General features: G+C 44.0%; 74 protein-coding genes, 1 rRNA gene and 2 other annotated features (1 of these 77 running past the window's edge). Of the genes, 3 read left to right on the top strand and 72 right to left on the bottom strand.

Features of this window, described 5'->3' with window-relative positions; genetic code table 11:
* From IEW05_RS24705 to IEW05_RS24715, 3 genes are all read right to left on the bottom strand, one after another.
* A 16S ribosomal RNA gene (locus IEW05_RS24705) occupies positions 1-242 on the bottom strand; the annotation flags it as partial.
* 316 nt (positions 243-558) lie between these two features.
* Positions 559-789, bottom strand: a complete 231-nt coding sequence (locus IEW05_RS24710) for a hypothetical protein (protein WP_188542541.1) — start codon at positions 787-789, stop codon at positions 559-561.
* Positions 790-986: 197 nt separating this feature from the next.
* Entirely contained in the window at positions 987-1604 is a 618-nt protein-coding gene (locus IEW05_RS24715; protein WP_188542542.1) for a stage II sporulation protein M, read from the bottom strand.
* 126 nt (positions 1605-1730) lie between these two features.
* Here IEW05_RS24715 and pdaB point away from each other — a divergent pair, with 126 nt between their 5' ends.
* A complete protein-coding gene (pdaB, locus tag IEW05_RS24720; RefSeq protein WP_188542543.1) occupies positions 1731-2540 on the top strand; it encodes a polysaccharide deacetylase family sporulation protein PdaB in 810 nt (269 codons plus the stop codon).
* A gap of 133 nt (positions 2541-2673) precedes the next feature.
* Here the strand turns inward: pdaB and IEW05_RS24725 are convergent, their stop codons facing one another.
* Positions 2674-3261 carry a KinB-signaling pathway activation protein gene (locus tag IEW05_RS24725; RefSeq protein WP_188542544.1) on the bottom strand — a complete coding sequence of 196 codons (588 nt, stop codon included), beginning with the start codon at positions 3259-3261 and terminating at the stop codon, positions 2674-2676.
* Positions 3262-3382: 121 nt separating this feature from the next.
* Here IEW05_RS24725 and gerD point away from each other — a divergent pair, with 121 nt between their 5' ends.
* Positions 3383-4135, top strand: coding sequence for a spore germination lipoprotein GerD (gerD, locus tag IEW05_RS24730; RefSeq protein WP_188542545.1), 753 nt, complete (start codon positions 3383-3385; stop codon positions 4133-4135).
* 43 nt (positions 4136-4178) lie between these two features.
* On the opposite strand, the gene salA is transcribed toward gerD, so the two are convergent.
* The 65 genes from salA to IEW05_RS25060 all read right to left on the bottom strand — a co-directional run bounded on the left by salA (position 4179) and on the right by IEW05_RS25060 (position 54447).
* Positions 4179-5291, bottom strand: a complete 1113-nt coding sequence (salA, locus tag IEW05_RS24735) for an iron-sulfur carrier protein/transcriptional regulator SalA (RefSeq protein ID WP_188542546.1) — start codon at positions 5289-5291, stop codon at positions 4179-4181.
* A gap of 58 nt (positions 5292-5349) precedes the next feature.
* Positions 5350-6120 carry an N-acetylmuramoyl-L-alanine amidase CwlD gene (gene cwlD / locus IEW05_RS24740; RefSeq protein WP_188542547.1) on the bottom strand — a complete coding sequence of 257 codons (771 nt, stop codon included), beginning with the start codon at positions 6118-6120 and terminating at the stop codon, positions 5350-5352.
* A gap of 75 nt (positions 6121-6195) precedes the next feature.
* The gene (gene sat / locus IEW05_RS24745; RefSeq protein ID WP_188542548.1) at positions 6196-7365 is read right to left on the bottom strand and encodes a sulfate adenylyltransferase; all 1170 of its coding nucleotides are present in this window, start codon (positions 7363-7365) and stop codon (positions 6196-6198) included.
* A 35-nt stretch (positions 7366-7400) separates the two neighbouring features.
* Positions 7401-8093, bottom strand: coding sequence for a phosphoadenylyl-sulfate reductase (locus tag IEW05_RS24750; RefSeq protein ID WP_188542549.1), 693 nt, complete (start codon positions 8091-8093; stop codon positions 7401-7403).
* A 339-nt stretch (positions 8094-8432) separates the two neighbouring features.
* Positions 8433-8825, bottom strand: a complete 393-nt coding sequence (rpsI, locus tag IEW05_RS24755) for a 30S ribosomal protein S9 (RefSeq protein ID WP_188542550.1) — start codon at positions 8823-8825, stop codon at positions 8433-8435.
* A 19-nt stretch (positions 8826-8844) separates the two neighbouring features.
* Entirely contained in the window at positions 8845-9282 is a 438-nt protein-coding gene (rplM, locus tag IEW05_RS24760) for a 50S ribosomal protein L13 (protein WP_188542551.1), read from the bottom strand.
* 258 nt (positions 9283-9540) lie between these two features.
* Entirely contained in the window at positions 9541-9903 is a 363-nt protein-coding gene (locus tag IEW05_RS24765) for a TFIIB-type zinc ribbon-containing protein (RefSeq protein WP_188542552.1), read from the bottom strand.
* Positions 9904-10011: 108 nt separating this feature from the next.
* Positions 10012-10788, bottom strand: a complete 777-nt coding sequence (gene truA, locus IEW05_RS24770) for a tRNA pseudouridine(38-40) synthase TruA (protein ID WP_188542553.1) — start codon at positions 10786-10788, stop codon at positions 10012-10014.
* A gap of 153 nt (positions 10789-10941) precedes the next feature.
* Positions 10942-11307: a 50S ribosomal protein L17 gene (rplQ, locus tag IEW05_RS24775; RefSeq protein ID WP_188542554.1), complete on the bottom strand. Its 366-nt coding sequence runs from the start codon at positions 11305-11307 to the stop codon at positions 10942-10944.
* A 36-nt stretch (positions 11308-11343) separates the two neighbouring features.
* Positions 11344-12288, bottom strand: a complete 945-nt coding sequence (locus IEW05_RS24780) for a DNA-directed RNA polymerase subunit alpha (protein WP_127194430.1) — start codon at positions 12286-12288, stop codon at positions 11344-11346.
* 129 nt (positions 12289-12417) lie between these two features.
* Entirely contained in the window at positions 12418-12813 is a 396-nt protein-coding gene (rpsK, locus tag IEW05_RS24785) for a 30S ribosomal protein S11 (protein WP_188542555.1), read from the bottom strand.
* Between the two features lie 19 nt (positions 12814-12832).
* Positions 12833-13201, bottom strand: a complete 369-nt coding sequence (gene rpsM / locus IEW05_RS24790; protein ID WP_127194428.1) for a 30S ribosomal protein S13 — start codon at positions 13199-13201, stop codon at positions 12833-12835.
* A 20-nt stretch (positions 13202-13221) separates the two neighbouring features.
* The gene (gene rpmJ, locus IEW05_RS24795) at positions 13222-13335 is read right to left on the bottom strand and encodes a 50S ribosomal protein L36 (RefSeq protein WP_037291536.1); all 114 of its coding nucleotides are present in this window, start codon (positions 13333-13335) and stop codon (positions 13222-13224) included.
* Positions 13336-13529: 194 nt separating this feature from the next.
* On the bottom strand, positions 13530-13745 hold the full coding sequence (infA, locus tag IEW05_RS24800; protein ID WP_028559500.1) for a translation initiation factor IF-1: 216 nt from the start codon (positions 13743-13745) through the stop codon (positions 13530-13532).
* Positions 13746-13747: 2 nt separating this feature from the next.
* Positions 13748-14056, bottom strand: a complete 309-nt coding sequence (locus IEW05_RS24805; RefSeq protein ID WP_373285863.1) for a hypothetical protein — start codon at positions 14054-14056, stop codon at positions 13748-13750.
* Positions 14057-14065: 9 nt separating this feature from the next.
* Positions 14066-14818, bottom strand: a complete 753-nt coding sequence (gene map, locus IEW05_RS24810; protein ID WP_188542557.1) for a type I methionyl aminopeptidase — start codon at positions 14816-14818, stop codon at positions 14066-14068.
* 5 nt (positions 14819-14823) lie between these two features.
* Positions 14824-15468 (bottom strand): adenylate kinase, encoded by a 645-nt coding sequence (locus tag IEW05_RS24815; protein ID WP_188542558.1) that lies wholly within the window; start codon positions 15466-15468, stop codon positions 14824-14826.
* Between the two features lie 84 nt (positions 15469-15552).
* Positions 15553-16851 carry a preprotein translocase subunit SecY gene (secY, locus tag IEW05_RS24820; RefSeq protein ID WP_188542559.1) on the bottom strand — a complete coding sequence of 433 codons (1299 nt, stop codon included), beginning with the start codon at positions 16849-16851 and terminating at the stop codon, positions 15553-15555.
* On the bottom strand, positions 16851-17291 hold the full coding sequence (rplO, locus tag IEW05_RS24825) for a 50S ribosomal protein L15 (protein ID WP_188542560.1): 441 nt from the start codon (positions 17289-17291) through the stop codon (positions 16851-16853). The genes secY and rplO overlap by 1 nt, the downstream gene beginning before the upstream one ends.
* Positions 17292-17335: 44 nt before the next feature.
* Positions 17336-17521: a 50S ribosomal protein L30 gene (rpmD, locus tag IEW05_RS24830; protein ID WP_188542561.1), complete on the bottom strand. Its 186-nt coding sequence runs from the start codon at positions 17519-17521 to the stop codon at positions 17336-17338.
* A gap of 12 nt (positions 17522-17533) precedes the next feature.
* A complete protein-coding gene (gene rpsE, locus IEW05_RS24835) occupies positions 17534-18031 on the bottom strand; it encodes a 30S ribosomal protein S5 (RefSeq protein WP_188542562.1) in 498 nt (165 codons plus the stop codon).
* A gap of 27 nt (positions 18032-18058) precedes the next feature.
* Positions 18059-18427 (bottom strand): 50S ribosomal protein L18, encoded by a 369-nt coding sequence (gene rplR / locus IEW05_RS24840; protein ID WP_127194421.1) that lies wholly within the window; start codon positions 18425-18427, stop codon positions 18059-18061.
* Positions 18428-18510: 83 nt separating this feature from the next.
* A complete protein-coding gene (gene rplF / locus IEW05_RS24845; protein ID WP_188542563.1) occupies positions 18511-19053 on the bottom strand; it encodes a 50S ribosomal protein L6 in 543 nt (180 codons plus the stop codon).
* A 29-nt stretch (positions 19054-19082) separates the two neighbouring features.
* Positions 19083-19481, bottom strand: coding sequence for a 30S ribosomal protein S8 (gene rpsH, locus IEW05_RS24850; protein WP_188542564.1), 399 nt, complete (start codon positions 19479-19481; stop codon positions 19083-19085).
* A gap of 31 nt (positions 19482-19512) precedes the next feature.
* Entirely contained in the window at positions 19513-19698 is a 186-nt protein-coding gene (locus IEW05_RS24855) for a type Z 30S ribosomal protein S14 (protein WP_013312154.1), read from the bottom strand.
* Positions 19699-19746: 48 nt separating this feature from the next.
* A complete protein-coding gene (gene rplE, locus IEW05_RS24860) occupies positions 19747-20289 on the bottom strand; it encodes a 50S ribosomal protein L5 (protein ID WP_188542565.1) in 543 nt (180 codons plus the stop codon).
* Between the two features lie 33 nt (positions 20290-20322).
* Positions 20323-20676, bottom strand: coding sequence for a 50S ribosomal protein L24 (gene rplX, locus IEW05_RS24865; RefSeq protein WP_229753754.1), 354 nt, complete (start codon positions 20674-20676; stop codon positions 20323-20325).
* Positions 20677-20764: 88 nt separating this feature from the next.
* Positions 20765-21133, bottom strand: coding sequence for a 50S ribosomal protein L14 (rplN, locus tag IEW05_RS24870; protein ID WP_091234520.1), 369 nt, complete (start codon positions 21131-21133; stop codon positions 20765-20767).
* 34 nt (positions 21134-21167) lie between these two features.
* The gene (gene rpsQ / locus IEW05_RS24875; RefSeq protein ID WP_188542566.1) at positions 21168-21431 is read right to left on the bottom strand and encodes a 30S ribosomal protein S17; all 264 of its coding nucleotides are present in this window, start codon (positions 21429-21431) and stop codon (positions 21168-21170) included.
* A 55-nt stretch (positions 21432-21486) separates the two neighbouring features.
* Positions 21487-21687 carry a 50S ribosomal protein L29 gene (gene rpmC / locus IEW05_RS24880; protein WP_188542567.1) on the bottom strand — a complete coding sequence of 67 codons (201 nt, stop codon included), beginning with the start codon at positions 21685-21687 and terminating at the stop codon, positions 21487-21489.
* Positions 21677-22111 carry a 50S ribosomal protein L16 gene (gene rplP / locus IEW05_RS24885; protein WP_188542568.1) on the bottom strand — a complete coding sequence of 145 codons (435 nt, stop codon included), beginning with the start codon at positions 22109-22111 and terminating at the stop codon, positions 21677-21679. Before rplP ends, rpmC begins: the two co-directional genes overlap by 11 nt.
* A gap of 2 nt (positions 22112-22113) precedes the next feature.
* Entirely contained in the window at positions 22114-22782 is a 669-nt protein-coding gene (gene rpsC, locus IEW05_RS24890; RefSeq protein ID WP_188542569.1) for a 30S ribosomal protein S3, read from the bottom strand.
* Positions 22783-22795: 13 nt separating this feature from the next.
* Positions 22796-23128, bottom strand: a complete 333-nt coding sequence (rplV, locus tag IEW05_RS24895; protein WP_188542570.1) for a 50S ribosomal protein L22 — start codon at positions 23126-23128, stop codon at positions 22796-22798.
* Between the two features lie 35 nt (positions 23129-23163).
* Positions 23164-23442: a 30S ribosomal protein S19 gene (gene rpsS / locus IEW05_RS24900; RefSeq protein ID WP_188542571.1), complete on the bottom strand. Its 279-nt coding sequence runs from the start codon at positions 23440-23442 to the stop codon at positions 23164-23166.
* Positions 23443-23515: 73 nt separating this feature from the next.
* Complete coding sequence (gene rplB, locus IEW05_RS24905; protein ID WP_188542572.1) at positions 23516-24346, bottom strand: 50S ribosomal protein L2; 831 nt, start codon at positions 24344-24346, stop codon at positions 23516-23518.
* A 27-nt stretch (positions 24347-24373) separates the two neighbouring features.
* The gene (gene rplW / locus IEW05_RS24910; RefSeq protein ID WP_188542573.1) at positions 24374-24664 is read right to left on the bottom strand and encodes a 50S ribosomal protein L23; all 291 of its coding nucleotides are present in this window, start codon (positions 24662-24664) and stop codon (positions 24374-24376) included.
* Positions 24664-25287, bottom strand: a complete 624-nt coding sequence (gene rplD / locus IEW05_RS24915) for a 50S ribosomal protein L4 (RefSeq protein ID WP_188542574.1) — start codon at positions 25285-25287, stop codon at positions 24664-24666. Before rplD ends, rplW begins: the two co-directional genes overlap by 1 nt.
* A gap of 26 nt (positions 25288-25313) precedes the next feature.
* A complete protein-coding gene (gene rplC / locus IEW05_RS24920) occupies positions 25314-25937 on the bottom strand; it encodes a 50S ribosomal protein L3 (protein ID WP_188542575.1) in 624 nt (207 codons plus the stop codon).
* 42 nt (positions 25938-25979) lie between these two features.
* On the bottom strand, positions 25980-26288 hold the full coding sequence (gene rpsJ, locus IEW05_RS24925; protein ID WP_028609655.1) for a 30S ribosomal protein S10: 309 nt from the start codon (positions 26286-26288) through the stop codon (positions 25980-25982).
* A gap of 364 nt (positions 26289-26652) precedes the next feature.
* A complete protein-coding gene (locus tag IEW05_RS24930) occupies positions 26653-27996 on the bottom strand; it encodes a globin-coupled sensor protein (protein WP_188542576.1) in 1344 nt (447 codons plus the stop codon).
* A gap of 237 nt (positions 27997-28233) precedes the next feature.
* Positions 28234-29424 carry an elongation factor Tu gene (gene tuf, locus IEW05_RS24935; RefSeq protein WP_188542577.1) on the bottom strand — a complete coding sequence of 397 codons (1191 nt, stop codon included), beginning with the start codon at positions 29422-29424 and terminating at the stop codon, positions 28234-28236.
* 92 nt (positions 29425-29516) lie between these two features.
* A complete protein-coding gene (gene fusA / locus IEW05_RS24940) occupies positions 29517-31595 on the bottom strand; it encodes an elongation factor G (RefSeq protein ID WP_188542578.1) in 2079 nt (692 codons plus the stop codon).
* Positions 31596-31643: 48 nt separating this feature from the next.
* Positions 31644-32114, bottom strand: coding sequence for a 30S ribosomal protein S7 (rpsG, locus tag IEW05_RS24945; RefSeq protein ID WP_018753997.1), 471 nt, complete (start codon positions 32112-32114; stop codon positions 31644-31646).
* Positions 32115-32165: 51 nt separating this feature from the next.
* Positions 32166-32585 carry a 30S ribosomal protein S12 gene (gene rpsL / locus IEW05_RS24950; protein ID WP_188542579.1) on the bottom strand — a complete coding sequence of 140 codons (420 nt, stop codon included), beginning with the start codon at positions 32583-32585 and terminating at the stop codon, positions 32166-32168.
* A gap of 142 nt (positions 32586-32727) precedes the next feature.
* Positions 32728-32979 carry a ribosomal L7Ae/L30e/S12e/Gadd45 family protein gene (locus tag IEW05_RS24955; RefSeq protein ID WP_188542580.1) on the bottom strand — a complete coding sequence of 84 codons (252 nt, stop codon included), beginning with the start codon at positions 32977-32979 and terminating at the stop codon, positions 32728-32730.
* Between the two features lie 185 nt (positions 32980-33164).
* Complete coding sequence (gene rpoC / locus IEW05_RS24960; protein WP_188542581.1) at positions 33165-36776, bottom strand: DNA-directed RNA polymerase subunit beta'; 3612 nt, start codon at positions 36774-36776, stop codon at positions 33165-33167.
* 195 nt (positions 36777-36971) lie between these two features.
* Positions 36972-40517, bottom strand: a complete 3546-nt coding sequence (gene rpoB, locus IEW05_RS24965) for a DNA-directed RNA polymerase subunit beta (protein WP_188542582.1) — start codon at positions 40515-40517, stop codon at positions 36972-36974.
* A gap of 389 nt (positions 40518-40906) precedes the next feature.
* Positions 40907-41509 (bottom strand): class I SAM-dependent methyltransferase, encoded by a 603-nt coding sequence (locus tag IEW05_RS24970; RefSeq protein WP_188542583.1) that lies wholly within the window; start codon positions 41507-41509, stop codon positions 40907-40909.
* Positions 41510-41623: 114 nt separating this feature from the next.
* Positions 41624-41986: a 50S ribosomal protein L7/L12 gene (gene rplL, locus IEW05_RS24975; RefSeq protein WP_188542584.1), complete on the bottom strand. Its 363-nt coding sequence runs from the start codon at positions 41984-41986 to the stop codon at positions 41624-41626.
* A gap of 65 nt (positions 41987-42051) precedes the next feature.
* Positions 42052-42561 carry a 50S ribosomal protein L10 gene (gene rplJ, locus IEW05_RS24980; RefSeq protein WP_188542585.1) on the bottom strand — a complete coding sequence of 170 codons (510 nt, stop codon included), beginning with the start codon at positions 42559-42561 and terminating at the stop codon, positions 42052-42054.
* A 32-nt stretch (positions 42562-42593) separates the two neighbouring features.
* Positions 42594-42747 (bottom strand) — a sequence feature (ribosomal protein L10 leader region).
* Positions 42748-42829: 82 nt separating this feature from the next.
* Positions 42830-43522: a 50S ribosomal protein L1 gene (gene rplA, locus IEW05_RS24985; RefSeq protein ID WP_188542586.1), complete on the bottom strand. Its 693-nt coding sequence runs from the start codon at positions 43520-43522 to the stop codon at positions 42830-42832.
* Between the two features lie 75 nt (positions 43523-43597).
* Complete coding sequence (gene rplK, locus IEW05_RS24990) at positions 43598-44023, bottom strand: 50S ribosomal protein L11 (RefSeq protein ID WP_188542587.1); 426 nt, start codon at positions 44021-44023, stop codon at positions 43598-43600.
* 70 nt (positions 44024-44093) lie between these two features.
* Positions 44094-44627: a transcription termination/antitermination protein NusG gene (gene nusG, locus IEW05_RS24995; protein ID WP_188542588.1), complete on the bottom strand. Its 534-nt coding sequence runs from the start codon at positions 44625-44627 to the stop codon at positions 44094-44096.
* 23 nt (positions 44628-44650) lie between these two features.
* Entirely contained in the window at positions 44651-44842 is a 192-nt protein-coding gene (secE, locus tag IEW05_RS25000) for a preprotein translocase subunit SecE (RefSeq protein WP_127194392.1), read from the bottom strand.
* 21 nt (positions 44843-44863) lie between these two features.
* Positions 44864-45013, bottom strand: a complete 150-nt coding sequence (rpmG, locus tag IEW05_RS25005) for a 50S ribosomal protein L33 (protein ID WP_071784256.1) — start codon at positions 45011-45013, stop codon at positions 44864-44866.
* A 300-nt stretch (positions 45014-45313) separates the two neighbouring features.
* Complete coding sequence (gene sigH, locus IEW05_RS25010; protein WP_188542589.1) at positions 45314-45964, bottom strand: RNA polymerase sporulation sigma factor SigH; 651 nt, start codon at positions 45962-45964, stop codon at positions 45314-45316.
* A gap of 158 nt (positions 45965-46122) precedes the next feature.
* Positions 46123-46644, bottom strand: coding sequence for an NYN domain-containing protein (locus IEW05_RS25015; protein WP_229753757.1), 522 nt, complete (start codon positions 46642-46644; stop codon positions 46123-46125).
* Between the two features lie 5 nt (positions 46645-46649).
* Complete coding sequence (rlmB, locus tag IEW05_RS25020; RefSeq protein ID WP_188542590.1) at positions 46650-47405, bottom strand: 23S rRNA (guanosine(2251)-2'-O)-methyltransferase RlmB; 756 nt, start codon at positions 47403-47405, stop codon at positions 46650-46652.
* Positions 47406-47507: 102 nt separating this feature from the next.
* Entirely contained in the window at positions 47508-47957 is a 450-nt protein-coding gene (locus IEW05_RS25025; RefSeq protein WP_188542591.1) for a Mini-ribonuclease 3, read from the bottom strand.
* Positions 47954-49357, bottom strand: coding sequence for a cysteine--tRNA ligase (cysS, locus tag IEW05_RS25030; RefSeq protein ID WP_188542592.1), 1404 nt, complete (start codon positions 49355-49357; stop codon positions 47954-47956). The genes IEW05_RS25025 and cysS overlap by 4 nt, the downstream gene beginning before the upstream one ends.
* Positions 49358-49395: 38 nt before the next feature.
* Entirely contained in the window at positions 49396-50055 is a 660-nt protein-coding gene (gene cysE / locus IEW05_RS25035; protein WP_188542593.1) for a serine O-acetyltransferase, read from the bottom strand.
* A gap of 89 nt (positions 50056-50144) precedes the next feature.
* Positions 50145-50428, bottom strand: a binding site (T-box leader).
* A gap of 77 nt (positions 50429-50505) precedes the next feature.
* A complete protein-coding gene (gltX, locus tag IEW05_RS25045; protein ID WP_188542595.1) occupies positions 50506-51972 on the bottom strand; it encodes a glutamate--tRNA ligase in 1467 nt (488 codons plus the stop codon).
* 96 nt (positions 51973-52068) lie between these two features.
* Positions 52069-52557, bottom strand: coding sequence for a 2-C-methyl-D-erythritol 2,4-cyclodiphosphate synthase (gene ispF, locus IEW05_RS25050; protein WP_188542596.1), 489 nt, complete (start codon positions 52555-52557; stop codon positions 52069-52071).
* Positions 52554-53261: a 2-C-methyl-D-erythritol 4-phosphate cytidylyltransferase gene (gene ispD / locus IEW05_RS25055; protein ID WP_188542614.1), complete on the bottom strand. Its 708-nt coding sequence runs from the start codon at positions 53259-53261 to the stop codon at positions 52554-52556. Before ispD ends, ispF begins: the two co-directional genes overlap by 4 nt.
* 97 nt (positions 53262-53358) lie before the next feature.
* Positions 53359-54447 carry a PIN/TRAM domain-containing protein gene (locus IEW05_RS25060; protein ID WP_188542597.1) on the bottom strand — a complete coding sequence of 363 codons (1089 nt, stop codon included), beginning with the start codon at positions 54445-54447 and terminating at the stop codon, positions 53359-53361.
* A 225-nt stretch (positions 54448-54672) separates the two neighbouring features.
* On the opposite strand from IEW05_RS25060, the gene IEW05_RS25065 reads away from it, so the two are divergent.
* Positions 54673-55068, top strand: coding sequence for a nucleoside triphosphate pyrophosphohydrolase family protein (locus tag IEW05_RS25065; RefSeq protein WP_188542598.1), 396 nt, complete (start codon positions 54673-54675; stop codon positions 55066-55068).
* Positions 55069-55099: 31 nt separating this feature from the next.
* Here the strand turns inward: IEW05_RS25065 and IEW05_RS25985 are convergent, their stop codons facing one another.
* From IEW05_RS25985 to disA, 3 genes are all read right to left on the bottom strand, one after another.
* Positions 55100-55222 (bottom strand): hypothetical protein, encoded by a 123-nt coding sequence (locus IEW05_RS25985; RefSeq protein ID WP_268238770.1) that lies wholly within the window; start codon positions 55220-55222, stop codon positions 55100-55102.
* Between the two features lie 291 nt (positions 55223-55513).
* Positions 55514-56242: a CDP-diacylglycerol--serine O-phosphatidyltransferase gene (gene pssA, locus IEW05_RS25070; protein ID WP_188542599.1), complete on the bottom strand. Its 729-nt coding sequence runs from the start codon at positions 56240-56242 to the stop codon at positions 55514-55516.
* Between the two features lie 94 nt (positions 56243-56336).
* Positions 56337-56498, bottom strand: the final stretch of a protein-coding gene (gene disA, locus IEW05_RS25075) for a DNA integrity scanning diadenylate cyclase DisA (RefSeq protein WP_188542600.1). The gene runs 915 nt beyond the window's last position; 162 of the gene's 1077 nt are visible here — the last part of the coding sequence; the start codon falls outside the window, past its right edge — the gene reads right to left on this strand; its stop codon occupies positions 56337-56339.

The following is a 56498-nucleotide window of genomic DNA, read 5'->3' on the forward strand; positions in this document are numbered from 1 at the left end:
CCCATCCGTAAGTGGTAGATTGCTCCACCTTTCATTATTCCACCATGCGGTGAAATAAATTATCCGGTATTAGCTACCGTTTCCGGTAGTTATCCCAGTCTTACGGGCAGGTTGCCTACGTGTTACTCACCCGTCCGCCGCTAAGTATCAGAGGTGCAAGCACCTCATCAACTCCGCTCGACTTGCATGTATTAGGCACGCCGCCAGCGTTCGTCCTGAGCCAGGATCAAACTCTCCATAAAAGAAAAGATGATTGTGCTCATTTTGAAACTGACGAGAATATTAATTCTCTTTTTTTTGAATTTCACTTGCGTGAATTTCACTCACTCGTTGTTCAGTTTTCAAAGATCAACTTCGTTTTTTCGTCTTCGCTGTTTTTCAGCGGCGACTTTTATAATCTACCACATTCACCCGGTTTAAGTCAACAAGTTTTTTTCGTTTTTTTTCAGCCGTTAAACCGACAACCACGATTCAACAAGTTTTTCTTTTTTAGGGGCGAGATATAATTTATCATATCCCCCGCCCCATAGTCAACCCTAAATTGAAATTTATTTTTCTTTATTGTTTTGCTTGAGGAAACCAGCCTCTACGAACATATTTAGATAGCTCTTTAGCAGGAGCAAAACGTGCGTACATACGAAACACCGTTTTGTATCTTTTTGAAATAGCCTGACGGATTTCTTGGTCCAAACGATGATCACTCATATCCAAGAGCATTTCATCTAATTCTTTTCGGAGGACATAATCTAGCTCCTTACATTCTTTCTCATTGAACAACATTCCCAACATTGTGTCACATCTCCTTAATCGTTCAGGTTTCGAATTTTGAAGGTATTGGGTTTGTCCTATGATGTTCTATTGGACCCACGTTCACAATTCTTTTGTTAAATAAAATTAACCTTGTCCCCTGCTGAATAAACTCGGCTATAAGAACCGTTTTAATGGTATTCACATTTTTTTGGAAAATTATGATCAATTCTGATATTTTATAAGCTAACTAAATATAGTGTAAGTGTACTCTCAATAATTGCAGCGATCAGCAATGATATAGTAATCCATATCGATGCCCTTACAATTGTTTTAAGAAAAGCACCCCAGTTTACTGTCCGCTCCGATAAATCCCTAGCGCCCCACTCACCCAGACCTTTCATCACCAAGTATCCAAATTGTAATCCAAATGCGGCTGCGATTAAAATCGCTGGAATTTCAATAATGCCATGCGGTAATAAGCCTTTAACAATCAGATCAAACAAATTCTCCCCTTGCGTAGCCGCTGCACTTAACAAATAACCAATGACCATCCCGTTCATGATCAAGAAGAAGATAGGTAATAAGCCAAATAAAGCACCAGCAAAAATAATTACGATACTCTTCACCGCATTATTTAGAAAAATAAACACAAAGAAATTCCATTCCGGATGAGCAGACTGTGATAACTCCTGGCTATATTCACGCAAACTTTCCAATTGAGGAGCAATCAACGTTGTAATAAAATCTGCATTTACTGTTCCGATGACCATCCCCGCCACGAATAGAACCAACGATAACAGCATCATCTTCTTATATTTCAATATATCCTCTACAAATCGACGCCATGAAAGCATAAAGTAAAACCTCCCTGTTGTATTTGTTGTAATTCATGAGACAAAACGGTAATAAAAGTTACTGGTACGAGCATACATTGTAAAAGTGGACAAATTCATTCTGATGACGAGAGGGGCTTAAAGCTCATGAACAACTTCTTCTATGTCCTGAACGGGAAGAAAATCAAAAGGTTTTTCTTTGTTTTTACTGCGGCCCTGTTTGCAGTAGGTATTATCTATGTAGAGAAGGGTCACGTCACCGTGTTCTCCGAAGAAAGCAGTCCTTCCGCCGTTTACAGCGTATCAACGGACAAGAAAGTGATCGCCCTGACTTTCGATATAAGTTGGGGAGATAAACGTACGGAGCCAATCCTAAAGATACTCAAGGATAAAAACGTACAGAAAGCAACCTTCTTCCTCTCTTCTCCTTGGAGCAAAACTCATCCGGAAATTGTAAAAGCGATACAACAGCAAGGATACGAAATCGGAAGCCATGGACATAAGCACGTCAATTACAGTGGGCTTAGTGAAGAAGAAATTTCCCGCCAGATCAACTCTGCACATTCTATATTAACCGATTTAACTGGAAAAGAGCCAAAACTCCTCCGTCTCCCTAATGGAGATTTTGACAAGCGAGTACTAAAAATTGCCCAGAACAAAGGATATACAGTCATTCAATGGGATACTGACTCACAGGATTGGATGAATAAAGGTGTGCAGACTATCGTAGATCGTGTAGTGAATAAAGCCCACCCTGGTGATATCGTATTGCTCCATGCCAGTGACTCTGTCAAACAAACTCATGAAGCACTACCGATCATTATCGACGAGCTCCGTAAGAAGGGCTATGACTTCGTCTCCGTTTCCGACTTACTTCAGGAGGCTAGCGTTAAAGGTACGGAGGTTCGTGATCAAACTTGGGTCAACGAACAAATCGATAATGCTGCCGGGATGTAGATCAATTCTTTTATATAATCAACCCTTGAGACTTCCATGATTTGGGGGTCTTTTTGGTGTTATTAAAGTAGTTTTATAATAAAAAGAGCTCAGGGATTATGCCCCGAGCCCTTAATATTTGCGTTATGTATGATTATCGACTTGATGGTTTCAATACCCGATGTAAAATCAAAATTTGGTAAGCATTACAAGCAAGAAGTGGCGCTCCGATCCATATCGTGGCTTGGTTAACTCCGATATTTAGCACGCCAATCATCTCTACAATCGTCACTGCGATCATGAAAAATAATGTTGGAATCCAAGCTGAAGCATTCGTCCATTTCGCTTTGAAATAAGCTGTCACGAGAGCAATGATTAGTACGATGATGCCTAGCATCACATCTGAAATCCCACTTTTCCCTTCGCCTACAAAGACCCGAAGAAACATGAGCTCCATAAGTGCTAATACAGTGAGTGCAATCTGCACATAACGCCAGGTCATTCTAGAAAAGACACCTGATCCCATGTAATTCATCATTAGATATGCAAAAAAGCCCATTTGGGAATAGATACTAACCATAATCCCAACTCCAAGTAATATGAGGATATTCATTAGGAAATCAGCAGTTCCATTCAATTGAATAGTATGAGTCCATTGCAATAACAAACCGGCAAGCAATGATCCAACGGCACCAACTACCAAACTAGTCCAAAGCAAATACAGCCATTTTTTCAAGTTCAAATGTCACACCTCCGAAATTATTTTACCAACGTTCCCAGTAAAAAACCATTCTTTTCAATAGGATAATTCTTTTTTACATCCACATAATAAGGGCAGTGACGCTAACAAGGAGGAAGGGAACATGAAATGGCTGGGTTACCGATGGTATTTATGCATCTTATGTACAATTGCTCTTCCGCTAACGGCCTGCGGTTCTGAACAAAGCTCTTCGTCTCAAGGAGGAGGATATAAAGAAACCAAAACCATGCTTATTGACATTCTTAAAACAGATGAAGGTAAGAAAGCTATATATGAAGCATTAAGCAGCGGAGGCGGTAGCTCTAGTTCAAGCTCCAGTTCGGAGTCAGGCGATTCAAGTGGTAGTAGTGGAAGTGGTGGTGGTTCGGTTGGTATCAAAATGATTCTCCCATCGCAAAGCAATGAGGAAATACGACTCGCTGTTAAGGATACAATTACCTCACCCGATTATAAGAAGGAAATCGAAAAAATTATGAAAGATCCAAAGTTTGCTGGAGACTTTGCTAAAGCCATTAATTCCGAGAGCAAACAACTCCATTTACAATTAATTAAAGATCCTTCTTACCAAAAGTCGGTAGGCGAGATCATGAAATCACCGGAAATGATGAAAATGTTTCTCGACCTCACGAAGACGTCGGATTATCGTAAACAATCGATGAATGTCATGCAAGAAGCAATGCAAAGTCCATTATTCAAAATGGAAGTTATGGAAATTCTAAAGTCCGTTGTTAAAGAACAACTCGAACCCAAAGGCTCACAATCCAAAAGCAGTGGTGAAAGCGGCGACTCCGGGGGCAAAGAATCAGGTGGAGGCGATAGTAGTAGTGGCAGTGGTGGCGAATCTGGATCTTCTTAAAGTACCATCATAATACTCACATAAATAAAGACTGACCTTGTGGTCAGTCTTTTGCGTATTTAGCTAGAACTTGTCTAGCCAAATCATCATATAATTTCCCCGTTTCACTGTCTTCTTTATAGATTGAAGGTGAATAATCCGGTTCTGAAGGATGGTTATCAGGTGCTCCTAAAGGAATCTGAGCAAGCAATTCAGTATGAAGCGTCTCTGCTAACCTTGCCCCGCCACCTCTACCAAATATGTAATCCTTGTTACCGCATGCTGAACATTGGTAATAGGCCATATTTTCTACCACGCCCAGCACTTCATGATCTGTCTGAAGCGCCATTGCTCCCGCACGTGCCGCCACAAATGCCGCGGTTGCATGCGGAGTCGTTACGATAATCTCCCTGCTTTGTGGAAGCATTTGATGTACATCAAGCGCAACATCACCTGTTCCAGGAGGTAGATCCAGCAGTAGGTAATCCAATTCGCCCCAATTTACATCACTGAGAAATTGCCTTAGCATCTTCCCCAACATCGGGCCCCGCCAAATGACAGGATTATTCTCACGAATGAAGAATCCCATGGACATCACCTTGACGCCAAAACGTTCAACTGGAATAATCGCCCCTTCCTCTACAATAGGAGATTCCTCAATTCCCATCATATCCGGAACGCTGAAGCCATAAATATCTGCATCGATTATTCCTACTCGTTGCCCACTACGAGCGAGTGCCACTGCCAGATTAACAGTTACGGTAGATTTACCTACCCCACCTTTTCCACTAGCTATTGCAACAAATTTCACACCCGCATCAGGATCCAATATCGGTAAATGCTCTAGACCCGCTCCATGACCTTTGAGATTATCTGCTGATGTAGATTCTTGGTCTGCCGAAGCGGTATGATCTGGACCCAGAACTCCCTCTCGCTCTTGTTCAGAAGCTACTCTAAAACGACAATGCACGTCTTTAACCCCTACTTCCGAAAGACGGAAGCGGATTTCGCGCTCTAGTTCCTCTTGTTGATCCATCTCTAAACATACAATCGTAAGTGAAACGCGATCTTCTTTGACCATAATGTCGCGAATCCACTGCATTTCTACCAAGCTTTGCTTCAACGTAGGTTCAGCAATTGGGCGTAGAGCAGCAAGTAGCTCTTCCTTCGATAACAATGACAGCACCTCGAATTCTTATCATATCGTATTCATCACTATGATAATCATTATAGCATTATCTGTCATCATCTGCTCCACCCTCGCTCTTTTCTCCTGCACTGTACCGTAGAATCCCCTTATAAATTGCACCAGCTACTTTACGTTGGTAGGCATCATCCTTAAGCCACTTAGCCTCCTCGGGATTTGATAGAAATCCAACCTCTACTAGAACAGCAGGTATTTTCAGAGCATCTAACAAATAAACGGTTTTATCGGATTGTTTGGCAACCCGGTCGGTATTTTCTAAGTTATATTTAAGTTCTTGTTGCACTAGCTGAGCCAAATTTACACTATCCTTGTTCTGGTAATTATAAAATGTCTGCGCTCCGCTCCAACGCGATGACGGCACGCTATTCATATGTATGCTAAGAAAGAGCTTCGCTTCCTTCTCTTCAATAAACCGTACACGCTGCTTAAGGTCCTCTGACTTACGTTTTTTATACCCTTTCGTATTTGTATCCGCCAAGTCTCGATCATCCTCACGTGTCATAACCACGATAGCCCCCGCTTGTTGCAAATAATCTCTTAAGTATAACGCTACAGCTAAATTAATGTCCTTCTCGATAATCCCCTGCTTACTAACAGCCCCTCCATCGGGACCCCCATGACCCGCATCAAGCGCTATGGTTACTCCCGCAAGAGGAAGACTCCAGTATTTTGATACCTTTGTCGTTGGGATCTCATAAGCAGCTATCCCCAGTATCAAGCCAAGCAAACCTATGCCAATCAACACCTTTTTTACATGGCTAAAGGAAATCGATACAAACACCTTGTCTCTTGAGCCCATAAAAAAGCCACCTCCGTCCCCATATTGACAATACTCATCTATATGGGACAAGGTGGACAAATATACCTCTAAAGCTTAAATCACGACTTGATGACTCATACCTTCGATCAATACTTTAGCAACTTCAGGCCGAGTGAACTCTGGAGGAGGGCACACGCCATCACGTAGCAACGCTCTCACCTTAGTACCGGACAAGGTTAAATGATCTTCATTCGAATGAGGACAAGTCTTACTTGACGCCATGTTGCCACATTTGGTGCAGAAGAAACTATGTTCGAAGAACAGCGGGGCAATCCCCAATTCTTCAGAGCTAAAGTTAGAGAAGATTTCTTGAGCTTCATAGGTACCGTAATAGTCACCTACCCCAGCATGATCCCGACCAACGATAAAATGCGTACAGCCGTAATTTTTCCGAACCATGGCATGGAAGATCGCTTCACGAGGTCCCGCATAACGCATAGCCGCAGGGAACACTCCTAGGAAAGTTCGATTTGCCGGATAGTAGTTCTCCAGGAGAGTCACATAGCTTTTCATTCGTACATCAGCAGCTACGTCATCCGACTTAGTCTCACCAACTAACGGATTCAGAAACAGTGCATCTACAATCTCCATCGCACTCTTCTGAATGTACTCATGAGCTCGATGAACTGGGTTTCTGGTTTGAAAACCAACCACGGTTCTCCAGCCCTTTTCAGCAAAAATGGCACGAGTTACAGCCGGATCATAATAAAATTCACCGAATCGTTCTGGCTGTGGACGATTAAGCACCTTAATTGATCCACCAACATAGATCGGTGAACGCTCTAACAATTTTTTAACACCAGGATGTTCTGGATCCTCTGTCTTAAATACATTCCGGATTTCTTCCAACTGATCAACTTTATAAATACTCTCAATATTCAAAAGGCCATATACCACTCCGTCATTCTCACCGATCAGAGCTACCTCTTCGTCAATCGAAAGGTTCTGTGCTTGTTCTTCACTAACTGAAAGTGTAATAGGTATACTCCATACTGTTCCATCAACTAGTCTCATTGATTTGACGACGGAATGATAGTCTGCTTCATTTAAGAACCCCGTCAACGGTGAAAATGCTCCTACCCCGATCAAATCGAGATCCGAAATGGTCCAAGTATTTATTCGAATCGATTTTAAATCTTTTACCGTAGCCAATAATCTCTCACGCTCATCGCCAGTGACAACTTGATTTACCAAAGTTCCACCATGCGGTGCAATTGCAGTCATATCCTTCTCTCCCTCGTTATACATATAGAGTACATTTATTTATGAAGTCCACACTCAGTCTTCTCTGACCCTGCCCAACGTCCAGCACGCGGATCTTCCCCTGGCATTACCGGGCGAGTACATTGCTCGCAACCAATACTAGGGAAGTTCTGATCATGAAGAGGATTATAGATCAGATCGTTCTTACGAATATATTCCCAAACATCCTCTGAGCTCCAACTGGCTAACGGATTAAACTTTACTAGACCGAATTTACTATCATATTCAACTTTCTTCGCATTGGCACGTGTAGGGGCTTGATCGCGGCGAATACCTGTAATCCAAGCTTCATATTGCGAGAGAATCCGAGTTAAAGGCTCTACTTTGCGAATGCCACAGCAAGCATTAGGATCCGTTATCCACAATTGCTCCCCATGTTGCAGTGCTTGTTCTTCAGGAGTGATTATTGGAGACACTTTTACAAACTCTAGAGCATACTTAGCAGCCATTGCATCCCTAGTCTCATACGTTTCTTTAAAATGAAAGTCCGTATCTAAATAAAAGATGTCACTGGATGGGCTGATTTTCTGCAGTATATCTACTAATACGACATCCTCAGCTCCAAAGCTGCAAGCAAAAGTTATGTTCGGAAATGCTTCAACAGCCCACTTCACTACTTCTTCGGCAGATGCTAATTCCAATTCCTCAGCCTTAACCCTAATTAATTCCTCTTTCTCCAATAAGTTCATTACTTCTCCCCCTCGTACAATACATAATAAAGGAAATAGTCCCACTAAACACATTTGAATTATAAATTTAAGTATAAAACTTTCCTGTAATAAGTCAATATTTCCAAATAAAGAACCCTCTACAAAAGGGCTCCATTCCTTACTCTTCTTTCTCCCCAGGATCTAAAAAAAGACCTTCATAAGCAGGGGATCTGCTAATTGAAGGTCTTTAGTTAACATAGAATCGGTTTAATACAAAAACACCGTACATAGGGAAAATAAGGACGTATCGATTCGAAAAACAAAATAAAAACCTCTGACCAAAAGGCCAGAGGCTGAAATTCCTTGTAAAACAAGGGATTAACGTTTCGAGAATTGTGGTGCGCGACGTGCGGCTTTAAGACCGTATTTTTTACGTTCTTTCATCCGTGGGTCACGAGTCAAGAATCCTGCTTTTTTAAGAGCTGGACGAAGTTCTGGATCTACTTTAAGCAATGCACGGGAGATACCGTGACGGATTGCTCCTGCTTGACCAGAAGTACCACCGCCGTGAGCAGTAACGAGTACGTCATAGTTGCCGATCGTTTCTGTTAGGTTAAGTGGTTGTTTTACAATCAACTTCAAAGTTTCCAGACCAAAATATTCATTGATGTCGCGTTTATTGATGACAATGCGTCCTTCACCCGGTACTAGGCGAACACGAGCTACCGAATGTTTACGACGACCTGTCCCATAGTATTGTACTTGTGCCATGAAACTGTCCTCCTTTTAATTATCCACGAAGTTCGTAAACTTCAGGTTTTTGTGCTGCGTGTGGGTGCTCATTGCCTGCATAAGCTTTCAATCTCAGCTTCATTTTTTCGCCTTGGCGAGTTTTTGGCAACATACCGTGAACAGCAGATTCGATCATACGTTCAGGTTTAGTTCTGAGCATGTCTTGTGCAACCGTAACTTTCAGACCGCCATTATGCATGGAGTGACGATAGTACTTTTTGTTCTCCATTTTCTTACCAGTCAGTGTGATTTTCTCCGCGTTAATTACGATAACAAAGTCACCGCCGTCAACGTGTGGAGTAAATTCGGGTTTGTGTTTACCGCGAATGAGTGCTGCAGCTTCGCTAGCCAAACGGCCTAACGTTTTGCCAGTGGCATCAATAATGTGCCATTTGCGCTCAACTTCGCTTGGCTTAGCAATATAAGTGGTACGCATGTAAAGATCCTCCTTCATTCTCGTCCGAAATAGTCCATTAATGCTGAATATGATCAACAATTCAGAATGCAGACCATTTCAGCCCATTTATCTTCGATCGTTGTCATTTTTACTTGTAAACTACTATTCAATCGTTGGTATTACTGATGTTTTGGTTTTCCTAATTGGGGGCTGTGGGATAGCCATTAAGAAAACACAACTTTTATTTTACAGGATGTAAAATCATTAAGCAAGTCTTTTTTCATCCATTTTTCAAGTTTAGTCGAATAAATCACCGAATACATCCAGCACAGATTTCTTCTTCTTATACTTGTGACTTCCTTTGTTATACTCCTGTTTCTGATACCTAGGATCGTAGTTCGGTTGAGTTGGATAATCAGCTCTTGAATTATGATTCGACGAAGAGTTATAGTCAGCTTCTCTACGTCCTTCCGCATATCCGCTAGAACGATGATCATACCATTCATTAAATGCTGGACGAATATCACGGATTTCGCTCAATAGCTTCTCAAGCTCTCCCCGATCGAGCCATACTCCTTTACAATCAGGACACACATCAATCAGCACATTATCCTTCTCTACTTCTCTCATACGAACATCATTACAAACAGGACACTTCATTTGGTTACTACCTCCTGTGGTATCGTTTTGTATGTGTTACGGATGATACATCCCTTGGTTTCATCAGTTCATCAACTCAGCCCATTCTGAGTCTAATCACTCTAATCTTCAGACATGTTCACTATACTCTACATTCCATAACATTAAGCCTTTGCTCTCGGCAGTTGGTCCTGCAGCCGTACGATTCTTCTGCTCCAAAATAACCTTCATTTCTTCTGGTCGACGCTTACCTTCGCCAATCTCCAGCAAAGTGCCCATAATAATTCGAACCATATGTTGTAGAAACCCACTACCAGTAATATAAAAATGAATGATACCTTGCTCGCGTGAACCCGAAATATCCAAAGACGTATCCACGTCGATGCGAGCTGAAAAAATCGTACGTACATGACTTGCCTTGGTCGATCGCCTAGAAGCGAACGAAGTATAATCATGAGTACCAATGAGACATGCTAGACTTTCACGCATAGCGGATACATCTAATTTGCCTGGATGATGATATTGATAATTACGCCCAAACACATCCGGCACTCGATTTCCATTTATCGAATATCGATAGGTTTTCCGTTTAGCTGAACGTCTTGAATGGAAATCAAGTGGAACTTCCTTTGCACCTATAACCCTAATATCGGAAGGAAGGCGTCCATTGAGTGCCATGCGCCATCGTTCAATTGGGATATGTGATGATGTAATGAAATGGAATGGCTGTTCTCGAGCATGCACTCCAGCATCCGTACGTCCAGATCCATGAATCTTCACTTCTTCCCCAGTCAAATGGGCAATGGCCGCTTCCAAATGATCCTGTATGGTATTCCCACCAGGCTGCGTTTGGAAACCGTAATAATTAGTTCCATCATAGCTGACAGTCATAAGTACATTACGCAATAGACACCCTCCTTCCGCTTTGTCATAAGCTGCTGAAATATCACTTCATGTCCCGATTACATGGAAAAACTCTCCGATCGCGAGGCCTGATGGACGCGCTGACAGAGAGTTTTCTATTCCCCAAGAGGAAACTAGGATATAAGATCCTAGTGATTACGAACGGTCTACCAGTTCCAGATAAACCATAGGTGCTGCGTCGCCACGGCGAGGTCCTAGTTTCATGATACGAGTGTATCCACCTGGACGTTCGGAGTAACGAGTTGCCAAATCTGAGAACAATTTTTGGATAGCATCCTGCTCTCCATCAATCGATTCACGACGAACATAAGCTGCCACTTGACGGCGAGCATGAAGATCTCCACGCTTAGCTTTAGTGATCAGTTTCTCAGCGATAGAACGAACTTCTTTCGCTTTTGCCTCAGTCGTTTGGATACGTTCGTATAAGAATAGGTCAGTTACCAGGTCACGGAATAAAGCTTTACGTGCGCTGGAATCGCGGCCCAACTTTTGGTATGCCATGAGTTTTCCCTCCTTCGCTAAAACGATTCAAGCAGTCTATTCTTCCGTACGAAGACCTAATCCTAGCTCTTCGAGCTTCTCTTGTACTTCCTCTAAAGATTTACGACCAAGGTTACGAACCTTCATCATATCTTCTTCGGTTTTCGTTGTAAGCTCTTGTACCGTATTAATACCGGCACGTTTGAGGCAGTTGTAGGAACGAACAGAGAGATCAAGCTCCTCAATCGTCATTTCAAGAACTTTTTCTTTCTTGTCTTCTTCTTTTTCAACCATAATTTCAGCGTCTTTCGCTTCATCCGTGAGACCCACGAACAAGAAAAGATGCTCGGTCAAAATTTTAGCACCGAGGCTAACTGCTTCCTCTGGTCTGATGCTGCCATCACTCCATACTTCAAGCGAGAGCTTGTCGTAGTTAGTCACTTGGCCAACACGTGTATTTTCTACAACGTAATTGACACGAGTAATAGGGGTATAGATCGAATCAACAGGAATCACACCAATTGGTTGATCATCTCTCTTGTTCCGATCTGCCTGAACGTAACCACGACCGCGCCCTGCAAAAATCCGCATGTGGAGTCTGGAACCCGGCTCAAGCGTTGCAATATGCAAATCCGGATTCAGAATTTCCACATCACTATCCGCACGGATATCTCCAGCCGTAATGATTCCTTCGCCTTCCGCATCGATTTCAAGAGTTTTCTCTTCATCAGAGTGGATTTTAAGCGAGAGAGCTTTCAGGTTGAGAATGATCTCCGTAACGTCTTCCATTACGCCCGGGATGGTTGCGAATTCATGCAGAACACCATCGATTTGGACCGAGGTTACCGCCGCACCCGGCAGAGAAGAGAGCAAAATCCGGCGAAGCGAGTTGCCCAGTGTGGTGCCATACCCACGCTCAAGTGGTTCTACTACAAATTTCCCATAGGTGCCATCATCGTTAACTTCAACGGTCTCAATTTTCGGCTTTTCGATTTCTATCACGAAGTACCCCTCCTTCAAAACGTCGTTCCTCTAGAAAATGCATGCTTACTGAAGTCTATCAAGTAGTATGTCTAAACAACCATTGTTTCCAAGTTGCGATGTTGTTATACCACACTAAAGGCGGCTTCATTAAACACGGCGACGTTTCGGAGGACGGCAACCGTTATGAGGAATTGGAGTAACGTCTTTGATCACGTTAACTTCCAGACCAGCCGCTTGCAAGGAACGGATAGCGGCTTCACGGCCTGCTCCAGGTCCTTTAACCATAACTTCAACGGTTTTCATGCCATGTTCCATTGCAGCTTTAGCAGCAGTTTCTGCAGCCATTTGAGCAGCAAATGGAGTTGATTTACGGGAACCTTTAAATCCTTGTCCGCCGGAGCTAGCCCAAGAAATTGCATTACCATGCGGATCCGTAATTGTAACGATTGTATTGTTGAAGGTGGAGCGGATATGTGCCACACCCGATTCAATATTTTTACGGTCGCGACGTTTAGTACGTACGACTTTTTTCGGTTTAGCCATTGTCTGTTATCCCCCCTTCTTATTTCTTCTTGTTCGCTACAGTACGACGAGGACCCTTACGAGTACGGGCATTAGTCTTCGTACGTTGTCCGCGAACAGGCAGACCGCGACGATGACGCACTCCACGGTAGCAGCCAATTTCGATCAAACGTTTAATATTTAAGGAAATTTCACGACGAAGGTCGCCTTCAACTTTGACTTCTTTGTCGATCGTTTCGCGTAGTTTGCTAACCTCATCTTCCGTCAAATCACGAACACGAGTGTCATGATTGATGCCTGTCAATTTCAGGATTTTCTGAGAAGTCGTTTTACCGATTCCGAAAATGTAAGTTAAGGCGATCTCAACGCGTTTATCACGTGGCAAATCCACACCAGCTATACGTGCCATTTTACGCTACACCCCCTTCTTTAACCTTGTTTTTGTTTATGCTTTGGATTTTCACAAATCACCATAACATTGCCTTTGCGACGAATGACTTTGCATTTTTCGCACATAGGCTTCACAGAAGGTCTTACCTTCATGTTGATTACCTCCTTAAAGTTTTGCGAAGCAAAACCCTCTTCGTAAGGATAAACTAAGTTTTACAATCGTAAAACTGAATTCATAAGTGTCAATTCTACACTTTGCGAAGCATAAGTCTACCTGCAAACAATTACTCAACCCGAATATCATATCATAAATTTACTGTAAATGATATGGCAATCGAATACAGAATCTATTTACGGTAAGTGATACGACCTTTTGTAAGATCATATGGTGATAATTGAATGACTACCTTATCTCCAGTCAGGATACGAATAAAGTGCATCCGTAATTTACCAGAAACATGAGCGAGAATTTGATGACCATTCTCTAACTCAACTTTAAATGTAGCATTCGGTAGCGGTTCGATAACCGTACCTTCGACTTCAATGACATCTTCCTTAGCCACAGTCAGTCTCCTTTCTTTTCAGCATTTATATTGGCGGATTCCACATAGGCAATCACTGCATGACGCAGCTTAGCATTTGTTACTCGCCCGCTTTCTTGCAAACTATGAACAACCTCGCTGCTGATGATTGGCTGAAGTTCTAAATGCTGTATGTTTTTACGTTTTGGCTGATCAAACTTTCGTTTGGCCCCATCTACTATCATAACGAACTTGTCGTCAATAATTTCGATGATTACGTAAAAAGATCCGGCATCTTTTCCTTTCAGAACTTTCACAATCTGCCCAATCTGTACATCTGAACAATGTTTCATGTCCATCACCTATTGATCCAGCTTTGTGAAAATTTCCATGCCGTCTGGAGTAACTGCTACTGTATGCTCGAAGTGAGCACAGAGTGAACCATCAACCGTAACGACCGTCCAATTATCTTCAAGCGTTCTAACATACCGTTTTCCGACGTTAACCATCGGTTCAATCGCAAGTACCATTCCTGGTTTCAGGCGTGGTCCACGATCCGGCGTGCCGTAGTTCGGAATTTGCGGTTCTTCGTGAAGTTTCGATCCAATGCCGTGACCGACATATTCTCGAACAACGGAGTAACCCGCATTTTCGATGTATTGCTGAATAGCATGCGAGACAGTGAACAAACGGACATCAGGCTTGACGAGCGCAAGACCAGCAAATAGTGATCCTTCAGTGACTTCTAGAAGCCGTTTAGCCTCATCTGAAATCTTGCCGACTGGATACGTCCACGCCGAATCTCCGTGAAATCCACGATACTCCGCGCCGATATCAATACTGATAATGTCGCCTTCATTCAATTTGCGTTTGCCGGGAAATCCATGTACCAACTCTTCGTTGACCGAAGCACAAATGCTGTAAGGGAAACCGTTGTAATCTTTAAAAGAAGGCACAGCGCCTTGACTACGAATGTACTTATCGGCGATTTGATCGAGTTCCCCCGTCGTAATTCCTGGCTCAATCGATTGCGCCATGAGCCTGTGCGTTTCCGCCACGATTCGCCCTGCTTCTCTCATAAAGCCTAGTTCCGTTTCGGATTTACAAATGATCATTACACCTAACCTCGCAGTAAGGATACGATTTCTTGCGATACCGTACCGATTTCCTGTTCTCCATCAACTTCACGTAGCAGCCCCTTTTCATTGTAAAACTTGAGCAGAGGTGCAGTTTTGTTGATGTATTCATCCAAACGAATGCCTACGCTCTCTTCGTTATCATCAGAGCGTTGGTACAACTCGCCACCGCATTTATCACAAAGACCTTCTTGCCCCGGAGGATTAAAGATCACATGATACGTGGCTCCGCAGGACTTGCATATCCGGCGTCCAGTTAGACGCGCGAGTAGCTTGTTCCGGTCCACTTTCAGGTTAATGACATGCTCCAGTTTGCGATCCAATTCACCAAGCAATTCCTCCAGCGATTCCGCTTGCGAAAGGGTTCTTGGAAAACCATCCAATAAGAAACCTTTTTCGCAATCGGACTGCTGCAGGCGCTCACGAACGATGCCAACTGTTACATCATCAGGCACCAGAAGGCCTTGATCGATATACTCTTTAGCTTTTATCCCAACGGGAGTTCCCTCTTTGATCGCCATGCGAAATGCATCGCCAGTGGAGATATGAGGAATGCCAAATTCGTTAACGATGACCTCAGCTTGTGTTCCTTTTCCTGCTCCAGGAGGCCCCATGAATAAAATGTTCATGTCTATCACTCCCTCCAAGCTAACTCAACTACAAGAAACAGAACAACAGGCACCAGGCAAGTTCAACTACCTGGAACCTATCGCCTATTTATTAATGAAACCTTTATAATGACGCTTAATCAACTGTCCTTCAATTGTCTTCATCGTATCAAGTGCAACACCGATAACGATTAGGATCGAAGTACCACCGATTTGTACTGACTGCGGCAAACCAGCCAAAGCACCCAGCCCAACCGGGAGAATCGAAACAACTGCAAGGAAGATGGCGCCAGTCATCGTCAAACGAGTGAGTACCCGTGTCAGATAAGTAGCTGTTGCTTTCCCTGGACGAATCCCAGGAATGTAACCGCCATTTTTCTTCATATTATCAGCCATCTGCTGTGGATTCATCTGCACAAAAGTGTAGAAGAATGTAAAGCCGACGATCATAAGAACATAAAGTAACATCCCGAGAGGTTTCGTATGCGACAAGTTCGTTCCGACCCACTTAGCCCAACCATGTGTCGCCCAGAAATTAGCGATAATTACTGGGAACTGCAATAGGGAGGATGCAAAGATAACCGGAATAACGCCTGCTGCATTGATCTTCAATGGGATATGCGTATTCTGACCACCATACATTTTGTTTCCAACAACACGTTTTGCATACTGTACCGGAATTTTCCGAATCGCCTGTTGGATGTAAATAACACCAATGATGATTAGTACCACCACGATGAAGATAGCCAAAAATTTAACTACATTCATGAAAGCTTGATTTTCAACGATAAAATCGGATTTAGCAATGCTTTGAATCATCGTAGGGAAACCTGCGACGATCCCCGCAAAGATAATTAACGAAATACCATTTCCAATCCCTTTTTCCGTAATTTGCTCACCGAGCCACATTAAGAACGATGTACCTGCAGTCAGTACAATAGCGATAACAGCATAATCCGCAAATGTTGCATTTGGAATCATTTCAGTGCTGTAAAGGCGATTGAAACCGTATGAAGTAGCAAAGGCTTGAATGATAGCCAAGATCACTGTGCCGTAGCGAGTGACTTGAGCCATCTTCTTCTTACCATGTTCCCCCTGTTTAGCCCATTCCGCAAATTTCGGAATAACATCCATAGAAAGGAGTTGTACGATGATCGATGCCGTGATATAAGGCATAATCCCCAGAGCGAAGATGGAGAAATTCTTCAATGCTCCGCCTGAGAATGTGTTGAATAACCCTAGTAAACCATTTTCTGGACCTGTAGTTGATTGAAACACTGCTGCATTAACTCCCGGAACCGGAACAAAAGTACCGATCCGGAAAATAATGAAGATAAACAGTGTGAATCCAATACGATTGCGCAGATCCTTGACATGCCATATGTTCTTAATGGTTTTAAACATTAGATCACCTCGGTTTTACCGCCGGCAGCCTGAATTTTATCTACCGCGGATTGGGAGAACTTATTCGCTTTAACTGTCAATTTGACAGTAACTTCACCGTTGCCAAGAATCTTGATACCGCTCTTTGCGTTCTTCACGATTCCTTGCTCAGCCAACAGTTCAGGAGTTACTTCCGTATCCGCCGCAAAGTTGTTAAGTTCCTCGATGTTAACGATCGCATACTCTTTCCGCGTTGGATTGACAAATCCACGTTTTGGCAAGCGACGATACAATGGATTTTGTCCGCCTTCGAAGCCTGGACGTACACCACCGCCGGAACGAGAATTTTGACCTTTATGGCCACGACCTGATGTTTTACCCGTACCGCTACCTGTACCACGACCAACGCGTTTGCGTTCTTTGCGGGATCCAGGAGCTGGGGAAAGCTCATGTAGTTTCATCGTTCGTTGCACCTCCTTATTTATTGTTAGACTAGCATAGTTGATTATTCTTGAATTTCTTGAACAGATACCAAGTGGTTAACATGATTAACCATGCCGCGAATAGCAGCATTGTCATTATGAACCGCAGTATCGTTGATTTTGCGAAGCCCCAAAGTTTTCACGGTTGTACGTTGGGTCTCCGGACGACCGATCAAACTACGCACGAGGGTAATTTGCAGTTTAGCCATGAGATTGCCTCCTTAACCGAGAAGTTCTTCGACGGATTTACCGCGTAATTTCGCCACATCTTCAGCGCGTTTCAGACGGGACAAGCCCTCTAAAGTTGCGTTGACCATGTTGATGGAATTCGAAGAACCTAGGGATTTTGTTAAAATGTCGCCTACACCAGCCAATTCTAGAACTGCACGAACTGGACCACCAGCGATAACTCCAGTACCTTCAGAAGCTGGCTTCAAAAGTACACGGCCAGCACCAAAGTGTCCGATCACTTGGTGAGGAATAGTTGTTCCTACTAGAGGAACGAACACAAGATTTTTCTTAGCATCTTCAATTCCTTTGCGGATTGCATCAGGAACTTCGCCTGCTTTACCGATACCAGCGCCAACCCAGCCTTTGCCGTCACCGACAACGACGAGTGCGCTAAAGCTGAAACGGCGTCCGCCCTTAACTACTTTAGCTACGCGGTTAATATTTACAACTCTTTCAGTTAGTTCTAAAGCGTTCGGATCTACACGCAAGTCGTTAACCTCCTTTTAGAAAATATCTTAGAACTCAAGGCCAGCTTCGCGAGCTGCATCAGCAAGTGCCTGAATTCGTCCATGGTACAAGTAGCCTCCGCGGTCAAACACGACGTTCTTAACGCCTTTGCCTTCCGCACGTTTTGCGATAAGTTCGCCAACTTTGCGAGCTGCTTCAACATTGCTTCCGCTAGTCAAACCTTCGCTAAGTTCTTTATCCACTGTCGAAGCGGAAACGATAGTTACACCTGCCACATCATCGATCAATTGTGCATAGATATGTTTGGAAGAACGGTATACGTTAAGTCTTGGACGAAGTGCCGTTCCTTGAATTTTTCTCCGTACACGCAAATGTCTTTTCAGACGGGCTTTGTTTTTATCCGGTTTTGTAATCATGACTTCCATTTCACTCCTTTCGGTTTACCATAACAAGCATTTCAATTCAAGACGCCAAAAGGATGGCTCCGTTAAGAAGAGGTTTATTTCTTCTTACCGGCTTTACCTTCCTTACGAATGATGCGTTCGCCTTCATACTTGATCCCTTTACCTTTGTAAGGTTCAGGTGCGCGAACAGAACGAATTTTCGCAGCGTATTCACCTACGCGCTCTTTATTAATTCCGTTAACGATGATCTTTGTATTCGTAGGCACTTCAAATTCGATGCCTGGTTCTGGAGTGATCTCCACTGGGTGAGAATATCCTACGTTGAGTACGAGTTTGTCGCCGGATTTACTTGCACGATATCCGACCCCAACCAACTCAAGTGTTCTGGAGAAACCTTCGGTTACTCCACTCACCATGTTGTTCACTACACTACGTGTAGTACCGTGTAGGGAACGATGTAATTTATTATCTGAAGGACGCTCAACGGTAATCAGATTTTCTTCAACTGTTACCTTGATGTCTTTATGAAGCTCACGAGTTAAGGAACCTTTAGGTCCTTTTACTGTAATTACGGCATTATCAAGTGTGATACTCACACCACTTGGTACTGTAATTGGTTTGCGACCAATACGGGACATTTATTGCACCTCCTTGTTTTGTGACGTTATTACCAAACGTAACAGACAACTTCGCCGCCAGCTTTGGACTGACGAGCTTCTTTGTCGGTCATGACTCCTTTAGAAGTCGAAATAATCGCGATTCCTAGACCACCGAGGACACGAGGAACTTCATTGCTTTTCGTGTACACGCGAAGGCCCGGTTTACTAATTCTCTTCAAGCCGGTGATAACACGCTCATTGTTTTGTCCGTATTTAAGGAAAATACGAATCATCCCTTGTTTGTTATCATCGATAAATTCTGCATCACGGATAAAACCTTCGCGCTTCAGAATTTCAGCGATTTGCTTTTTAATCGTTGAAGCAGGCATTTCTACTGTTTCGTGACGAACCGTATTGGCGTTACGAATACGAGTTAGCATGTCTGCAATTGGATCTGACATAGTCATTCGTGTAAACCTCCTTCCCGTTGTTGATTGTTTACCAGCTTGCTTTTTTCACGCCAGGAATCTGGCCTTTATAAGCTAATTCACGGAAACAAATTCTGCATATTTTAAACTTTTGCAGTACCGAATGTGGGCGACCACAACGTTCGCAACGGGTATATGCCCGTACTTTGAATTTCGGCGTGCGTTGTTGTTTAACTTTCATCGAAGTTTTTGCCACTTAGCCTGACACCTCCTAAATAGTTTCGGAGAATTAATGAACGACTTGTTATTTCGCGAAAGGCATACCTAGAGCGGTTAGCAATTCACGAGACTCTTCATCGGTTTTGGCTGTCGTTACAAGAACGATATCCATACCGCGTACTTTATCAACTTGATCATACTCGATCTCAGGGAAGATTAATTGTTCCTTGAGGCCAAGTGTATAGTTTCCACGTCCGTCGAATGCTTTCGTCGATACACCGTGGAAGTCACGTACACGCGGAAGCGTTACGTTGAACAATTTGTCGAGGAAATGATACATGCGTTCGCCGCGAAGTGTTACTTTAACACCGATCGGCATGTTCTCACGAAGTTTAAATCCAGCGATGGATTTCTTAGCGCGAGTGATTACCGGTTTTTGTCCGGCGATCAATTGCATGTCATTTACTGCAGCATCCAACACTTTAGAGTTGGCAACAGCGTCACCCACACCCATGTTGATTACTACTTTCTCGATTTTAGGCACTTGCATAATTGTCGTATAGTTGAATTTTTGAATCAAAGCAGGTGTCACTTCGTTCAAAAAGCGTTCTTTCAATCTTGCTGCCATGAATCATGGACCTCCTTTCATAACGTTTCTGGATTAGTCGATTGCTTCTCCGGATTTTTTAGCGATACGTACTTTCTTGCCGTTATCCAACACTTTGTAACCGATACGGGTTACTTTTCCGCTCTTTGGATCAACGTGCATTACGTTCGATACATGAATCGGAGCTTCTTTCTCGATAATGCCGCCTTGTGGGTTTAGTTGATTAGGTTTTTGATGTTTCTTAACCATATTTACGCCTTCCACAAGCACACGGTTTTCACGAGGATAAGCAGCGATGACGCGGCCCTTTTTACCTTTGTCTTTACCGGTAATCACGATAACCGTATCGTCTTTTTTGACGTGCAACTTATTGTTATGGGATTCAAGAATTTTTTTAAGTCTTGGCATTCTTTACACCTCCTGCTTCAAGGGTTGGTCGTGCTCAAAACACGACTATATCGTCATCGCCGAAAGGGTTACTTTCGGTGATTAATGTTTAGATAACTTCCGGAGCCAAGGAAACGATTTTCATGAAGTCTCTATCGCGAAGTTCGCGAGCGACAGGTCCGAAAATACGCGTACCACGTGGGCTCTTGTCATCTTTAACAACAACTGCTGCATTCTCATCAAATGCGATGTAAGAACCATCTTTACGGCGAACGGAACGTTTAGTACGAACCACAACCGCTTTGACTACATCACCCTTTTTGACAACGCCGCCTGGTGTTGCTTGTTTGACGGAACAAACGATCAAATCACCAATTTGAGCCGTACGACGTCCAGTACCACCGAGAACGCGGATACACATCAATTCCTTCGCGCCAGAGTTATCGGCTACATGCAAACGTGTAAATGGTTGAATCATGGATATTTCCTCCTTTCGGTTGAGCTACATGCAATTAGATAACTACTGCCACTTCAATGATTTCTGAAAGTCTCCAACGTTTGTCTTTAGACAACGGACGAGTTTCGGTGATTTTAACAACATCTCCGATTTTTGCAGTATTGTTCTCATCATGCGCTTTAAATTTTTTCGTGTATTTAATGCGCTTGTGGTACAAATCATGCTTCTTGTATGTTTCTACAGCTACTACAATGGTTTTATCCATTTTGTCGCTGACGACTTTACCAATTTGCACTTTACGGTTGTTACGTTCGCTCATGGTTAGCCTCCTTCCTGAATTCAGACGCTGCTATACGCGGCGATACTTGATTACATTAGCTAGTAATTCCAAGTACTCTCTCATGTAAAATAGTTTTAGCACGAGCTATTTCTTTCCGCACATCGCGAATGCGAGTCGGGTTATCAAGCTGGCCTGTAGCCAATTGAAAACGGAGATTAAAGAGTTCTTCTTTAAATCCGGCGACTTTTTGTTCAATCTCAGCAGTGGTTAAGTTGCGAAGTTCATTAGCTTTCATTTGCTTCACCACCCAATTCTTCACGTTTCACAAACTTAGTTTTGATTGGCAGTTTGTGAGCAGCAAGACGCATAGCTTCGCGTGCGATTTCCTCAGAAACACCAGCAATTTCAAACATGATCTTGCCTGGTTTCACAACTGCAACCCATTTTTCGACGTTACCTTTACCGCTACCCATCCGAACTTCAAGAGGCTTCTGAGTAATTGGTTTGTCTGGGAAAATTTTAATCCATACTTTACCGCCACGTTTCATGTAACGCGTCATTGCAATACGCGCTGCTTCAATCTGGCGGTTGGTGATCCAAGTTGGCTCAGTAGCTTGCAAACCGAATTCACCGAAGTTCAATTCAGTTCCGCCTTTTGCCATACCTCTCAAACTACCGCGTTGTTGTTTGCGGTGTTTTACACGTTTTGGTACCAACATGATTAGTTGCCTCCTTCCTTAGCAGCTTGCTGCTTCTTAGCCGTCGGAAGAACCTCTCCACGATAGATCCATACTTTTACGCCGATGATACCATAGGTCGTATGAGCTTCAGCTGTACCATAGTCGATATCAGCACGAAGCGTATGAAGCGGAACAGTTCCTTCGCTGTAGCCTTCTGTACGAGCAATTTCAGCACCGCCTACGCGACCGCTGACTGCAGTTTTAATCCCTTTTGCTCCCGAACGCATAGTTCTTTGAATTGCTTGTTTCAACGCACGACGGAAAGAAACACGACGTTCCAATTGTTGTGCAATGCTTTCAGCAACGAGAATAGCATCAAGATCAGGGTGTTTGATTTCAGAAATATTGATGTGAACTTTCTTACCGCCTGCAATTTTAGTAATTGCATTACGCAAGTTTTCAACTTCCGAACCACCTTTACCAATAACCATACCTGGTTTGGCAGTGTGGATCGTCACGTTCACACGATTAGCCGCTCTCTCAATTTCGATATGAGATACCGCGGAGTCTTTTAGTTTGTTTTTCAAGTGCTCACGAATTTTTACGTCCTCCAGCAAAAGATCACCAAAATCTTTGCCTGCGTACCATTTAGATTCCCAATCACGAATAATTCCTATCCGCAATCCGATGGGGTTTACCTTTTGGCCCACACGTTTTCCCTCCTTATTTTTCGGATACCACCAAAGTGATGTGGCTAGTGCGTTTGTTGATACGGCTTGCGCGTCCCATAGCACGTGGACGGAAACGTTTCATTGTTGGTCCTTGGTTTACGAACGCCTCCGTAACAACCAATTTATTTACATCCAAAGAATAGTTGTGTTCAGCATTGGCAATCGCCGAGTTAAGTAGCTTCTCAACGATCGGGGAAGCCGCCTTAGGAGTATGGCGGAGAATCGCGATAGCGTCGCCTACTTGCTTACCACGAATCAAGTCAATAACTAACTTAGCTTTCCGAGGTGCAATGCGAATTGACCTTGCATGTGCTTTTGCTTCCATGTGTGTTACCTCCTTTCAAACGAAGAACTTATAAATTAACGTCTCGTTTTCTTATCATCATCCGTATGACCTTTGTAGGTACGGGTTGGAGCAAATTCGCCCAGTTTGTGTCCGACCATGTCCTCAGTTACATATACAGGAACATGTTTACGACCGTCGTATACACCAAACGTTTGACCAATGAATTGCGGGAAAATTGTGGAGCGACGGGACCAAGTTTTGATCACGACTTTTTTGTTGGACTCACCAACTTCTTCCACTTTCTTCAATAAGTAACCATCGATAAATGGTCCTTTTTTCAGACTGCGACTCATTCTTTTATCCTCCCTTCATTACGCTGCTTGTTTCTGAGCTATATCCGAGCCGGGAAGTGATCCGCAGAGCGGATTACTTCGTGCGGCGACGAACGATATATTTATCAGATGCTTTGCCTTTTTTACGCGTTTTGTAACCAAGAGTCGGTTTACCCCAAGGTGATAATGGAGATTTACGACCGATTGGAGCACGACCTTCACCACCACCGTGAGGGTGATCGTTAGGGTTCATGACAACACCACGTACTTCAGGACGTTGTCCGAGCCAGCGATTACGTCCAGCTTTACCGATCTTCAAAAGTTCGTGGTCTTCGTTACCTACAGAACCGATAGTTGCGCGGCAAACTTTTAGAATCTTACGCATTTCACCTGAAGACAAGCGAACTGTTACGTATTTTTCTTCTTTACCAAGCAATTGTGCTTCAGTACCAGCTGCGCGAACGAGTTGTCCACCTTTTCCTGGTTGAAGTTCGATGTTGTGGATAACTGTACCTACTGGAATATTCTCCATTGGAAGGCAGTTTCCGACTTTGATATCGGAACCAACGCCAGATTCGATTACATCGTCCACTTTAAGACCTTTTGGAGCAATGATGTAACGTTTTTCGCCATCAGCGTAATGAATCAAAGCGATGTTGGAAGTCCGGTTCGGGTCATACTCGATAGTAGCAACGCGGCCTGGAATTCCATCTTTGTTACGTTTGAAGTCGATGATACGATATTTACGTTTGTGTCCACCACCATGGTGACGAACAGTGATTTTACCTTGGTTGTTACGACCAGCTGTTTTACTCAGTGGCGCAAGCAACGATTTCTCCGGCTGATCCGTTGTGATTTCTTCGAAAGTCGACACGGACATGTTACGACGAGCCGGGGATGTCGGTTTATACTTTTTGATTGGCACTATGTTTCCCTCCTTACTTTAGCAATTTTATACCGATTCAAAGAATTCGAGCGGCTTGCTATCAGCTGTCAAAGTTACGAATGCTTTTTTCCATTCCGGTCTGTATCCGAAGTGGCGTCCGTAACGTTTTGGCTTAGCAGGAACACGCAGCGTATTCACATTGCTCACTTTAACATTGAAGATCGCTTCTACAGCTTGCTTGATTTCGGTCTTGTTAGCACGGATATCCACTTCAAAAACATATTTCAGTTCATTCATGTAATCAGCCGTACGTTCCGTAATCACCGGGCGTTTGATAATATCACGAGGATCTTTCATTACGCGAGCACCTCCTCTACCTTCTGAACTGCTTCCTTCGTAATGATCAGTTTGTCGTGTGTTAACACGTCAAGAACACTAATGCCGTCAGCTGCAATGAACTTAACTCCTGGGATGTTACGAGCGGATAGAGCGATAACATCGTCATAGCTATCAGCTACGATCAATGCTTTGCGATCCACTTTCAGGTTGTTCAAGATTGCTGCAAACTCTTTAGTTTTTGGTGCGTTCAAAGTCAACGCATCAAGAACGATAATGTCTTGATCGATCACTTTCGACGAGAGCGCCGATTTGATCGCCAAGCGACGGACTTTCTTAGGCAGTTTGAAAGAATAACTGCGTGGAGTTGGTCCGAACACTGTTCCGCCGCCTACCCATTGCGGGGAGCGAATGGAACCTTGACGAGCACGACCCGTACCTTTTTGTTTCCAAGGTTTACGGCCGCCGCCACGAACTTCGGAGCGTCCTTTTACTTTATGTGTACCAAAGCGCAAGGAAGCGCGTTGCATTACTACTGCATCGTGAAGGACGTGTACATTGGGTTCGATACCGAATACCGCGTCATTCAATTCCACTTCACCTACTTGGCTACCACTAACATTTAAAAGTGCTACTTTTGGCATTTATTGTTCCTCCTTTCTTCAGAAAATTATTTCTTCACCGATTCTTTTACTTTTACAAGACCATTTTTAGGTCCTGGAATTGCGCCTTTAATGAGCAATACATTACGTTCTGCATCTACTCTGATAACTTCAAGGCGTTGGATCGTTACTGTTTCGTGACCCATGTGTCCTGGAAGGCGTTTGCCTTTAGGTACACGGTTCGCTTGGATAGAACCCATGGAACCTGGTCTACGGTGGTAACGCGAGCCGTGAGACATAGGTCCGCGGCTTTGACCCCAACGTTTGATGTTACCTTGGAATCCTTTACCTTTAGAAACACCTGTTACGTCAACAAACTCGCCTTCAGCGAAGATATCAACTTTGACCTCTTGGCCAACTTCATATCCTGCCAAATCAATACCGCGAATTTCGCGAACGTAGCGCTTAGGTGTTGTATTTGCTTTCTTAGCGTGGCCTACTTCAGGTTTGGTTGATCTCTTTTCTTTCTTATCAGAGAAACCGATTTGAATTGCTTCATAACCGTCGTTTTCCACATCTTTCTTTTGCAGAACAACATTGGAGCTGGCCTCAATAACCGTTACAGGAATAACATTCCCTTCGGGGGTAAACACTTGAGTCATTCCGAGTTTTTTCCCTAAGATACCTTTCATGTTGACACCTCTTTTCCTTTACTGATTAGATTACTTTGTGTATTACAATTTAATTTCGATATCTACACCGGACGGCAGGTCCAAGCGCATCAAGGCATCCACAGTTTGTGGAGTCGGGTTCACAATGTCGATAAGACGTTTGTGCGTCCGTTGTTCGAATTGTTCCCGAGAATCCTTGTACTTGTGTACCGCACGGAGAACAGTAATGATTTGTTTCTCAGTTGGAAGCGGAATCGGACCGGATACACCTGCACCCGAACGTTTAGCCGTTTCAACAATTTTCTCTGCGGATTGATCAAGAATTCTGTGGTCGTAAGCTTTCAAACGAATACGAATCTTTTGCTTTGCCATTTTATTCCCTCCTTCTATCGCCCAATTTGGTATCGGACATACTCCGTGAAAATTTTCCAACCACTCTCCCATGGCAAAGGGGCCGGGTGTGTCGGTAACCTCTCACATCATCGCAACGTCACAGAACAACATTCATTATTATAAAGAAAAGTCGGGACAATTGCAACAAAAAGTTGAAAGTTTTTTTGAAGTTTCATTCAAACAATTTATTCCTTCATATATATAGTTAGCTTAGCGAGACCTTTTCGGTTTGGCTTGATTGGTTTGGTCATGAAAAAATAAAATGAACCCCTAATTTTACAGCATCCTGGGGTTCACTCGTTTTTATATTAAAGTTTCTTCTATATATATATGAATTACATTATTATAGCTCAGATGATACCTTATTCAGCCGTTCTGCAGATGCTGCGACTTCTGAGGTCGAGGAACCGATGCCTTTAATCGTGTCGATCAGCTCACTGATCTGTTCTTCTACTACAATAATTTCGTCAGCGCTGCTCTGCATGGTACTTAATATATGAAGAAACACTTCATTGGTTGCTTCTGATTGTACTTTCCCATTTTGGGCTAACTTACGGACCTCTTCAATAGCCTGTACCACTTGAGTCGTAATCGCAACCGACTGTTTAATCAATCCTTCAATTTGAGTTACCGTATCCTTTGTATGTTCTGACAACTTGCTTACTTCATGAGCAACGACCGCAAAACCTTTACCTTGTTCCCCAACATGTGCTGCTTCAATTGTAGCATTCAATGATAGTAATTTGATTTGACTTGCGATCCCCGACACGGTATCCACAATATTCTGTATTTTTTCTGAAGAAGCATCTAATTGACTTACAGATTCATTCATCATACTTGTTCGTACGTTTATACTTCCAATACGCTCATTAAGTTCATGCAGATGATTTCGTCCTGCCTCCGCTAATCGTTGCGACTCTTCTGCTGTATATACAGATCTCTTTATAGCCTCGCTTACTTCATGACTACTTGCCACTAGTTCCTCAACTGCAGCATTTGTGTCCAAACTTAATTCTTCTAATCCTTCGCTAAATATCGTGATTTTCCCTTTGAGTTCATTTTTTACAATTTCATATTGTTGCTCTTTTTCATATAAATTCTCTCTTTCATACGCCTCTAACACGAGTTGCTGTTCAAGGCTTAGAAGCTTACTAGTTGTCTTGATCATGTGCAAACGCCAGTGCTCATCCTGAATATCATCATAAATAACCTTTAAAAAGGCATTTTGCAAATTTTGAAAAGCAGAAAGATACCACTTCGGTTCAAGCCCAACCTTCTTATGAACTTTCGCAATCTTCAATCTTTTTGCAATAAACTCCTGATCTATATTACCACTGAACATATCCAACAAATGTTCTTGTAAGGTTGCTTTTAAACGCTCAACCGAACTATATTTAACAATGATTTCTTGCAATTTAGGGACATCAAGTACAGATTGATAGAAGGTGTTGGTTATCCAATCAATTCTCTTTTCAATGAGAGGCTTCATTCGGTGCAAAAGCTCAATATCATTTTCACTCAAATCGATCATCCGCAGTTGCTCAGTTATTTCCTGTTCACCTTCAATTTTAAGCTGTTTTGACTCTGTATTACTTAAGGAAGAGTTTCCACGCTTGGCTGAACTAGCCTGATCCGATAAATCGGGCTGCGATGTCGACTTGATTAAATTAGAAAAGGGACACTTCATAAAGTGATCAACACTCCTTGTCCGAAGACATATATTTAGTTGTTACAGCACATTATACCTGTGACATTAATCACTGTAAACAAATAATTACCAATCATTCGACATCATTCTATTTTTAATGACAATTCATGTCGACTCGATCTTGTGTCACGACCCTTTTGTAAATTAAACATAAAAAAGAGCTACTCCAAGTCATAAAGACCGGAATAGCTCTTCTTAATAAGGCTGGAAAGCCTATTATTTTTGGATGCTAACTACAGCACCGGATCCAACTGTACGTCCGCCTTCACGAATGGAGAAACGAGTTCCTTCTTCAATCGCGATTGGGGAGATCAGGGAAACTGTAACAGTGATGTTATCACCAGGCATAACCATTTCAGTACCTTCTGGCAGGTTGATGATACCTGTTACGTCAGTTGTACGGAAATAGAATTGTGGACGGTAACCTGTGAAGAAAGGTTTGTGACGTCCGCCTTCTTCTTTAGTCAAAACGTATACTTGTGCAGTAAATTCCGTATGTGGATTAACGGAACCTGGCTTTGCAAGTACTTGACCACGTTCGATTTGGTTACGGTCTACACCACGTAGCAATGCGCCGATGTTGTCGCCCGCTTGTGCGGAATCGAGCAATTTACGGAACATTTCAACGCCTGTAACAACGGATTTTTTAGTATCTTCGTGGATACCCACGATTTCAACTTCTTCTCCGACTTTAACAGTACCACGCTCTACACGGCCTGTAGCAACTGTACCACGACCAGTGATCGAGAATACGTCTTCGACAGGCATAAGGAATGGTTTGTCAACTGGACGTTCAGGAAGTGGGATGTACTCGTCGATTTGTTCGAACATTTCAACGATTTTCTTAGCCCATTCTCCTTCTGGGTTTTGAAGAGCTTCACGAGCGGAACCACGAGTGATCGGAGTGTCGTCGCCTGGGAACTCATATTCGTTGAGAAGGTCGCGAACTTCCATTTCAACCAATTCCAAAAGTTCTTCGTCTTCAACCATGTCGCATTTGTTCAAGAATACGACGATGTAAGGAACACCTACGTTACGGGACAATAGGATGTGCTCACGAGTTTGTGGCATTGGACCGTCAGCTGCGGATACAACCAAGATTGCTCCGTCCATTTGAGCTGCACCAGTGATCATGTTTTTAACATAGTCGGCGTGACCTGGGCAGTCAACGTGTGCGTAGTGACGATTGTTTGTTTCATACTCTACGTGGGAAGTGGAGATTGTGATACCACGCTCACGCTCTTCAGGAGCTTTATCGATTTGATCAAAAGACATTGCAGCACCGCCGTAAGTTTTGGACAATACGGAAGTGATAGCAGCAGTCAGGGTTGTTTTACCATGGTCGACGTGACCGATTGTACCGATGTTAACATGCGGTTTTGTACGTTCATATTTAGCCTTTGCCATTTTAAACAGTTCCTCCTTAAAATATGGATTGTTATGTTAATCTAACCGGACAATTCCTCATAAGAGGGCGTCCGATTAGTAAATACAAAAAATTATTCAGCACCTTTGTGCTTCGATACGATTTCTTCAGCAATGCTCTTAGGCACTTCTTCGTAGTGAGAAAGTTCCATTGAGAACACACCGCGTCCTTGCGTACCAGAACGTAGAGTTGTTGAATATCCGAACATTTCGGACAAAGGTACCTTAGCACGGATAATTTGAGCGCCACCACGAGCGTCCATACCTTCAATCCGTCCACGACGGGAGTTCAACATACCCATAACGTCACCCATGTACTCTTCTGGAACCGTTACTTCAACTTTCATAATCGGCTCAAGGAGTACTGCTTGACATTTGTCTTTAGCAGCTTTCAGTGCCATGGAACCAGCGATTTTAAACGCCATTTCATTGGAATCGACATCATGGTAAGAACCATCTACGATTGTGGCTTTAACGTCAACAAGCGGGAAGCCTGCAAGGACACCATTCTTCATAGATTCTTCAATACCTTGTTGTGCAGGTCCAATATATTCTCTTGGTACTGAACCACCTACGACTTTACTATCGAACTGGTTACCAGAACCTGGTTCCAATGGTTCGAATTCAACCCATACGTGACCGTATTGACCACGACCACCGGATTGACGGACAAATTTACCTTCAACACGTGCAGGCACACGGAATGTTTCACGGTAAGCAACTTGTGGTTTACCCACGTTAGTGTCTACCTTAAACTCACGGCGCATACGGTCGATGATAATATCCAAGTGAAGTTCACCCATACCTGCAAGAATCGTTTGACCGGTTTCTTCATCAGTATGAGCACGTAGTGTAGGATCTTCTTCAGTCAATTTACCCAAAGCAACGCCCATTTTATCTTGGTCGGCTTTTGTCTTAGGTTCAACCGCGATCTCAATAACTGGATCAGGGAAGTTCATTGACTCCAGAATAACTGGTGCTTTCTCATCACATAGTGTATCACCAGTACTCGTATCTTTCAAACCAACTGCTGCTGCGATATCACCACTGTAAACAATGCTGATTTCTTGACGGCTGTTAGCATGCATTTGTAGAATACGGCCGATACGCTCACGTTTGCCCTTCGTTGCATTCAGTACGTACGAACCGGATTCAAGAATCCCTGAGTACACACGGAAGAACGTAAGTTTACCAACGTAAGGGTCTGTCATGATTTTAAATGCAAGCGCCGCGAACGGTTCTTCATCAGAAGAGTGACGTTCTACTTCAGTACCATCATCCAAGTGACCTTGAATACTTGGTACATCGACAGGAGCTGGCAAGTAATCAACAACAGCGTCCAACATCAATTGAACACCTTTATTGCGATATGAGGAGCCACAGATAACAGGGAAAATCTTAACTTCGATAACACCTTTACGTAGAGCTGCTTTGATTTCTTCAACAGAAATCTCTTCACCCTCAAGGTATTTCATTGTTAGATCTTCGTCCAATTCTGCTACTTTCTCGATCAATTCTGCACGAAGTTCGTCAACTTTGTCTTGGAACTCTGCTGGAATATCGGTTTCTTCGATATTTTGTCCCAAATCGTCATGGAAAATATGAGCTCTTTGAGCAACGATATCGATGATACCATCGAAATGGTCTTCTGCACCAATCGGGAACTGAATCGCTACAGCGTTAGCTTGCAAACGATCACGCATGCTCTCGATAACATTCAGGTAGTCAGCACCGATGATGTCCATTTTATTTACATATGCGATCCGAGGAACGCCGTAGCGGTCAGCCTGTCTCCAAACAGTTTCAGACTGAGGCTCAACGCCTTCTTTCGCACTGAAAACGCCAACTGCCCCGTCCAATACACGAAGGGAACGTTCAACTTCAACAGTGAAGTCAACGTGTCCCGGGGTATCGATGATATTTACGCGGTGACCTTTCCAAGCAGCGGTAGTAGCAGCGGAAGTAATCGTAATTCCGCGCTCTTGCTCTTGCTCCATCCAGTCCATTGTTGCAGCACCTTCGTGAACTTCACCGATTTTGTGCGTACGGCCTGTGTAGAACAAGATCCGTTCTGTCGTGGTCGTCTTACCAGCGTCAATATGCGCCATGATCCCAATATTACGTGTATTTTTCAAGGAGAACTCTCTTGCCATGAATGAAGTCTCCCTTCAATATAATCTAAATTAACTAAAGGCTTAATCCTACCAACGGTAGTGAGCAAACGCTTTGTTCGCTTCAGCCATTTTGTGTGTATCTTCACGTTTCTTAACAGAAGCGCCTGTGTTGTTGGATGCGTCGATAATCTCAGCAGCCAAACGTTCTTCCATCGTTTTCTCTCCGCGGTTGCGGGAGTAGTTTACAAGCCAACGTAAACCTAGAGCTGTACGTCTTTCTGGCTTAACTTCGATAGGAACTTGGTAGTTAGCACCGCCGACACGACGAGCTTTAACTTCCAATACTGGCATAATGTTCTTAATTGCTGCTTCAAAAACTTCCATAGGGTCATTACCCGTACGTTCTTGAATCAATTTGAATGCGTTATAAAGGATGCTTTGTGCAACACCGCGTTTGCCGTCGAGCATAATGCGATTGATCAAGCGAGTAACAAGTTTGCTGTTATACACCGGATCCGGCAATACGTCTCTTTTGGTAACTGGACCTTTGCGTGGCATAGTTATCCCCCTTTCAGTAATAGTTCAAGTCTTTAGGCAATTAGCCTAGAATTATTTTTTAACTTTTGGACGTTTAGCACCGTATTTAGAACGAGCTTGCATCCGGTTGTTAACACCTGCAGTATCCAAAGCTCCACGTACGATGTGATAACGTACCCCTGCAAGGTCTTTTACCTTACCGCCACGAATCAAAACAACACTGTGCTCTTGCAAGTTATGTCCGATACCTGGAATGTAAGCTGTCACCTCAAGACGGTTCGTCAAGCGAACACGAGCATATTTACGAAGTGCAGAGTTCGGTTTACGAGGAGTCATTGTGCCTACACGAGTACACACTCCACGTTTTTGAGGAGCACTCAAGTTCGTAGCCTCACGTTTTAGGGCATTAAACCCTCTTTGCAAAGCTGGCGATTTGGATTTGTATACTTTGTCTTGGCGTCCTTTACGTACCAATTGGTTAATAGTTGGCATGTTGTTGCCACCCCCTTCCTCAAGTCTTCATGTTTCTTTACAAACCTCTTAATTAAGCCCACAGACCCAGGCGGTTCATAAAAGAACAAAGGAAAAGTTTTTACCGAAAGGATTTGCCCTATCAGCAAAAACGATTTCTACACTATGGTGTTACAATCGCAACCATCGCTGCCCCAACTTGAATCCCGCAAGCTTTGCCGAGATTATCCATCGTGTCTACGTACGTGACCTTAATGGAATTCTTGTTACATAGGGCAATGACTTTCGATGTAATGCGTGGATCTGCATCTTCAGCTACATAGACCTCTTCGGCCTGTCCTAGCTCTACCATTCGCATGGTTTGCTTGGTGCCGATTTTGACATGAGCGTCCTGTAATCCTTTATCATTAGACATGTTGTCGTCCTCCAAAGCACAGGCATATCCGTTCTCACGCACTTTGACATAATAGCACTTTCTAATAGGCGATGTCAAGAAAATAATTGATTAATTCTACTGTTTTTTTTATTAAATAGACAGTGACAAGCGCGGAACCTTTAAAGCTCAGTATCCGGCCATGCCACTGTCTATTAATAATTCAACTATTCAACAGTCACAGGCTCTAAACTTTCAGCGGCAGCATCGTTCTCAGGTCCCTCAAACTGAATACTGCGGTAACGGTTCATACCTGTACCCGCTGGAATCAGTTTACCGATAATAACGTTCTCTTTCAGGCCGAGCAATTTATCCACTTTGCCTTTGATCGCAGCATCGGTAAGTACTCTTGTTGTTTCCTGGAAAGAAGCAGCCGATAAGAATGAATCTGTTTCAAGCGATGCCTTCGTAATCCCGAGTAGTACCGGTTTGGCAACCGCTGGTTCTTTATCCGCCAAAATTGCTTCTTTATTGGCTCTTTCATATTCATGCATATCGACGAATGCACCCGGCAGCAGTGTCGTATCTCCCGCATCAACGATACGGATTTTACGCAACATTTGCTTGATCATAACTTCGATGTGCTTATCATTAATTTCTACGCCCTGATTACGGTAAACGCGTTGTACCTCTTGCAGAATGTAGTTCTGCACGCCACGGATACCTTTGATGCGTAGGATTTCCTTCGGATCGATAGAACCATCAGTGAGTTCGTCACCCGCTTCGATTTCTTGGCCTTCGCTAACACGTAGACGGGAACCGAAAGTAACAGAATACACTTTGGATTCCGCTTCACCTTGAACCTCAACTTCACGACGGTCCTTAGCTTCACGAATTTCTTTGACGACACCATCAATTTCACTGATTGTCGCTTGACCTTTTGGATTACGTGCTTCAAACATTTCGACAATACGCGGCAAACCTTGCGTAATATCATCACCCGCTACGCCCCCGGTATGGAACGTACGCATTGTAAGCTGAGTTCCTGGTTCACCAATGGATTGAGCTGCGATAATACCAACCGCTTCACCAATTTCCACGTGTTTACCAGTTGCCAGGTTACGTCCGTAACATTTCTTACATACGCCATGGCGAGCACGGCAACTAAGTACCGAACGGATTTGAAGCTTAGTTACGCCAGCATCTACGATTTCATGAGCCTTGTCGGAATCAATCAATTCGTTACGTTGACAAATAACTTGACCTGTTTGTGGATGTTTGATCGTCTCAAAGGAATAACGTCCTTCGATACGGTCATATAGATCCTCGATAACCTCTTTACCGTCTTGGATAACACCAACAGTAAAGCCTTTATCCGTACCACAATCTTCTTCACGCACAATGACATCTTGTGCAACATCGACGAGACGACGAGTCAAGTAACCTGAGTCAGCGGTACGTAGGGCCGTATCCGCCAAACCTTTCCGCGCACCGTGCGTCGAAAGGAAGTACTCGAGTACTGTCAGGCCTTCACGGAAGTTCGATTTGATAGGGAGTTCGATAATCCGACCTGATGGGTTGGCCATCAAACCACGCATACCACCAAGCTGTGTAATCTGCGATTTATTACCCCGTGCTTTGGAATCAACCATGAGCATGATGGAGTTGTAACGATCCATCGATTTCATCAACACATCAGTAATCTGATCTTTCGTCTTACCCCAGATCGCAATGACACGGTCATAACGTTCTTCGTTAGTAATCAAACCACGACGATACTGATTCGTTACGACACGAACCTTCTCATCGGATTCGTGAAGGATTGCTGGTTTTTCATCTGGAACGATAACGTCCGATACCGCAATACTTACACCCGCACGAGTAGAGTACGTGAATCCGGTTTGTTTGATTCTATCCAAAATCACAGATGTTTCTGTAGTGTGATAAATCTCGAAGCAGCGACCAATAATTTCACCCAGGTATTCTTTACCTACACCACCAGCTTGTTTTGCTTGCATGATGCGTTCAGTAATATTGGCGCCTTTTTCGTATATGAAGAAATGATCCGGCGTTCCTTGGAACAAGTTAGCGCGAGTCGCATCATTAATATACGGGAAGCTGGATGGGAAGATTTCATTGAAGATAATCTTACCAACTGTAGTAATAAGCAAAGCATTTTGCTGTGCTTCAGTAAATCCAGTTTTGTTAAGTGCTTTGGCAGGAATAGCTACACGCGCATGCAGTTCAGCTGTGCCACGTTGGTAGGCAGATACCGCTTCGTTAACCGAACGGAGAATCATACCCGTACCTTTAGCTTCCTTATTGTCCATCGTAAGGTAGTAGGAACCAAGGACCATATCCTGTGAAGGAGTAACAACCGGTTTACCATCTTTAGGGTTCAGGATATTACCAGAAGCTAACATCAAGATACGAGCTTCTGCCTGAGCTTCAGCAGATAACGGTACGTGAACCGCCATTTGGTCACCGTCAAAGTCAGCGTTATAAGCTGTACATACGAGTGGGTGAAGACGGATTGCACGGCCTTCTACCAGAATCGGTTCAAAAGCTTGAATTCCGAGACGGTGAAGCGTAGGAGCACGGTTCAGTAGAACCGGATGTTCCTTAATAACTTCTTCCAATACGTCCCATACTTCTGGACTTACGCGTTCAACTTTCCGTTTCGCGCTCTTGATATTATGAGCTAGGCCTTTATTGACCAGTTCTTTCATCACGAACGGCTTGAATAGTTCAAGCGCCATTTCCTTCGGCAAGCCGCATTGGTACATTTTGAGGTAAGGTCCTACAACGATAACCGAACGACCAGAGTAATCGACCCGTTTACCGAGCAAGTTCTGACGGAAACGTCCTTGTTTACCTTTCAGCATATGGCTGAGGGATTTAAGCGGACGGTTACCAGGACCCGTTACTGGGCGACCACGACGACCGTTATCGATCAAAGCATCAACTGCTTCTTGCAGCATCCGTTTCTCATTTTGCACGATAATATCTGGTGCACCGAGATCAAGTAGTCGTTTTAGACGGTTGTTACGGTTAATTACACGACGATACAAATCATTCAAGTCAGACGTTGCAAAACGTCCGCCATCAAGTTGTACCATCGGACGAAGTTCCGGTGGGATAACAGGAAGTACATCAAGAATCATCCATTCTGGCTCATTGCCAGAGTTACGGAATGCTTCGATAACTTCCAGACGTTTGATCGCCCGATTACGGCGTTGGCCTTGAGCCGTACGCAGTTCTTCTTTGAGGAACTCCAAATCTTTTTCGATATCGATATCTTGAAGCAACTTCTTCACCGCTTCAGCACCCATACCTGCTTGGAATCCATAGCCGTATTTCTCACGATAGCTGCGGTATTCCTTCTCAGATAATAGTTGCTTTTTCTCAAGCGGAGTTTCGCCTGGATCAGTTACTACATAAGATGCGAAGTAAATGATCTCTTCAAGGGAACGAGGTGACATATCGAGCGCTAGACCCATACGGCTCGGAATCCCTTTGAAATACCAAATGTGAGATACCGGGGCAGCAAGTTCAATGTGTCCCATACGTTCACGACGTACTTTAGCTCTTGTTACTTCAACGCCGCAGCGATCGCAGACAACGCCTTTATAACGGACACGCTTATATTTACCGCAATGACATTCCCAGTCTTTGGTCGGGCCAAAAATCTTCTCGCAGAATAACCCTTCCTTTTCCGGTTTCAATGTACGGTAGTTAATTGTTTCCGGTTTCTTGACTTCTCCGCGGGACCAAGAACGAATTTTATCTGGGGAAGCAAGCCCAATTTTCATAAACTCGAAGTTGTTGACGTCCAACAAGGAGCATCCCTCCTTTAACCAAGTCCTGATATTAACAATCTGCATAGAGTGAACGAAAGACTGCGTCTCCACGGTCTCTGCTAATTCAATCTATCTATTTAGGGAAATATCGGCCGCCAGATGGCAGGCCGATTCCCGAGCAAGACAACTTCTACTGCGAAATTTCATCATTCGATGTTCAAAGCATCATGATGTTTATTCTACGCCGACCTCTGCGCCTTCTAAGTTCAGGCTCAGTTTATCCCCTGCTGCATCATCCTCGTCGTCCATCTCTTTCATCTCAATCTCTTCTTCATTTTCGCTTAGGATCTTAACATCCATACCCAAGCTTTGAAGCTCTTTGATCAAGACTTTGAAGGACTCTGGAACACCAGGTTCAGGCACGTTCTCACCTTTGACGATCGATTCATAGGTTTTCACCCGGCCGACCACGTCATCGGATTTGACAGTAAGAATTTCTTGTAGTGTATATGCTGCGCCGTATGCTTCAAGCGCCCACACTTCCATCTCCCCGAAACGTTGACCACCAAACTGAGCTTTACCACCCAGTGGCTGTTGTGTAACGAGAGAGTAAGGACCCGTCGAGCGGGCGTGGATTTTATCATCAACCATGTGCGCCAGTTTGATCATGTGCATGACACCGACGGTAACTTCACGCTCAAAGCGATCTCCCGTACGACCATCGTACAACACAGTCTTACCATTACGCTGCATGCCTGCTTCTTCCATTGCATCAAATACGTCGTATTCACTAGCACCATCAAATACCGGTGTTGCTACGTGAATACCTAGGCGAAGAGCCGCCATTCCAAGGTGGATTTCCAATACCTGACCGATGTTCATCCGTGACGGAACCCCTAGTGGGTTAAGCACGACTTGAACTGGTGTACCATCAGGCATAAACGGCATATCCTCTTCCGGTAAAATACGGGCAACGACCCCTTTATTACCGTGACGTCCTGCCATCTTATCACCTTCGGATATTTTACGTTTTTGGGCAATATATACCCGAACGAGTTGATTCACACCCGGAGGCAATTCATCACCGTTCTCACGAGTGAATACTTTAACGTCAACAACGATACCATCGGTACCATGAGGTACACGTAGGGAAGTATCACGAACTTCGCGAGCTTTTTCTCCAAAGATAGCGTGCAGAAGGCGTTCCTCTGCAGTCAGTTCCGTAACCCCTTTTGGTGTTACTTTACCAACTAGAATGTCACCCGCACCAATCTCAGCACCAACACGGATAATTCCGCGTTCGTCAAGGTTGCGAAGCGCTTCTTCCCCTACATTTGGAATATCACGAGTGATTTCTTCAGGTCCAAGCTTCGTATCACGAGCTTCGGACTCATATTCTTCAATGTGAATCGACGTGTACACGTCTTCCTTCACAAGTTTTTCACTTAGTAGGATCGCATCCTCGTAGTTGTAACCTTCCCAAGTCATGAAGGCAACGACTACATTTCGTCCAAGTGCCAGTTCGCCCATTTCAGTAGACGGACCATCTGCAAGGATATCACCCTTCTTGATGATGTCTCCTTTTTTGACGATTGGACGTTGGTTGATGCATGTCCCTTGGTTAGAACGCATAAATTTGTGCAATTTATGTTTAACAAGGTCGCCTTTAACTTCCTTGCCATCTATTGTTTCAACACGGCGCAACCAGATTTCATTAGCTGCAGAACGCTCGATAATACCATCGTATTTCGATACGATACATACGCCTGAATCTTTCGCAGACTTGTGCTCCATCCCCGTTCCTACTAGAGGAGCTTTTGGAATTAGGAGAGGCACCGCCTGCCGCTGCATGTTTGATCCCATCAGCGCACGGTTAGAGTCATCGTTCTCTAGGAACGGGATGAGCGCCGTAGCTACTGATACAACCTGTTTAGGGGATACGTCCATGTAGTCAACACGATCACTTGGCATCGTCAAGATGTTATCCGCTTGTTTGTTGTAACGAACGATAACATTCTCATCTTGGAACGTGCCATCCTCGTTCAGGATCGCGTTCGCTTGAGCGATGATGTAGTTATCTTCCTCATCGGCTGTTACATAAGCAATCTGGTCAGTAACTTTCGTCGTCTTAGGATCTACCCAACGATATGGAGCTTCAATGAAGCCATACTCGTTAATTCGAGCAAATGTTGACAAGGAGTTGATCAGACCGATGTTCGGACCTTCCGGTGTCTCGATTGGACACATACGACCATAGTGAGAATGGTGGACGTCCCGCACTTCAAAGCCTGCACGTTCCCGAGTCAAACCGCCGGGTCCTAGTGCTGACAGACGACGTTTGTGCGTCAATTCTGCAAGTGGGTTCGTCTGATCCATAAACTGCGACAATTGGGAGCTACCAAAGAACTCCTTAATCGAAGCGATTACCGGACGTATGTTAATCAATGCTTGTGGCGTGATTACGTTAGCGTCTTGAATCGACATTCTCTCACGTACTACACGTTCCATCCGTGATAGACCGATACGGAACTGATTCTGAAGCAGTTCACCTACAGAACGCAAACGACGGTTACCCAGATGATCAATATCATCCGTGCTACCAATACCATGCAACAAGTTCAAGAAGTAACTGATCGAAGAAATAATATCGGCTGGCGTGATATGCTTCACGGACTTATCGATATTACAGTTCGCAATAACCTTTACAACTTTGCCATCTTCAATTGGTGAGAAGATATCAACAGTTTGCAAAGGTACATCATTAGCATCAAGAACCCCGTTTGCAACGTGATAGTTTTTGAAACCAACTCCGTTCTCCAAGTAAGGGAGAATTTCATCCAACAAACGGCGATCGACCATTTGGCCTGCTTCCGCGATGATCTCACCTGTACTTACGTCAATAAGACTCTCAGCAAGTCTTTGATTGAAGAGCCGGTTCTTAATATGAAGCTTCTTATTCACCTTATAGCGGCCTACATTGGCCAAATCATAACGCTTTGGATCAAAGAAACGCGCCACCAATAAACTCTTCGCATTATCGAGAGTCGGTGGTTCACCTGGACGAAGACGCTCATAAATTTCTATCAATGCCTTCTCCGTCGAATCTGTGTTGTCCTTATCCAAGGTGTTACGGATATATTCATCGTTTCCGAGCAAATCCAAGATTTCTGCATCCGTACCAAAGCCAAGCGAGCGAAGTAGCACGGTTACTGGAATTTTACGAGTACGATCGATACGAACGTATACGATATCCTTCGCATCTGTCTCAAGCTCCAGCCATGCACCACGGTTTGGAATAACCGTTGCTGCATATGTTTTCTTCCCGTTCTTATCTACTTTCGTGTTGAAATAGACGCTAGGAGAGCGAACCAATTGGCTGACAATAACCCGTTCTGCACCGTTAATAATAAAGGTGCCGGTTTCCGTCATCAATGGGAAATCTCCCATGAACACTTCCTGCTCTTTAACTTCGCCGGTTTCCTTATTAATGAGCCGGACTTTTACCCGAAGCGGCGCCGCATACGTTACGTCACGTTCTTTAGCGTCGTCTACTGTATACTTTGGTTCGCCCAGGCTGTAATCGATAAATTCCAACACCAAATTACCCGTGAAATCCTGAATCGGCGAAATGTCTTGAAACATCTCCCGAAGGCCCTCTTCCAAGAACCATTCATAGGATTTCTGTTGGATTTCGATCAGGTTCGGAATTTCGAGTACCTCGTTAATTCGCGCATAACTTCGCCGAGTGCGTCGACCATATTGAACAAGATGTCCTGCCAACTTTAACTCACCCCTCATGTCTACTCACTTAAAAAATTGATTGCGAACCCGTGTTTGTACCCTTATAATAGGTTCAAGACGGATTCACCCACAAATAAAGAAAAGCCCTTATCGAATGCTTTCGAAAAAAGAGCACCATTATCTGTGACACTTCTGCCCTGATGTCCCCGTATTCAGTAGATTTGCCCAAAATGTACATATTATACGTTAAACAATATGATTTAATGCATTGTTCTCGTAAAACTCTTGACATTTCAACAAACTAAAGTCACAAAGGCCATCCTAATACTGACATTTTATAATAATATCATATCCATTTTTCAAAGTCAACCTATATCTTTTTGATCTAGATCTCTTATAATGATCTATCTACTCAACACGCATACTCTTTAATTCTTCGTAGCCTTATATATTCGATATCCTTTATCTTTTGTCACTTCTTCCACCTTCGCAAAGAGCGACTCCAATTTCTGACGCGCCGACGGCGCCCCCTGTTTCTTCTGAATGACAATCCACAGCGATCCACCCTGCCGTAATCGTTCAAAAGCTCCTTCAAAAATTGCATGAACTGTTTCTTTGCCTGCCCGAATCGGGGGATTAGTCAGAACAACATCAAACTGTTCCTCATCTTCAATCGCCGCAAACAAATCACTCTCTACTATAGTTACATTATTCAATTTGTTAACGATGGCATTCTCTCGTGCCAACTCCACTGCGCGGCTGTTAACATCAATCATGGTGACATGTCCCTCTATTGCAAGTTTTGCTGCTGTTAATCCTATTGGACCGTATCCACAACCAACATCTAATACTTTGGCACCACTTGGAATATCCATCGCTTCAATTAATGTCCGACTGCCATAATCGACACCGCCCTTGGCGAATACCCCTGCGTCGCTCACAAATCGGAATACTTGTCCCCGCAGCTGAACCTCCCAAACCTTACGGTCGTGAGCAACTGTTGGTTGACTGGTATAGTAGTGATCAGACATTCTTTCCTTCCCTCCGGTTAAGGTTTTAATAGAATATATTATTCTCAGTCCTGCCTCTAATAAAACAAACCCCTTGAAATTGATTCAAGGGGTTCGTGTAAGTTAGAGAAAGAATTACTTCACTTCTACAGAAGCGCCTGCTTCTTCCAATTTTGCTTTTACTGCTTCTGCTTCTTCTTTGCTTACTTTTTCTTTCAATGGTTTTGGTGCATTGTCAACAAGGTCTTTTGCTTCTTTCAAGCCGAGGCCTGTAATTTCGCGAACGACTTTGATAACGTTGATTTTGGATGCGCCAGCGCCATTCAAAATTACGTCGAATTCGGATTGCTCAGCAGCTTCAACTGCTGCGCCGCCACCTACCATAGCTACTGGAGCTGCAGCAGTTACGCCAAATTCCTCTTCGATTGCTTTAACAAGATCGTTCAGTTCAAGAACGGTCATGCCTTTGATTTCTTCCAAGATAGTTTCTTTACTCATGGTTGAACCTCCGTTATATTAGTTTATTTTGGTTATTAGTTTAAATCACTTGACTTAGAAGAAGCTTACGCGCTTGCGCCTTCTTCTTCTTTCTCTGCAACGGCTTTAACTGCAAGCGCGAAGTTGCGCATTGGAGCTTGAAGCACGCTGAGGAGCATGGAAAGGAGACCTTCGCGGGATGGTAGATCTGCCAACGCTTTGATTTGCTCAACGCCAACAACCTTACCTTCTACTACGCCACCTTTTACTTTAAGCGCATCGTTCTTCTTCGCGAAATCGCTAAGAATTTTTGCTGGAGCTACTGCATCTTCTGCGCTGAACGCGATGGCTGTAGGACCAACCAAAACTTCGTCCAGTTCAGAAAGTTCCGCAGCTGCTGTCGCACGACGAACGAGCGAGTTCTTAAGCACTTGGAATTCTACGCCAGCTTCACGAAGCTGTTTACGAAGTTCCGTAACTTGAGCAACGTTAAGTCCGCGGTAATCTGCAACTACAGTCGTTGCGCTCTCGCGCAGCTTCGCAGTAACTACATCAACAGCTTCCTGTTTTGCTTGAATCACTTTTACGTTTGCCAAACTGTACACCTCCTGATAGATTTTCTAGGCATTAATCCATTAAAAAAGCCTCCGTAGAATCTACGAAGGCCTGATGAATCATCATTTGCAGCAAACTGCAAAACGTTGACGTTCTATCACAACACCTCGGCAGGAAATTAAGCCTTTAACGGCACCTACTGTCTACGGTAAGCATATTCAAATTAATTTCCCATATCAAAACAACTTGTTCAGTTTACCAAGGGATATCCAGAATGTCAATCCCATTACCCACTAAATGCAGGCGGTATTATCTGTAAACAGATGTGTTGACACGAGCACTTGGGCCCATCGTCGAAGAAATCGCGATGTTCTTCAAGTAAACGCCTTTAGCAGCAGCCGGTTTTGCCCGGTTCAATGCGTCAACAAGAGCCTTAAGGTTCTCGTTCAATTGATCAGCGCCAAAAGACACTTTACCAATCGGTGCATGAATTTGTCCTGCTTTGTCCAAACGATACTCGATTTTACCCGCTTTGATTTCTTGAACCGCTTTAGCTACGTCAAACGTAACTGTACCTGCTTTAGGGTTAGGCATAAGACCTTTACCACCGAGCAGACGACCCAATTTACCAACTTCACTCATCATGTCCGGTGTTGCTACGCAAACATCGAACTCGAACCAGCCTTGTTGGATTTTGTTAATAACGTCTTGATCGCCAACGTAGTCAGCTCCAGCAGCTTCCGCTTCCTTCACTTTTTCACCTTTGGCAAATACCAACACGCGTTGAGTTTTACCTGTACCGTGTGGTAGTACTACTACGCCACGAACAGCTTGGTCTTGTTTACGTGGGTCTACACCCAAACGAACTGCTACTTCAACGGTTTCGTCAAACTTTGCAGTTGCTGCCTTTTTCACTAGTTCAACAGCTTCTAAAGGCTCGTAAGTTGCTTCGCTATCAATAAGCTTTGCAGCTTCTTGGTATTTTTTACCGTGCTTAGCCATGAATTCATCCTCCTTTGTGGTATTAGCGGAAATTCCTCCCACTGTGGACGGAAATCAATCCGTCTTCATCAAGAACTAGTCTTGAATCGTAATGCCCATGCTGCGGGCGGTACCTTCAACCATACGCATAGCTGCTTCAACAGAAGCTGCGTTAAGGTCAGGCATTTTTTGCTCTGCGATCTCACGAACAACGCTGCGATTCACAGTAGCTACTTTTTTCTTGTTTGGTTCGCCGGAACCTTTCTCAATCTTCGCTGCAACGCGAAGTAGAACGGCTGCCGGAGGAGTTTTGGTGATGAACGTAAAGGAACGATCTTCAAACACCGAAATTTCAACCGGAATGATCAAACCAGCTTGATCGGCGGTACGTGCGTTGAACTCTTTACAGAATGCCATGATGTTGACACCCGCTTGACCCAATGCCGGACCTACCGGAGGTGCAGGATTCGCTTTCCCTGCAGGAATTTGCAGTTTTACAACTTTGATAACTTTCTTCGCCATGTAAGACACCTCCTTGCCCTAGTAGTGGTAGACGGGACCTACGCCCCTCCCACAGTGAAACCCAAGAAACCTATATTTTCTCCACTTGATTGTAATCCAATTCAAGAGGGGTTTCTCGTCCAAACATGTTAACATGAACCTTAAGCTTACTCTTGTCGATCAGAATTTCTTCGATCGAACCAACGAAATTGGCAAACGGACCAACTTTGATGCGTACGGATTCTTTAAGATCGAACTCAATAACTGGTTTTGGTTCTTCCATGCCCATATGTTGTAGAATCTGTTCTACTTCCTCAGGAAGCAGAGCTGTTGGCTTGGAGCCAGAACCCGTTGAGCCGACAAATCCAGTAACTCCTGGTGTATTGCGAACAACATACCAAGAATCATCGGTTTGGACCATTTCTACCAAGACATAACCGGGGTAAACTTTACGCATGACGGTCTTTTTCTTACCATCTTTGTTCACCACTTCTTCTTCCATCGGAACAAGAACGCGGAATATCTTGTCTTCCATGCCCATGGACTCGACACGCTTTTCTAAATTGGCTTTCACCTTGTTCTCATACCCTGAATAGGTATGAACGACGTACCATCTTTTTTCCATATCAAGCCACCTAAGGACCCTTCTTAAATTATCGCTTCGATAACAGCGGAAATGCCGATGTCAAGCACCCAAAAATAAATCGCGACAACTGCAATTGTACCAAGCACAATCAGCGTATAATTGGTCAGCTCTTTACGATTAGGCCAGCGAACCTTTTTAAGCTCTGCCCAGCTTTCAGAGAAAAAAGAAAACAACGACTTGAAACTTCGTTTCATGAGCGCCTACACCTCCAAAGACTATCTGGTTTCGCGATGAGGAACTTGCTCGTTACAAAACTTGCAAAATTTCTTCATCTCCATGCGGTCGGGGTGGTTACGCTTGTTTTTCGTTGTCGTGTAGTTTCTTTGTTTACAGTTCGTACAAGCCAACGTAATAATTACCCGCATGATGTGCACCTCCCGAAGACATTCTACAATATGAGATGTCTCTATATTGACCCAAATGACAAACACAAATTTAGGCCTACCTAAAACACTTTATCATAATCAACCTATTCGTGTCAACGAGACACAACCCTTTAAGTTTCCGCTAACATACAGTATAACTCAGCTCTTTTAAAGATAAACCCTGAAACATCCTGAAATTACCGTTTCTGATAATTAAATAGAGTTTACTTTAAAAATAAAAAAGACAGCTATTAATATAGCTATCCTTATATTATATCTTTTGTACATACAGAAGAAAGATTACAACCCGCCGTCTCGAACTTCCAGGTACTTTTCAAGTTTGCGTTTAACACGCTGTAATGCGTTATCTATCGATTTAACATGACGTTTCAAATCTACCGCAATCTCCTGGTAGGAACGTCCATCGAGATACAACATTAATACTTTACGTTCCAGTTCACTGAGAATTTCGGACATCTTGTCCTCCAGGCCAACAAACTCCTCCTGGTTAATAATCAGCTCTTCAGGATCGCATACCTGAGAACCACAAATGACATCAAGCAATGTCCGATCAGAATCCTCGTCATAAATCGGCTTGTCCAAGGATACATAAGAGTTCAATGGAATATGCTTCTGCCGTGTCGCTGTTTTAATCGCCGTAATGATCTGACGCGTAATGCATAACTCGGCGAATGCTTTGAACGAAGCGAGCTTATCCCCTCGAAAGTCCCTGATCGATTTATAAAGACCAATCATTCCTTCTTGGATGATATCCTCACGATCAGCCCCAATCAAGAAATAAGATCTGGCTTTGGCGCGTACGAAACTCCGGTACTTATTAATTAAGTACTCTAACGCTTCACTATCACCTACACGGACCGCTTCGACAATTTCTTCGTCACTTTGGATCTCATAGTCAAACCTTACCCATTTCTCGAGGTTGACACTCACCACAAATCCCTCCGGCTGCAACGCACGGTGCCCCGTCACTCTGTCAAGTAATACGAACAGTATATATTAGTGTGCATATTAGCGTCAATAACAAAAGTACCAAAAGATGTAAAGTAGAATTCTGAAATGGATAACTTTGAGTACAACTCGTGATACAATTATTCCCTGCGCCATTTCTCAAACATCCGTCTTACTTCCGGGCTTAACTTATCATCTATTCTATTTCGACTTGATTTATCAATACGTTCTGCTATCTTTATTTGGACTTCCTTCTCACTTTTCTCCACTTGCGTCAGCAGCTCACGTGCCGATATCCGTAGTGCTCCCTGTCCGAAAATGACATGTTGCTCTACCATATCACTGGTTGCTACATAAATCTGCCGTCTTTTATGACTCAGCTCCCGCACCAGTCGCTCAATACATTCGTCCGCCGTCTCTTTCTCTTTAGTGAAATGAACCTCTAGCTGATTCTGGGCAAAAGATTTACCGAGCCCTGGTACCCGGTAGGCATCAAAGATGGCAATGGTCCTAATCCCGGAGAATGCTTGATAATCGGCCAGCCTCTCCAGTAACCGATCGCGAGCTTCCTGCAGCCCGATTCTAGACAATGCCGCAAGCTCTGGCCATCCCCCGATCATATTATAACCATCTACCAGAAGTACGTCGCGCATTTCGCGCACTGTATCTATCCCTCGGCGCGACGTCTGCGCAATACTTCGTACATCACAACGCCCGCAGCAACTGAGGCGTTCAAGGAGTTAAGACGTCCAGTCATCGGAAGTTTGAGAAGCACATCACATTTTTCACGAATCAAACGACCCATTCCTTTATTCTCATTACCAATTACAATCGCTACGGGGCCAGTAAGTACATTGCCGCCTCTTTCATACATCTCATCTTTCGTATCGACATCTGTGCCAACAACCCAGACACCCGCTTCTTTCAGTTCATCAATGCATTGTGCCAGATTTGTTACCCTAGCAACGGGTACATACTCTACCGCTCCTGCTGATGTCTTCGACACCGTTGCGGTTACTGCAGCGGAACGTCGTTTCGGAATAATTACACCATGAACTCCCGTACATTCTGCTGTCCGCAAAATGGAGCCTAGGTTATGTGGATCCTCAATCTCATCCAAGATGAGAAGAAAAGGAGGTTGTCCTTGTTCAGTGGCCTTGGCCAACAAATCTTCAACGCTTGCGTAGGCATAAGGTGCAGCTTGCGCCACGACTCCTTGATGCTGCACATCAGGAACCAATTGATCGAGCTTACGCTTATCGACAAATTGAACGATAATCCCTTGCTTCTTAGCCTCTGCCAAAATCGGCTGGGTTAAGTGCTTTTGAGCACCTTCAGCAACCCATATTTTATTAATTGTACGTCCCGCTCGTAGCGCTTCAAGTATTGAGTGCTTACCAGCGATCCATTCTTGATCCTCCATGTGTTTCCTCCTGCGATAGATCTGATAGGGATATCCCACATCGAATCTCTCTTGTATTGTATTCTTGCCGATATATCTTAAGTGTACATCAAAATTTTACGGTTACGCCTGATCCTCGTTTTCTAAAAGGTCAAAACCAGAAGAAATAAGATCACGAAGACGATCATGTGCACCCGTATAATATAAGTAACCAACTAAGCTCTCAAATGCTGTTGCATGCCTATAATCAATTACGTTCGCATTCTTGGGTACCCCTGATTTGGCATTACGTCCTTGACGCACAACATCCTTCTCGTCCTCTGTAAGCTTGGGCTCGATCAAGCTGAGTAGCTTGGCCTGCGCCTTAGCCGAGACATACTTCGTCGACTGTCCATGCAGGTGGTGCGGCCGCAAATTAGGCCGCGCCATGACCCGCTGTCTCACAGCAACTTCAAAAATAGCATCCCCAATATAAGCAAGCGCAAGTGGTGGCAGTAATCGAGCTGGCTTAGATGGTACCTCTGGGAACCATAACGGCGAATTATTATCTAGATTTTCACTACCATTACTCATTTACGGCGCCATCTCATTCCTTGCGGCGTATCTTCGAGCAGAATTCCCTGTGCATCCAGTAAATCGCGGATTTCATCCGCACGGGCCCAATTTTTAGATTTCCGAGCTTCGCTACGCTCTGCAATTAGATTCTCGATATCTTGATCCAATAAATCGGGCTCAACATCGGCAACAATGCGCAAGATACCGTTCATTTCTGCAAACAATTCTTGAGCCGCTTCAAGATCGGCACGATTCACATTAGGTTGCTGCAGCAGTGTATTCACTTCGGTTACCCATTCAAAAATCGCCGTAATGGCATCTGGCGTATTGAAGTCATCCTGCATTTTAGCATGAAATGTCGTCCCAATATGATTCATCTTGGCTTCCCATTCCGGCGTAACTTCACCGTTTCCTGAGACTGCCGTCTCTAGTCGATGCCGAAGATTACCTACTGCAATAGTAATCCGTTCAACGCTACGTTCAGCTTGTTCCATCGTATCATCTGTGAAATTAAGCTGATTACGATAATGCGTGGTTAGCATAAAATAGCGCAGCGCCTCACGCTTATAGTTGCTACGCAAATCTTTGACAAGCACTCCGTTGCCCAGCGATTTCGACATTTTCTCGCCATCGATATTAATATATCCATTGTGCATCCAATATCTCGCTAGTGGCTTACCTGTCACCACCTCAGATTGGGCGATTTCACACTCGTGGTGTGGGAACTGTAGATCCTGTCCCCCCCCATGAATATCGATTGTATCGCCAAGGAGATGACGAGACATCGCAGAGCACTCAATATGCCAGCCTGGCCGACCTTCGCCCCAAGGGCTGCTCCAACGAATTTCACCTGGTTTGGCGGCCTTCCACAACACGAAATCTTCAGGGTTTTCTTTACGCTCATCTACATCGATCCGTATACCAAATTGTAATTCACCGATGTTCTGCCCAGACAACTTACCGTAACTCTCAAATTTGTTCGTGCGGAAGAACACATCCCCGCCATTCTCATATGCAAAGCCCTTACGTTCGAGGTCTTCTATAAACTCAATAATAATCCCCATATTGTCCGTTACCCGAGGATTCGCGGTAGCACGTGGGATGCCGAGACCTTCCAGATCTGCGTAGTAAGCCGCAATAAAAGTCTCTGCAACCTCAGGCACAGTGGTATTCATCTCTTCCGCTTTACGGATCAGCTTGTCATCTACATCTGTAAAGTTGACGACATAATTGACTTCGTATTTCTGATTCTCTAGATAGCTCCGCACGATATCAAAGAAAATCATGGGCCGTGCATTACCAATATGGATATAACCATATACGGTTGGACCGCAGACATAAACACTAGCTTTCCCTGGATCTTGGCTTACGAATTCCTCTTTTTGTCGCGTCAACGTGTTGTAAATTTGTATTGCCATACTCACTTTCCTTTCAATAATTTATTTACCCGAGAAAGTTACTCCTTCGAAAATGGTACTCCTTGTAATTGCTGTTTCAAACCCTCAATTTCCAACTGAAGTCCTTCAATCTCACGCTGCAGAAGTCCCATTGCATCCACTACGGGATCCGGCATTTGATGGCTTAACCGATCCAGACGTTTTCCACCCTGACGAACGATTTTACCAGGAATACCTACCACCGTACTATTAAAAGGTATTTCCTTCAGTACAACTGAATTTGCTCCAATGTTGCACTGATCCTCTATTTTAAAAGAGCCCAAAACCTTTGCTCCAGATCCGATGACTACATTGTTTCCAATAGTCGGATGTCGTTTTCCTTTTTCCTTACCACTTCCGCCCAAGGTTACCCCCTGATAGATAACCACATCATCACCGATTTCGCAAGTTTCACCGATGACAACTCCCATACCATGATCAATAAACAACCGATTACCGATTTTGGCTCCAGGATGAATTTCGATTCCGGTAAAAAAACGGCTAACCTGAGAGATAACACGCGCAATCGTAAACCAGCGATGCCGATAAAAATAGTGTGCCATCCGGTGACTCCATATCGCATGCAGTCCAGAATAAGTGAAGATCACCTCAAACCTACTTCTTGCGGCCGGATCATTATCAAATACTGCCTGAATATCAGACCTCATTCTCTTAAACATCGTACTTCCCCCCCTTGTTCTCTCCACTACCGGTTGGCACTTGATCTATTCTCTAAATTCAACAAAAATAGCGCCCCTGTAGCTTTCGCTACAGAGACGCTAAATAGCGCGGTTCCACTCTGCTTGGATGCCTCCATCCATATACCGCTCATTAAATAGCGTTGGATATAGACCATCCCCCTTGGTGTCCTTAACGCAGACAAAACGTCAGGATCTACCTACGCCCTTACAGCGCGCTCAATCCCACAGCTCCCGGGTGCATTTCCGCCCCCTGTATTTGGATAACTTGCAGCCTAGAACATAACTAACTGTTCCGGTTATCCTCTCTGTAAAATACAGAAACTTGCGTACTTCTCCCGATCTATGCTTTTATTACCTGTTATATTGTATTGAAAAAAACAATCTCTGTGCTTATCTTACCCACAATCAGTAAAACTGACAAGAAATGTTTTAGCCTTCCAACTGACTAATTTGCAATGCAAGGCGTTCCATCGTAACTTCCTGTCCAAGTAGATAAATGGTCTTGTTCAAATCACGTCCGTGCATTTGTCCTGTTAAGGCTACGCGAATTGGCATGAACAAACCCTTCCCTTTGAATCCTGTTTCCTTCTGAACTTCTTTAATCGCTGCCGCAATATTCTCTGCTGTAAATGGAGCCAATTCTTTCACCTTATTCAGGAAAGCACTTAACACGACCGGAACCTGTGTTTCTGATAATACAGTCTTTGCTTCTTCATCCAGCTCCAAATGAGTGCGGAAGAATAAGTCGGACAATTCAACGATGTCAGATGCCGATGTCATTTGCTCCTGATATAGAGCAACCAAAGTATTCGCCCAATCCTCCTGCTCTGGTGTCAGAACGCTTGGTAAGAGCGATGCTTTCTGCAAGTGGGGAATTGCCAATTTGGCAATTCGCTCAGGGTCAGCATTCTTGATGTAATGGTTGTTCAAATGAGCCAATTTCTGTTTATCAAACAAAGCAGGACTTCTCGATAAGCGATTGGCATCAAATATTGAAATCAGTTCTTCCTTCGTGAAGAATTCTTCTTCTCCCGTCGGTGACCAGCCAAGTAGTGCAATGAAATTAAACATCGCTTCAGGTAAATAACCTAACTCGTCATATTGTTCAATAAACTGAATGACCGATTCGTCACGTTTACTCAGCTTCTTGTGATTGTCTCCGACAATTAGGGTCATATGTCCAAAAATCGGTGGTTCCCAGCCAAGTGCGTCATAAATCATCAACTGTCGTGGTGTGTTGGATACATGGTCTTCTCCACGTAACACATGTGTTATTTTCATCAAATGATCATCTAGTGCTACCGCAAAGTTATAAGTTGGAATGCCATCCTTCTTCACGATAACAAAGTCACCACTTACGTCCGACTCAAATGAGATCGGACCCTTTACAAGATCATCAAACGTGAAGGTACGTCCTTCTGGTACCCGAAAACGGATACTTGCTTGTCTACCTTCAGCTTCAAACGCTGCACACTGTTCCGGTGTCAAATTCCGATGTTTACCGGAATAGCGCGGCATCTCACCACGGGCAATTTGTTCCTCACGTTCCTGTTCCAATTCTTCTTCCGTACAATAACAACGATAAGCTAATCCACGGTCCAATAAATCCTGCCAATACTGACGATATAGATCCAGACGTTCCGTTTGACGGTAAGGGCCATATTCACCGCCTACATCAACACTTTCATCCCACTCCATACCAAGCCATTTAAGATACTTGAATTGATTCTCTTCTCCGCCTTCAACATTACGTTTTACATCCGTATCTTCGATACGAATAATAAATTTTCCGCCATGATGCTTAGCAAATAAATAATTGAAGAGCGCTGTTCTTGCATTGCCGATATGTAAGTGTCCCGTCGGACTCGGCGCGTAACGCACGCGAACTTCCGTCATGACAATCCCTCCTAAAAGTTTTGTAAGCATATGATTCCATGTTTATTCTTCGAACAAAACTTGCTTCGTAAGCATACGCTTAGTTATAATCCAATCTTATGATGATAGCACATCTGCGATAAGGCATACAATACATTGGGAAGCGATACCTTCGCCCCGCCCAGTAAAACCAAGTTGTTCGGTCGTTGTTGCTTTTACATTAACTTTCTGTGGCTGTGATTCCAGGGCACCAGCAATAATTTCAACCATTTGCGGAATATAAGGTGCCATTTTCGGACGTTGGGCAATAATTGTTGCGTCAAGATTGCCTAGACGATATCCTCGTTCTTTCGCCATGACCCACACTTGCTCAAGTAACTTTAAGCTGTCCGCATCTTTGAAGTTAGGGTCCGTATCCGGAAAATGCCGTCCGATATCACCCAAGCCAAGTGCTCCCAAGATCGCATCACTCACTGCATGTAACAACACGTCAGCATCGGAATGCCCCATTAACCCTTTCTCAAATGGAATCGTTACCCCCCCGATAATACAAGGTCTGCCCTCCACTAATTCATGTACATCAAAGCCTTGTCCTACGGTAATCATGTCATGTCCTCTCCCTTTTGTTCTTTCTTCATACGAACAAATTCCGCATAATCCAAATCGTCTGGTGTTGTGATTTTGATATTGGTATAGCTACCTTCCACCACCATCACGGGGATACCAAGTCGTTCAATTAGCATCGAATCGTCCGTACCTGTAAATCCTTCTGCCTCCGCCATCCCATGAGCTCGTATAAGATCGGAACGTCGAAAAGCCTGCGGCGTTTGAATCGCCCACAAGCTACGACGGTCAGGTGTAGCCGTGACCCAGCCTTGTCCATCAACTTGTTTCACCGTATCTTTAACAGGCACTGCTAAAACCGACGCCCCATGATTTACCGCCGCTTCATAGCACGAGGTCACCTGTTGTTCCGTGACAAAAGGGCGAACGCCGTCATGCACCAGTACCCAAGGTGTGCTAATATGAAGCAGCCCTTGATATACCGAGTGCTGACGCTCGGCGCCGCCCGGAATAACTTTTATTTTTTTAGTGATTCCATACTCATGAATCCATGACAAACAGCGCTCTACATCCTGCGCTCCCGTCACTAATACAATTTCGGTAATCAATGGATGGCGTTCGAACACCTCCAGCGTATGGATGACGATCGGCTTGTCCTGTAGCATAAGATACTGTTTGGACTCTTTGCTTCCCATGCGGGTGCCTCGGCCTGCCGCCACCACAATAACTCCTGTTCCCGTGTTCAATTCTGTCACCATGTATCCCTGCCTTACCCTGCCTGAATTATACGTGGACTATGAATCAATTCCAAGCTCCCACGCATTTATACCCATCATACCGAATTTACTGGGCTTTTTCCAACAGTTTTGGTTTGGCAAAGATCATACGACCTGCAGATGTCTGCAATACGCTAGTTACGAGTACCTCTGTAATGCTCCCGATATAGTCACGACCGCCCTCAACTACGATCATGGTTCCATCATCCAAGTAGGCCACACCTTGTCCGTGTTCCTTCCCATCCTTGATCACTTGTACCATGATTTCCTCACCTGGTAGAACGACTGGCTTAACTGCATTGGCCAGATCGTTGATATTCAGCACAGAAACCCCTTGTAACTCACATACCTTGTTAAGGTTAAAGTCATTCGTAACCACTTTCCCTTGCAGCACTTTAGCTAGTTTGACCAGTTTGCTATCAACTTCAGATATCTCCTCAAAATCTCCTTCATAGATCATGACTTGGACATCAAGTTCCTTCTGAATTTTGTTCAAAATATCTAAACCCCTACGTCCTCTATTACGTTTGAGTAAGTCTGAGGAATCAGCAATATGCTGTAGTTCTTCCAACACAAATTCAGGGATAACAATGGTACCTTCAATAAATCCTGTTTTGCAGATATCCGCAATCCGACCATCGATGATGACACTCGTGTCCAAAATCTTGTGTTCCTCAAGCCGTCGCTCTTTCCCCTCTGCCCCACTTCCCCATTTTCCCGATTTCCAAAATGAAGATAGCTCTTCTTTCTTCTCTAATCCTACAGTCAGTCCTATATAGCCAAGCAATGCTGAAATGGCGAATTTCGCGAAGCTCTCCATGGGACCAAGTAAGGATAAAACCGGGTAAATCATTAAAGAAAGAAGTAGTCCTGCTGTCAGTCCGGCTGATCCGGCTGCCATTTCATTCATCGGAATCACTGCTAATGCTTCGACCAGCTTTCTTATTCGCGCAGAAAAAGCACCTACGCCTATAGAGAACAAGAATAAGAACAGAAATGCTCCGGTTGCCGCCAATATCAAGTGACTTAATGCCGGACTCATTCCAACAAACCAAGTCCGCAGCGGCTGTGGGAAGAAGTCGATCATTCCGCTTACCGTATAACCGAACCAAGCTCCACAGAGCACAACCACACTAAGCAAACCTTTTTTCATCATTGTTTCTCTTCACCTCCTAATAAAATTGTTATTCACTATTCGGGTACCTCTTTAACAAGTATGGTCCAATTTTTGGAAACGTAATCGGCTGATTAGGAACTTTTTTCGAGCACTAAATATAGACTTAGGATTAAAAGCTCGCACGCTATGAGGGATTTCTTGTTGATAAGAGGGGAATTTGTGGCATATAATGTATACAATTCTTAATATTGAGGTGGATGGAAAATGAACACATCAAGTCTTCAATCTTTCCAAGAACAAGTTTCTGAACTGTTGCTCCGTCACCGCAGTTTGTTGGATGTCTTATCCAAAACAGGACAGACAAACGCCTCCGTTGTTCGCTCTGTCACAAAAGCTGTGACTGAATGCGGCTGTATTGAGCTTCATGCTACCAAGCAAGATTTTGAGCCTGGCATAGATCTAGAGCAAGCTAAGGACACCATTCGTAAACATGTCCAAGGAGAACTGTGCGAGAACTGCCGCGACGCTATTACCAATGAATTGGGCCGTAACCTTTTTTATATGTCTGCATTATGCAATCTATTAGGAATTAATATGGATGAAGTGGTTGAGCGGGAATCAAAGAAATGTTCTACGCTGGGATTGTTTAACCTATCCTGATCATCACAACCCTCCCAAACCCTCCCTTGTCCTAAGGGAGGGCCCCAAGGGCCTGCTGCCCTTTGGATACCCGCCTTAAGTAACGTTGGAGGGATAGAAGTGCTCCTGCATCGCTGTCCCCTTTGGGGGATGCGCTAGGGTTGGTACGTGGCACGCTTTTCCCCCTTCGGGTACGTCTTACTTTTGGATCTCCTGGGCTACCAGGGAAAACATGCTGCAGACACTACTACTATCGAAGCACCCGAGTACTTTGGGTGGGTAGAGTCGCTTTCACCCTACGGGTACGCTCTACTCTCGCGCTCCTGCAAGTAACATCTGACGCTGTCCCTTTGGGGATGCGCTAGCTTCGTCAGCGAAGAAAAATTCTACATATGTAACTCAACAATAAAAGGCATTGATCGTTCCGCTACGCGGTGATCAATGCCTTTTTTGAATAAGAAAAGTATTAGTGCTTGGAACGGTAGACTTCTTCGGAATCGTCTTCATGACGACTTTTTCTACGGAGTATCTTGTCAACGTTTTGTTTCAGACCATATGCTGCGTAGACAACAAGTGGAATAAAGATCATCTTTGATAGTTGTTCTGGGAACAACACGGCAAGAACAACTGCCAAAACAACGACAAACGGTGCGACTGCAACTGCCTTTTTAGGCAAGCCCACTTTTTTGAAATTTGGATATTTCACGGAGCTGACCATCAAGTAGGACAGAAGCAACATCGCAATGATGAAGTATGGTGCTGTAAAGTCTTTATGAAACAACGACAATGTTGCGAGTACTCCACCAGCTGCCGGTATAGGCAGGCCGATAAAATAACCCGGAATTCCTTTTTGTACATTAAACCGTGCCAACCGTAATGCACCACATATAGGAAATATTGCAGTTACAACCCAAGCTAATTCCATCGGAATATTGTGAAATGAAATAGTGTACATAATAAGTGCTGGTGCAACACCAAATGATATGATATCGGATAGTGAATCGAGCTCTTTACCAAACTCGCTTTGGCAGTTTAATGCCCGTGCAACACGTCCGTCCAATCCGTCAAGCAGCATAGCGATAATTACCATGATGGCTGCTAGGCTAAACCTACCCTCTAATGCCAACATAATGGCTAACATTCCGAGAAACAGATTACCGAGCGTAAACATGTTCGGAATTGATTTTGTAATCATCTCTTCACCTCTAATAGATATTTCATGACAATCGTCCCTTGATTGTAGGAGATTTAAATTTGTCTGTCAATGAATACCTGCTCTTGTAGGAGATTTAAATTTGTCTGTCAATGAACACCTGCTCTTGTAGGCGATTTAATCCCTCTTTTATCACTCGTGCTCGCACTTCTCCAATACCGTCAACTTCATCCAATTGTTCGATCGAAGCGATCAGTACGTACGGAAGCTCCTTAAATCGTTCCACCAGATTATGAAT

The sequence above is a fragment of the Paenibacillus segetis genome (genome assembly GCF_014639155.1).
GTDB classification, from domain to species: Bacteria; Bacillota; Bacilli; order Paenibacillales; family Paenibacillaceae; genus Fontibacillus; species Fontibacillus segetis.

Coding starts and splice junctions, on each gene's coding strand:
- rpsI (WP_188542550.1), bottom strand. CDS start 8,825: ATGGCACAAGTACAATACTATGGGACAGGTCGTCGTAAACATTCGGTA.
- IEW05_RS24970 (WP_188542583.1), bottom strand. CDS start 41,509: ATGTCTGATCACTACTATACCAGTCAACCAACAGTTGCTCACGACCGT.
- gerD (WP_188542545.1), top strand. CDS start 3,383: ATGAAATGGCTGGGTTACCGATGGTATTTATGCATCTTATGTACAATT.
- gltX (WP_188542595.1), bottom strand. CDS start 51,972: ATGACGGAAGTTCGCGTGCGTTACGCGCCGAGTCCGACGGGACACTTA.
- rpsG (WP_018753997.1), bottom strand. CDS start 32,114: ATGCCACGCAAAGGTCCAGTTACCAAAAGAGACGTATTGCCGGATCCG.
- rplW (WP_188542573.1), bottom strand. CDS start 24,664: ATGAAAGATCCTCGTGATATTATCAAACGCCCGGTGATTACGGAACGT.
- rplQ (WP_188542554.1), bottom strand. CDS start 11,307: ATGGCATACCAAAAGTTGGGCCGCGATTCCAGCGCACGTAAAGCTTTA.
- pdaB (WP_188542543.1), top strand. CDS start 1,731: ATGAACAACTTCTTCTATGTCCTGAACGGGAAGAAAATCAAAAGGTTT.
- IEW05_RS24805 (WP_373285863.1), bottom strand. CDS start 14,056: ATGAAACATTGTTCAGATGTACAGATTGGGCAGATTGTGAAAGTTCTG.
- rplR (WP_127194421.1), bottom strand. CDS start 18,427: ATGATTACAAAACCGGATAAAAACAAAGCCCGTCTGAAAAGACATTTG.
- fusA (WP_188542578.1), bottom strand. CDS start 31,595: ATGGCAAGAGAGTTCTCCTTGAAAAATACACGTAATATTGGGATCATG.
- rpsJ (WP_028609655.1), bottom strand. CDS start 26,288: ATGGCAAAGCAAAAGATTCGTATTCGTTTGAAAGCTTACGACCACAGA.
- rplN (WP_091234520.1), bottom strand. CDS start 21,133: ATGATTCAACCATTTACACGTTTGCATGTAGCCGATAACTCTGGCGCG.
- rplO (WP_188542560.1), bottom strand. CDS start 17,291: ATGAAACTACATGAGCTTTCCCCAGCTCCTGGATCCCGCAAAGAACGC.
- rlmB (WP_188542590.1), bottom strand. CDS start 47,405: ATGGAGGATCAAGAATGGATCGCTGGTAAGCACTCAATACTTGAAGCG.
- IEW05_RS25025 (WP_188542591.1), bottom strand. CDS start 47,957: ATGAGTAATGGTAGTGAAAATCTAGATAATAATTCGCCGTTATGGTTC.
- nusG (WP_188542588.1), bottom strand. CDS start 44,627: ATGGAAAAAAGATGGTACGTCGTTCATACCTATTCAGGGTATGAGAAC.
- rplX (WP_229753754.1), bottom strand. CDS start 20,676: ATGCCAAGACTTAAAAAAATTCTTGAATCCCATAACAATAAGTTGCAC.
- rplC (WP_188542575.1), bottom strand. CDS start 25,937: ATGAAAGGTATCTTAGGGAAAAAACTCGGAATGACTCAAGTGTTTACC.
- tuf (WP_188542577.1), bottom strand. CDS start 29,424: ATGGCAAAGGCTAAATATGAACGTACAAAACCGCATGTTAACATCGGT.
- rplM (WP_188542551.1), bottom strand. CDS start 9,282: ATGCGTACCACTTATATTGCTAAGCCAAGCGAAGTTGAGCGCAAATGG.
- rpsM (WP_127194428.1), bottom strand. CDS start 13,201: ATGGCACGTATAGCTGGTGTGGATTTGCCACGTGATAAACGCGTTGAG.
- sat (WP_188542548.1), bottom strand. CDS start 7,365: ATGACTGCAATTGCACCGCATGGTGGAACTTTGGTAAATCAAGTTGTC.
- rplA (WP_188542586.1), bottom strand. CDS start 43,522: ATGGCTAAGCACGGTAAAAAATACCAAGAAGCTGCAAAGCTTATTGAT.
- rpmD (WP_188542561.1), bottom strand. CDS start 17,521: ATGGCTAAACTGCAAATTACCCTCGTGCGTAGTTTGATCGGTCGTCCG.
- cysE (WP_188542593.1), bottom strand. CDS start 50,055: ATGTTTAAGAGAATGAGGTCTGATATTCAGGCAGTATTTGATAATGAT.
- rpsK (WP_188542555.1), bottom strand. CDS start 12,813: ATGGCTAAACCGAAAAAAGTCGTACGTACTAAACGTCGCGACCGTAAA.
- IEW05_RS25060 (WP_188542597.1), bottom strand. CDS start 54,447: ATGATGAAAAAAGGTTTGCTTAGTGTGGTTGTGCTCTGTGGAGCTTGG.
- IEW05_RS24765 (WP_188542552.1), bottom strand. CDS start 9,903: ATGAAGTGTCCTGTTTGTAATGATGTTCGTATGAGAGAAGTAGAGAAG.
- rplD (WP_188542574.1), bottom strand. CDS start 25,287: ATGCCAAAAGTAGCACTTTTAAATGTTAGTGGTAGCCAAGTAGGTGAA.
- ispF (WP_188542596.1), bottom strand. CDS start 52,557: ATGATTACCGTAGGACAAGGCTTTGATGTACATGAATTAGTGGAGGGC.
- rpmG (WP_071784256.1), bottom strand. CDS start 45,013: ATGCGGGTAATTATTACGTTGGCTTGTACGAACTGTAAACAAAGAAAC.
- cwlD (WP_188542547.1), bottom strand. CDS start 6,120: ATGGGCTCAAGAGACAAGGTGTTTGTATCGATTTCCTTTAGCCATGTA.
- cysS (WP_188542592.1), bottom strand. CDS start 49,357: ATGGCAATACAAATTTACAACACGTTGACGCGACAAAAAGAGGAATTC.
- pssA (WP_188542599.1), bottom strand. CDS start 56,242: ATGATTACAAAATCAATTCCGAACATGTTTACGCTCGGTAATCTGTTT.
- secY (WP_188542559.1), bottom strand. CDS start 16,851: ATGTTTAAAACCATTAAGAACATATGGCATGTCAAGGATCTGCGCAAT.
- IEW05_RS24955 (WP_188542580.1), bottom strand. CDS start 32,979: ATGTCTAATGATAAAGGATTACAGGACGCTCATGTCAAAATCGGCACC.
- rplE (WP_188542565.1), bottom strand. CDS start 20,289: ATGGCAGCAAGATTGAAAGAACGCTTTTTGAACGAAGTGACACCTGCT.
- IEW05_RS24815 (WP_188542558.1), bottom strand. CDS start 15,468: ATGAACATTTTATTCATGGGGCCTCCTGGAGCAGGAAAAGGAACACAA.
- IEW05_RS25065 (WP_188542598.1), top strand. CDS start 54,673: ATGAACACATCAAGTCTTCAATCTTTCCAAGAACAAGTTTCTGAACTG.
- rplK (WP_188542587.1), bottom strand. CDS start 44,023: ATGGCGAAGAAAGTTATCAAAGTTGTAAAACTGCAAATTCCTGCAGGG.
- IEW05_RS24930 (WP_188542576.1), bottom strand. CDS start 27,996: ATGAAGTGTCCCTTTTCTAATTTAATCAAGTCGACATCGCAGCCCGAT.
- rpsL (WP_188542579.1), bottom strand. CDS start 32,585: ATGCCAACTATTAACCAATTGGTACGTAAAGGACGCCAAGACAAAGTA.
- rplL (WP_188542584.1), bottom strand. CDS start 41,986: ATGAGTAAAGAAACTATCTTGGAAGAAATCAAAGGCATGACCGTTCTT.
- secE (WP_127194392.1), bottom strand. CDS start 44,842: ATGAAACGAAGTTTCAAGTCGTTGTTTTCTTTTTTCTCTGAAAGCTGG.
- rpsQ (WP_188542566.1), bottom strand. CDS start 21,431: ATGAGCGAACGTAACAACCGTAAAGTGCAAATTGGTAAAGTCGTCAGC.
- rplV (WP_188542570.1), bottom strand. CDS start 23,128: ATGGAAGCAAAAGCACATGCAAGGTCAATTCGCATTGCACCTCGGAAA.
- IEW05_RS24750 (WP_188542549.1), bottom strand. CDS start 8,093: ATGAACTTATTGGAGAAAGAGGAATTAATTAGGGTTAAGGCTGAGGAA.
- rplP (WP_188542568.1), bottom strand. CDS start 22,111: ATGTTGGTACCAAAACGTGTAAAACACCGCAAACAACAACGCGGTAGT.
- map (WP_188542557.1), bottom strand. CDS start 14,818: ATGATCATTTGTAAATCCGAAACGGAACTAGGCTTTATGAGAGAAGCA.
- rpmJ (WP_037291536.1), bottom strand. CDS start 13,335: ATGAAGGTAAGACCTTCTGTGAAGCCTATGTGCGAAAAATGCAAAGTC.
- rpsH (WP_188542564.1), bottom strand. CDS start 19,481: ATGACTATGTCAGATCCAATTGCAGACATGCTAACTCGTATTCGTAAC.
- rplF (WP_188542563.1), bottom strand. CDS start 19,053: ATGTCCCGTATTGGTCGCAAACCAATTACAGTACCAAGTGGTGTGAGT.
- IEW05_RS24715 (WP_188542542.1), bottom strand. CDS start 1,604: ATGCTTTCATGGCGTCGATTTGTAGAGGATATATTGAAATATAAGAAG.
- rpmC (WP_188542567.1), bottom strand. CDS start 21,687: ATGAAAGCTAATGAACTTCGCAACTTAACCACTGCTGAGATTGAACAA.
- IEW05_RS24710 (WP_188542541.1), bottom strand. CDS start 789: ATGTTGGGAATGTTGTTCAATGAGAAAGAATGTAAGGAGCTAGATTAT.
- rpsS (WP_188542571.1), bottom strand. CDS start 23,442: ATGAGTCGCAGTCTGAAAAAAGGACCATTTATCGATGGTTACTTATTG.